Annotated in this window: 54 protein-coding genes, 1 pseudogene and 1 riboswitch (2 of these 56 running past the window's edge); of the genes and pseudogenes, 23 read left to right on the top strand and 32 right to left on the bottom strand. The window is 71.6% G+C overall.

The features are described from left to right. Together ACFRKB_RS30205 and ACFRKB_RS30200 are read right to left on the bottom strand one after the other, a co-directional pair. Window positions 1–131, bottom strand: partial view of a roadblock/LC7 domain-containing protein gene (locus ACFRKB_RS30205; RefSeq protein WP_383109763.1) — the beginning only. Its footprint begins 289 nt before the window's first position; 131 of the gene's 420 nt are visible here — the first part of the coding sequence; its start codon is at window positions 129–131; the stop codon falls past the left edge of the window. A gap of 118 nt (window positions 132–249) precedes the next feature. Further along, a complete protein-coding gene (locus ACFRKB_RS30200; RefSeq protein WP_383109761.1) occupies window positions 250–2,016 on the bottom strand; it encodes an ATP-binding protein in 1,767 nt (588 codons plus the stop codon). 500 nt (window positions 2,017–2,516) lie between these two features. Between ACFRKB_RS30200 and ACFRKB_RS30195 the strand changes: the two genes are divergently transcribed. Next, window positions 2,517–3,098 carry a helix-turn-helix domain-containing protein gene (locus tag ACFRKB_RS30195; RefSeq protein WP_383109782.1) on the top strand — a complete coding sequence of 194 codons (582 nt, stop codon included), beginning with the start codon at window positions 2,517–2,519 and terminating at the stop codon, window positions 3,096–3,098. Window positions 3,099–3,171: 73 nt separating this feature from the next. Here ACFRKB_RS30195 and ACFRKB_RS30190 read toward each other — a convergent pair whose 3' ends face one another. The 6 genes from ACFRKB_RS30190 to ACFRKB_RS30165 form a co-directional block, all read right to left on the bottom strand. Continuing rightward, window positions 3,172–3,579 (bottom strand): CoA-binding protein, encoded by a 408-nt coding sequence (locus tag ACFRKB_RS30190; RefSeq protein WP_383109760.1) that lies wholly within the window; start codon window positions 3,577–3,579, stop codon window positions 3,172–3,174. A gap of 53 nt (window positions 3,580–3,632) precedes the next feature. Further along, a complete protein-coding gene (locus ACFRKB_RS30185; RefSeq protein WP_383109758.1) occupies window positions 3,633–4,244 on the bottom strand; it encodes a response regulator transcription factor in 612 nt (203 codons plus the stop codon). Between the two features lie 44 nt (window positions 4,245–4,288). Beyond that, a complete protein-coding gene (locus ACFRKB_RS30180) occupies window positions 4,289–5,419 on the bottom strand; it encodes a sensor histidine kinase (RefSeq protein WP_383109756.1) in 1,131 nt (376 codons plus the stop codon). A gap of 259 nt (window positions 5,420–5,678) precedes the next feature. After that, entirely contained in the window at window positions 5,679–8,048 is a 2,370-nt protein-coding gene (locus tag ACFRKB_RS30175) for a TOMM precursor leader peptide-binding protein (protein ID WP_383109754.1), read from the bottom strand. After that, complete coding sequence (locus ACFRKB_RS30170) at window positions 8,045–8,221, bottom strand: hypothetical protein (RefSeq protein ID WP_383109753.1); 177 nt, start codon at window positions 8,219–8,221, stop codon at window positions 8,045–8,047. Before ACFRKB_RS30170 ends, ACFRKB_RS30175 begins: the two co-directional genes overlap by 4 nt. A gap of 154 nt (window positions 8,222–8,375) precedes the next feature. Further along, entirely contained in the window at window positions 8,376–9,329 is a 954-nt protein-coding gene (locus tag ACFRKB_RS30165; RefSeq protein WP_383109751.1) for an ArsR/SmtB family transcription factor, read from the bottom strand. A 201-nt stretch (window positions 9,330–9,530) separates the two neighbouring features. On the opposite strand from ACFRKB_RS30165, the gene ACFRKB_RS30160 reads away from it, so the two are divergent. Then, window positions 9,531–9,932: a cold-shock protein gene (locus tag ACFRKB_RS30160; protein WP_383109749.1), complete on the top strand. Its 402-nt coding sequence runs from the start codon at window positions 9,531–9,533 to the stop codon at window positions 9,930–9,932. A 177-nt stretch (window positions 9,933–10,109) separates the two neighbouring features. On the opposite strand, the gene ACFRKB_RS30155 is transcribed toward ACFRKB_RS30160, so the two are convergent. Together ACFRKB_RS30155 and ACFRKB_RS30150 are read right to left on the bottom strand one after the other, a co-directional pair. Beyond that, window positions 10,110–10,907: an ABC transporter permease gene (locus ACFRKB_RS30155; protein ID WP_383109748.1), complete on the bottom strand. Its 798-nt coding sequence runs from the start codon at window positions 10,905–10,907 to the stop codon at window positions 10,110–10,112. Then, window positions 10,904–11,836: an ABC transporter ATP-binding protein gene (locus tag ACFRKB_RS30150; RefSeq protein WP_383109746.1), complete on the bottom strand. Its 933-nt coding sequence runs from the start codon at window positions 11,834–11,836 to the stop codon at window positions 10,904–10,906. Before ACFRKB_RS30150 ends, ACFRKB_RS30155 begins: the two co-directional genes overlap by 4 nt. Window positions 11,837–11,942: 106 nt before the next feature. On the opposite strand from ACFRKB_RS30150, the gene ACFRKB_RS30145 reads away from it, so the two are divergent. The 6 genes from ACFRKB_RS30145 (at window position 11,943) to ACFRKB_RS30120 (ending at window position 19,507) form a co-directional block, all read left to right on the top strand. Next, window positions 11,943–12,359, top strand: a complete 417-nt coding sequence (locus tag ACFRKB_RS30145; protein ID WP_383109744.1) for a GntR family transcriptional regulator — start codon at window positions 11,943–11,945, stop codon at window positions 12,357–12,359. A gap of 33 nt (window positions 12,360–12,392) precedes the next feature. Further along, window positions 12,393–13,541, top strand: a complete 1,149-nt coding sequence (locus ACFRKB_RS30140) for a DUF5808 domain-containing protein (protein WP_383109743.1) — start codon at window positions 12,393–12,395, stop codon at window positions 13,539–13,541. An 87-nt stretch (window positions 13,542–13,628) separates the two neighbouring features. Then, complete coding sequence (locus tag ACFRKB_RS30135; RefSeq protein ID WP_383109742.1) at window positions 13,629–14,249, top strand: YigZ family protein; 621 nt, start codon at window positions 13,629–13,631, stop codon at window positions 14,247–14,249. A 90-nt stretch (window positions 14,250–14,339) separates the two neighbouring features. Further along, window positions 14,340–15,506, top strand: a complete 1,167-nt coding sequence (locus ACFRKB_RS30130; protein ID WP_383109741.1) for an exonuclease SbcCD subunit D — start codon at window positions 14,340–14,342, stop codon at window positions 15,504–15,506. Then, entirely contained in the window at window positions 15,503–18,592 is a 3,090-nt protein-coding gene (locus ACFRKB_RS30125) for an AAA family ATPase (RefSeq protein ID WP_383109740.1), read from the top strand. The genes ACFRKB_RS30130 and ACFRKB_RS30125 overlap by 4 nt, the downstream gene beginning before the upstream one ends. Before the next feature lie 63 nt (window positions 18,593–18,655). After that, window positions 18,656–19,507: an SDR family oxidoreductase gene (locus tag ACFRKB_RS30120; protein ID WP_383109738.1), complete on the top strand. Its 852-nt coding sequence runs from the start codon at window positions 18,656–18,658 to the stop codon at window positions 19,505–19,507. Window positions 19,508–19,641: 134 nt separating this feature from the next. Here the strand turns inward: ACFRKB_RS30120 and ACFRKB_RS30115 are convergent, their stop codons facing one another. The 4 genes and pseudogenes from ACFRKB_RS30115 to ACFRKB_RS30100 all read right to left on the bottom strand — a co-directional run. Continuing rightward, window positions 19,642–21,324 (bottom strand): DUF885 domain-containing protein, encoded by a 1,683-nt coding sequence (locus tag ACFRKB_RS30115; protein ID WP_383109737.1) that lies wholly within the window; start codon window positions 21,322–21,324, stop codon window positions 19,642–19,644. Between the two features lie 250 nt (window positions 21,325–21,574). Beyond that, window positions 21,575–22,984 (bottom strand): GNAT family N-acetyltransferase, encoded by a 1,410-nt coding sequence (locus ACFRKB_RS30110; RefSeq protein ID WP_383109736.1) that lies wholly within the window; start codon window positions 22,982–22,984, stop codon window positions 21,575–21,577. 149 nt (window positions 22,985–23,133) lie between these two features. Then, the gene (locus ACFRKB_RS30105) at window positions 23,134–24,762 is read right to left on the bottom strand and encodes an alkaline phosphatase D family protein (RefSeq protein ID WP_383109734.1); all 1,629 of its coding nucleotides are present in this window, start codon (window positions 24,760–24,762) and stop codon (window positions 23,134–23,136) included. A gap of 100 nt (window positions 24,763–24,862) precedes the next feature. Then, window positions 24,863–25,123, bottom strand: a pseudogene (locus tag ACFRKB_RS30100) (MocR-like pyridoxine biosynthesis transcription factor PdxR); the annotation flags it as partial. A gap of 145 nt (window positions 25,124–25,268) precedes the next feature. Here ACFRKB_RS30100 and sigJ point away from each other — a divergent pair. Continuing rightward, a complete protein-coding gene (sigJ, locus tag ACFRKB_RS30095; protein ID WP_383109733.1) occupies window positions 25,269–26,165 on the top strand; it encodes an RNA polymerase sigma factor SigJ in 897 nt (298 codons plus the stop codon). A 256-nt stretch (window positions 26,166–26,421) separates the two neighbouring features. Continuing rightward, a complete protein-coding gene (locus ACFRKB_RS30090) occupies window positions 26,422–27,186 on the top strand; it encodes a GntR family transcriptional regulator (RefSeq protein WP_383109732.1) in 765 nt (254 codons plus the stop codon). Window positions 27,187–27,215: 29 nt separating this feature from the next. Here the strand turns inward: ACFRKB_RS30090 and ACFRKB_RS30085 are convergent, their stop codons facing one another. After that, window positions 27,216–28,373: an ROK family transcriptional regulator gene (locus ACFRKB_RS30085; RefSeq protein WP_383109731.1), complete on the bottom strand. Its 1,158-nt coding sequence runs from the start codon at window positions 28,371–28,373 to the stop codon at window positions 27,216–27,218. Between the two features lie 183 nt (window positions 28,374–28,556). On the opposite strand from ACFRKB_RS30085, the gene ACFRKB_RS30080 reads away from it, so the two are divergent. Beyond that, window positions 28,557–28,985 (top strand): hypothetical protein, encoded by a 429-nt coding sequence (locus ACFRKB_RS30080; RefSeq protein WP_383109730.1) that lies wholly within the window; start codon window positions 28,557–28,559, stop codon window positions 28,983–28,985. Between the two features lie 75 nt (window positions 28,986–29,060). Here the strand turns inward: ACFRKB_RS30080 and ACFRKB_RS30075 are convergent, their stop codons facing one another. Next, on the bottom strand, window positions 29,061–29,933 hold the full coding sequence (locus ACFRKB_RS30075) for an aldo/keto reductase family oxidoreductase (protein WP_383109729.1): 873 nt from the start codon (window positions 29,931–29,933) through the stop codon (window positions 29,061–29,063). Window positions 29,934–30,065: 132 nt separating this feature from the next. Here ACFRKB_RS30075 and ACFRKB_RS30070 point away from each other — a divergent pair, with 132 nt between their 5' ends. Next, window positions 30,066–30,509, top strand: coding sequence for a winged helix-turn-helix transcriptional regulator (locus ACFRKB_RS30070; RefSeq protein WP_383109728.1), 444 nt, complete (start codon window positions 30,066–30,068; stop codon window positions 30,507–30,509). Window positions 30,510–30,664: 155 nt separating this feature from the next. Here ACFRKB_RS30070 and ACFRKB_RS30065 read toward each other — a convergent pair whose 3' ends face one another. After that, complete coding sequence (locus ACFRKB_RS30065; RefSeq protein ID WP_383109781.1) at window positions 30,665–31,243, bottom strand: helix-turn-helix domain-containing protein; 579 nt, start codon at window positions 31,241–31,243, stop codon at window positions 30,665–30,667. Between the two features lie 268 nt (window positions 31,244–31,511). On the opposite strand from ACFRKB_RS30065, the gene ACFRKB_RS30060 reads away from it, so the two are divergent. Next, entirely contained in the window at window positions 31,512–32,240 is a 729-nt protein-coding gene (locus ACFRKB_RS30060) for a B3/B4 domain-containing protein (RefSeq protein ID WP_383109726.1), read from the top strand. A gap of 66 nt (window positions 32,241–32,306) precedes the next feature. Here ACFRKB_RS30060 and purB read toward each other — a convergent pair whose 3' ends face one another. The 8 genes from purB to bioB all read right to left on the bottom strand — a co-directional run bounded on the left by purB (window position 32,307) and on the right by bioB (window position 40,947). Beyond that, the gene (gene purB / locus ACFRKB_RS30055) at window positions 32,307–33,740 is read right to left on the bottom strand and encodes an adenylosuccinate lyase (RefSeq protein WP_383109725.1); all 1,434 of its coding nucleotides are present in this window, start codon (window positions 33,738–33,740) and stop codon (window positions 32,307–32,309) included. A 59-nt stretch (window positions 33,741–33,799) separates the two neighbouring features. After that, the gene (locus ACFRKB_RS30050; RefSeq protein ID WP_383109724.1) at window positions 33,800–34,636 is read right to left on the bottom strand and encodes an SGNH/GDSL hydrolase family protein; all 837 of its coding nucleotides are present in this window, start codon (window positions 34,634–34,636) and stop codon (window positions 33,800–33,802) included. Window positions 34,637–34,744: 108 nt separating this feature from the next. Beyond that, on the bottom strand, window positions 34,745–35,758 hold the full coding sequence (locus ACFRKB_RS30045; protein WP_383109779.1) for a hemolysin family protein: 1,014 nt from the start codon (window positions 35,756–35,758) through the stop codon (window positions 34,745–34,747). Beyond that, entirely contained in the window at window positions 35,758–37,095 is a 1,338-nt protein-coding gene (locus ACFRKB_RS30040) for a hemolysin family protein (protein ID WP_383109722.1), read from the bottom strand. Before ACFRKB_RS30040 ends, ACFRKB_RS30045 begins: the two co-directional genes overlap by 1 nt. A gap of 182 nt (window positions 37,096–37,277) precedes the next feature. Continuing rightward, window positions 37,278–37,706 (bottom strand): GNAT family N-acetyltransferase, encoded by a 429-nt coding sequence (locus ACFRKB_RS30035; RefSeq protein ID WP_383109721.1) that lies wholly within the window; start codon window positions 37,704–37,706, stop codon window positions 37,278–37,280. A gap of 72 nt (window positions 37,707–37,778) precedes the next feature. Then, window positions 37,779–38,516, bottom strand: a complete 738-nt coding sequence (bioD, locus tag ACFRKB_RS30030; RefSeq protein ID WP_383109720.1) for a dethiobiotin synthase — start codon at window positions 38,514–38,516, stop codon at window positions 37,779–37,781. A 3-nt stretch (window positions 38,517–38,519) separates the two neighbouring features. Further along, a complete protein-coding gene (locus ACFRKB_RS30025) occupies window positions 38,520–39,809 on the bottom strand; it encodes an adenosylmethionine--8-amino-7-oxononanoate transaminase (protein WP_383109718.1) in 1,290 nt (429 codons plus the stop codon). After that, on the bottom strand, window positions 39,802–40,947 hold the full coding sequence (gene bioB, locus ACFRKB_RS30020) for a biotin synthase BioB (protein WP_383109717.1): 1,146 nt from the start codon (window positions 40,945–40,947) through the stop codon (window positions 39,802–39,804). The genes ACFRKB_RS30025 and bioB overlap by 8 nt, the downstream gene beginning before the upstream one ends. Before the next feature lie 142 nt (window positions 40,948–41,089). On the opposite strand from bioB, the gene ACFRKB_RS30015 reads away from it, so the two are divergent. Beyond that, a complete protein-coding gene (locus ACFRKB_RS30015; protein ID WP_383109716.1) occupies window positions 41,090–42,241 on the top strand; it encodes an 8-amino-7-oxononanoate synthase in 1,152 nt (383 codons plus the stop codon). A 4-nt stretch (window positions 42,242–42,245) separates the two neighbouring features. Here ACFRKB_RS30015 and ACFRKB_RS30010 read toward each other — a convergent pair whose 3' ends face one another. After that, entirely contained in the window at window positions 42,246–42,452 is a 207-nt protein-coding gene (locus tag ACFRKB_RS30010; RefSeq protein WP_383109714.1) for a DUF397 domain-containing protein, read from the bottom strand. A gap of 8 nt (window positions 42,453–42,460) precedes the next feature. Further along, window positions 42,461–43,315, bottom strand: a complete 855-nt coding sequence (locus tag ACFRKB_RS30005; protein WP_383109713.1) for a helix-turn-helix domain-containing protein — start codon at window positions 43,313–43,315, stop codon at window positions 42,461–42,463. A 256-nt stretch (window positions 43,316–43,571) separates the two neighbouring features. Between ACFRKB_RS30005 and ACFRKB_RS30000 the strand changes: the two genes are divergently transcribed. Next, window positions 43,572–44,003: an ATP-binding protein gene (locus ACFRKB_RS30000; RefSeq protein WP_383109712.1), complete on the top strand. Its 432-nt coding sequence runs from the start codon at window positions 43,572–43,574 to the stop codon at window positions 44,001–44,003. Window positions 44,004–44,120: 117 nt separating this feature from the next. On the opposite strand, the gene ACFRKB_RS29995 is transcribed toward ACFRKB_RS30000, so the two are convergent. Further along, on the bottom strand, window positions 44,121–44,594 hold the full coding sequence (locus tag ACFRKB_RS29995; protein ID WP_383109711.1) for a C40 family peptidase: 474 nt from the start codon (window positions 44,592–44,594) through the stop codon (window positions 44,121–44,123). A 3-nt stretch (window positions 44,595–44,597) separates the two neighbouring features. Continuing rightward, a riboswitch (cyclic di-AMP (ydaO/yuaA leader) is annotated at window positions 44,598–44,778 on the bottom strand. 330 nt (window positions 44,779–45,108) lie between these two features. Next, entirely contained in the window at window positions 45,109–45,756 is a 648-nt protein-coding gene (locus ACFRKB_RS29990; RefSeq protein WP_383109710.1) for an ATP-dependent Clp protease proteolytic subunit, read from the bottom strand. Between the two features lie 253 nt (window positions 45,757–46,009). Between ACFRKB_RS29990 and ACFRKB_RS29985 the strand changes: the two genes are divergently transcribed. The 8 genes from ACFRKB_RS29985 to ACFRKB_RS29950 all read left to right on the top strand — a co-directional run bounded on the left by ACFRKB_RS29985 (window position 46,010) and on the right by ACFRKB_RS29950 (window position 52,783). Beyond that, entirely contained in the window at window positions 46,010–46,324 is a 315-nt protein-coding gene (locus tag ACFRKB_RS29985; RefSeq protein WP_383109709.1) for a type II toxin-antitoxin system Phd/YefM family antitoxin, read from the top strand. Window positions 46,325–46,550: 226 nt separating this feature from the next. Beyond that, window positions 46,551–46,853: an urease subunit gamma gene (locus tag ACFRKB_RS29980; RefSeq protein WP_383109707.1), complete on the top strand. Its 303-nt coding sequence runs from the start codon at window positions 46,551–46,553 to the stop codon at window positions 46,851–46,853. Between the two features lie 16 nt (window positions 46,854–46,869). Next, window positions 46,870–47,181, top strand: a complete 312-nt coding sequence (locus ACFRKB_RS29975; protein ID WP_383109706.1) for an urease subunit beta — start codon at window positions 46,870–46,872, stop codon at window positions 47,179–47,181. Continuing rightward, window positions 47,174–48,895 (top strand): urease subunit alpha, encoded by a 1,722-nt coding sequence (locus tag ACFRKB_RS29970; RefSeq protein WP_383109705.1) that lies wholly within the window; start codon window positions 47,174–47,176, stop codon window positions 48,893–48,895. The genes ACFRKB_RS29975 and ACFRKB_RS29970 overlap by 8 nt, the downstream gene beginning before the upstream one ends. After that, window positions 48,895–49,569 (top strand): urease accessory protein UreF, encoded by a 675-nt coding sequence (locus ACFRKB_RS29965; protein WP_383109704.1) that lies wholly within the window; start codon window positions 48,895–48,897, stop codon window positions 49,567–49,569. Before ACFRKB_RS29970 ends, ACFRKB_RS29965 begins: the two co-directional genes overlap by 1 nt. A 54-nt stretch (window positions 49,570–49,623) precedes the next feature. After that, the gene (gene ureG / locus ACFRKB_RS29960; RefSeq protein WP_030349817.1) at window positions 49,624–50,301 is read left to right on the top strand and encodes an urease accessory protein UreG; all 678 of its coding nucleotides are present in this window, start codon (window positions 49,624–49,626) and stop codon (window positions 50,299–50,301) included. Continuing rightward, entirely contained in the window at window positions 50,298–51,062 is a 765-nt protein-coding gene (locus tag ACFRKB_RS29955) for an urease accessory protein UreD (protein ID WP_383109702.1), read from the top strand. Before ureG ends, ACFRKB_RS29955 begins: the two co-directional genes overlap by 4 nt. A gap of 143 nt (window positions 51,063–51,205) precedes the next feature. Then, window positions 51,206–52,783 carry an alpha/beta hydrolase gene (locus ACFRKB_RS29950; protein WP_383109701.1) on the top strand — a complete coding sequence of 526 codons (1,578 nt, stop codon included), beginning with the start codon at window positions 51,206–51,208 and terminating at the stop codon, window positions 52,781–52,783. 58 nt (window positions 52,784–52,841) lie between these two features. On the opposite strand, the gene ACFRKB_RS29945 is transcribed toward ACFRKB_RS29950, so the two are convergent. From ACFRKB_RS29945 to ACFRKB_RS29935, 3 genes are all read right to left on the bottom strand, one after another. Next, entirely contained in the window at window positions 52,842–53,879 is a 1,038-nt protein-coding gene (locus ACFRKB_RS29945; protein WP_383109777.1) for an NAD-dependent epimerase/dehydratase family protein, read from the bottom strand. An 86-nt stretch (window positions 53,880–53,965) separates the two neighbouring features. Beyond that, the gene (locus ACFRKB_RS29940) at window positions 53,966–54,682 is read right to left on the bottom strand and encodes a lysophospholipid acyltransferase family protein (RefSeq protein WP_383109700.1); all 717 of its coding nucleotides are present in this window, start codon (window positions 54,680–54,682) and stop codon (window positions 53,966–53,968) included. A 134-nt stretch (window positions 54,683–54,816) separates the two neighbouring features. After that, window positions 54,817–55,008: the end of a hypothetical protein gene (locus ACFRKB_RS29935; protein WP_383109699.1), read on the bottom strand. Its footprint extends 363 nt past the window's final position; 192 of the gene's 555 nt are visible here — the last part of the coding sequence; its start codon lies off the right edge, out of view; the stop codon is at window positions 54,817–54,819.

Here is a 55,008-nt window from a genome sequence, read left to right as displayed (position 1 = left end):
TCGAGGGTGAGATGACGGCTCCAGCAGAGCTTCAGCCCGTCACGGGAGAGCACCAGGGCGTGCCGGGTGCCGGGGGTGCGTTCCAACAGGCTCTCGAGGAGCCAGGTCAGGCTGTTGTCAGTGGTCTGCATGGTGTGCGTGGGGCGGGTGGTACCGGGCGGACCGGTCACCTGCCCGTGCCTCCAATCTCGCGTTCCGGGTGGGGAAGGGCGCCAAGACCCCGGGCGCCGTACGGGGAGAGGGCGGCCCTTACTCGGCCGGGGTCCCGGACGTGCCGTCGGTGCCCGAGCGGCCCTCCGAGGCGCGGCGCGCCCGGTGGAAGGCACCGAACTGCGAGCCCGCGTCACGGCCCGGCCGTACGCCCTCGCTCTCCGACTCCGGCTGCGGCCGGGCGCGGTCGGCGGCGGCCATGGTGCGGCCCGGCGGGCGGACCGGCAGCCCGTTGGGTGTCGCCACGCGGGGACCGTCCACCGGGGCGGACGGGGCGGACGAGGAGGGCAGTACGGGGGAGACCGGCGCGGCGGCCGGGGCGGACGAGCGGGGCGGGGCCGACAGGTCCTCCGTGGCCCCCGGGGCCGACGTGACCTGCGGGGCCGAGGTGGCCCGCGGGGCGGCGGGGAGTGTCGCCTCCGGCGCCGGACGCCGCAAGGACTGCTCCGGGGCCATACCGCGCTGCTGGGCCATGAGCTGCGGCGGGAAGAGCACCACGACGCCCGTACCGCCACGGGACGACGGCCGGTAGTTGACGCTGATGTGGTACTTGGCGGCCAGCCGGCCGACCACGGCGAGACCGAGCCGGGTGCCCTGGAGCATCGCCAGGTCGGTGACCCGTCCCGAGACGGACTCCTCGGCGCGCCGCATCGCGGCGGCGGCCATCTTCAGCCCGCTGTCCTCGATGGTCACCACGATCCCGGCGGTGCGCTCCTCGACATAGACATGGACCTCGTCGATCGGCGGGGAGAAGTTCGCCGCGTTGTCCATGAGTTCGGCGAGGAGATGCATCACGGGCTCGGCGGCGAACCCGGCGATCGCGGCGCTGCTCGAACAGTGCAGCCTGACCCGCTGGTACGCGGCGATCCGGCCCACCGCGCCGCGCAGGATGCTCTCCATGCCGATCGGCTTGTTCCAGGCGCGGCTCGCGCGACCGCCCATCAGCAGGGCCAGCCGGTCGGTGAGCAGTCCGAGCTGGGAGGTGTTGTGGTCGAGCCTGAGGAGATCCCCGAAGACCTCTTCGCCGTAACGGTCCTGCATCTCGCGCAGATCCGCGAGCATGCTCACGGCCTTCGCCTGCACCCGGCTCAGCGCCTTGGCGCTGGCCGCCTGCGCCGCGGCGGCGCGGCGCTCGCTGGTGGCGAAGTCCCTGACCACCGCGTCCAGCAGGACCCGTAGCCGCGGATCGGAGGGCGGCTCGATGGTGCCGAGCACGGTGTCCGCGGAGCCGCCGGCGCGCAGCCCGCCGAGCGCGTCGGGCAGCGTCTTGCCGGTGAGCAGATCCAGTTCGTCGGCGGCCCGCGTCAGCTGGGCGACGGCCCTGTCGCGTTCGTCGGCCGCGTCGGCCGCGCGCTGCGCGGAGCCGGCGACCTCGGTGGTGAACATCTCCAGCAGGCGCCGCAGTTGGGGATCGGACGGCGCCGGGGTGGACTCCAGCGTCTCGTCGGCGCCCGCGCCGTCCTGGACTCTCTTGACCACGGCGGGCAGCGCGACGTTCAGCAGATGCGCGGATTCCGCGCCGAGGTGGGTCAGCCGCGACTGCGCCGCCCGCGTCTCGTGTTCGGCGGTGACCGTGCCGCGCCGGCCGCTGCGCAGCAGCAGCGCGGCGGTGACGGCCGTGACCGCCAGGCACACCCAGGCGGCGGCGACGGTGGCGGCCACCCAGGTACGTGCCGCCGAGGGCGCCGTCGCGGCCACGGCGCCTCCCGCCGCGGCGGCCACCACCAGCAGGCCGAGGGGTACGGCGAGCGGCAGAGACCGTGCCCTGCGTATGCGGCGCGGGCGGGGGGCGACAGGCACTGACATTCCGCGGTCCCTCGGGGTGCTTGAGTGCGGGGGATAAAGACCGGCCGACCAGCGCGCTTCGGCCGCACGGGCGGGATCTGACACCGATGGGGACGGCGATCTTCCGCACCACATAGTGGCTCATGCTAACCACGCCGCGCGCCCCTGGAACACAGAGAAGGGTCGGAGCCCACACAACGGAGGAGTTCGTCCCGAAGTCACCCACCGGCCAGGGGAGGCATGGTAAATAGAACGAACCGCTGAAGCCCCTGTCATATGCGCATAACACCGTGTCTGCCCTGCCCGAAGCATGGACACCGATGCCCGTTCGCCGCTCCGCAGGACCGTTGACGGCCCGTTGAGGCCCGGTGTGGTCAACTGCTTTCAGCCAACCGTACGGTCATATCGACCATGAGCGGTGGGGTCATGTGGAGCTTCGCAGTACAGTGAGATGAACGATGGGGTGCACCACACCGCGGTGCGGTCCATTGAATTGCTCCATGGGACATTCTGGACGGAACGTGTCGGACCTCGACCAGCTCACGCAGTCGCTCGCCCGCAATCTCAGGCGCTGGCGCGGCGAACGGGGGTTCACCCTCGACGCCCTGGCGGCCAGGGCGGGGGTCAGTCGCGGAATGATCATCCAGATCGAGCAGGCCCGTACCAACCCCAGCGTCGGCACCACCGTCAAGCTCGCCGACGCGCTCGGCGTCTCGATCACGACCCTCCTCGACTACGAGCAGGGCCCGCAGGTCAGGGTCGTGCCCGAGAGCCAGACCGTACGGATGTGGTCCACGCCCGCGGGCAGCCGCAGCACGCTGCTGGTCGGCACCGAGGCACGCGGACCGCTCGAACTGTGGGAGTGGATCCTGCGGCCGGGAGAGGCCAGCACCTCCGACCCGCATCCGCCGGGCACCACCGAACTGCTCCATGTGACCGCCGGGGAACTGACCCTGGTCGTCGACGGCGAACCGCACACCGTACCCGCGGGCGCCTCGGCGGCCTTCGAGGCGAACGTGCCGCACGCCTACCGCAACGAAGGCGCCGATACGGTCGAGATGTTCCTGACCGTATCGATCCCGCCCGTACGTGGCCCCTTGTAGCGTGGCCGAATGCCTGTTCAATCACATGATGAAACTGAGCGGCTCGCGGCGGCTCTGCGGTGGCGCAAATGGGTCAGTCGAGCAGCGGCAGTTCGATCGCCGGGCATCGGTCCATGACCATGTCGAGGCCGGCCGCGCGGGTGCGGGCGTAGGCCTGTTCGTCGATCACGCCGAGCTGGAACCAGACCGCCTTCGCCCCGATCGCCGCCGCCTCGTCCGCGACCCCGCCCGCCAGGTCGCTGTTGACGAAGACATCCACGACATCGACCGGGAAGGGGATGTCGGCCAGTGAGGCATAGCCCCGCTCGCCGTGGACCGTCTCGGCCTTCGGGTGGACCGGCACGACGCGCTTGCCGTAGCGCTGGAGCACCGCCGCGACGCCGTAGGCCACGCGGGACCGGTTGCTGGACAGTCCGACCACGGCCCAGGTGTCGCCGCTCTGCGTAAGGATCTTGCGGATCGTCTCCGTGTCTGCGTACATGCTCCGGACAACGGCGTGGCGCGCCCGCTCATTCCGCAGGGCGCCGCGCGCCCCTACAGCAGCCAGTCCGCCTCCTGCGCGATCCTGATCGCGTCCACCCGGTTCCGCGCGTTGAGCTTGGCCACGATCGTCGTCAGATAGTTCCGTACGGTGCCCGGTGACAGATGCAGCTCCCGGGCGATCTCACTGGCCTCCGACCCCTCGGCCGCCCTCCGCAGCACCTCCGTCTCCCGCTCGGTCAGCGGCGACTCGGCGCCGTCCCACGCCGAGAGCGCGAGCTGTGGGTCGATCACCCGGTGGCCGGCGACCACCCGCCGCACCGCGGTCGCCAGTTCCTGGGGCGGCGCGTCCTTGAGCAGATAGCCGGATACCTGCGCCGACAGCGCGCGCCGGAGCGTTCCCGGCCGGCCCAGGCTGGTGAGGATCAGCGTCCGGCACTCGGGCAGCGACTCCCGCAGCCGGGCGGCCGCCGTCAGTCCGTCGATCCCCGGCAGATCGATATCGATGATCGCGATATCGGGCCGGTGCTCCAGCGCGGCCGGCAGGACCTGGTCGCCGCGCTCCAGCTCACAGACGACCTTGAGATCGCTCTCCAGATTCAGCAGAGCCACCAGCGCTCCGCGGACCATGTTCATGTCTTCGGCCAGCAGAATGCGTATGGCCATGAATGGGGTCTCCTCCCCGGATCCAGCAGGGCATGTCGTCCCTCTCAGGCGGCGGAGCCCCGGGCGTAGATGCCGTCGTCCATATCGGGCACTCCTCTGATCAGATGGGCGGGCGCCTCGGCCGTCAGCCGGAACGTCCCGTCGGCGCCGCGCGCGACGGAGAGCCGGCCCGACACGGCCCGCAGCCGCGTCTCCAGGTTCCCCAGACCGCTGCCGCTGTGCGGCGAGGAGTCGCGGTACGCCGGGTCGACACCGTCGTTGGAGACGGACAGCCGTACCAGCCCGCCTTCCTGAATGGCCTCGATGTCGCAGACACCGGCGCGGGAGTGCCGCAGCAGATTGGTGATTGCCTCACGCAGCACCGCGGCGAGTACGGTGTCGACCTGCTGGCTGATCTTCCCCAGCCTGATGGTGGCCCGCACCCTCACATCCGCGGCGGAGAGCAGGGACTGCGCCGAACCCAGTTCCTGTTCCAGCGAGAGTCCGCGCAGCCCGCTGGCGACCGTACGCACATCGGCGAGCGACTGCCGTGAGATCGCCAGGACCTCGCTGATCTCGTCCATCGCGCGCCGCGGGTGCGTCGGCACCAGCCGGTGGATCAGCTCGCTCTTCAGTGTGATCGCGGAGAGGCTGTAGCCCAGCAGATCGTGCAAGTCCCGTGCGAACCGCAGCCGTTCCTGCGTGACCGCCATACGGGTCAGCTCGACCCGGGTGTCGTGCAGCGCCCGGACCAGCTCCGCCATCCGCGAGAGCCCGAACACGACCAGTCCGGTCAGCAGGGTCGACTGGCACAGATAGAACGCCTCCCGCAGGGGGAGACGATCCATGATCGGAGGGATGAGCATGCTGATCCCCACCGCTCCATAGGCGAACCAGGCCCGCCGTCCGGGCAGGAGGAGCAGCAGGGACCCCGCGAGGAAGCCGGCCATCGCCCCCCACTGGGAGTCGAAGGCCGCGATCGGCAGATATGTGAGCATCGCCTGCGTGCCGAGAGTCACCGACTTCTGCCAGGTGGGCGCCCGGCGGGCCGTGGGACTGGAATGCCGCAGCTGGAGCAGGAAGATGAGCAGCAGGCCGACGAGGGACGCGGCGAGGGAGAGGGCGCTGTGGGCCACTCCCGCGAGATTGATGACGGTGACGCTCAGATAGCCGAGAAGAGCGATCGTCAGGATCACGCGGGCCAGTTGAGGTGCCGGCGGATCCGGTGGGGTCGTGGGGCCGCGTCTCACCGCGTCCCTCTCTCCCGGCCGGACATTCTCAGTGGGGCCGTCCTCGCGACTTCGCATGATCGTGTGTCTTCGCAGCCTTCCCCGTCGAACCTCCTTGCTACGTGAAGAGCGTAAGTGATCGTCGTGAAGGATGTGCTGAGATCGGGCGGTGCCGGGACGAAATCGCGGTTCCGTTACACGCATTTCACGAGCTCGCTCGCCCGGGTCAGACGAATAGTGGTATGGGGTTCAGCTGCCCGTACGGGGTGGGCTCGGCGCATCTCCCCAGCTCCACCGGTGTGCTGTACAGCCGGCCGGGTGCGAACCGCGGCCAGAAGGGCCGCAGCCCCGGGACGATCACCTTCACCACGGGGAGTTCCAGATCGGGTCGGCTCTGGTCGAGTACGAGCAACTCCATCCCGTGCGAGCGCGTCAACTCCGTGATGGCGGTGACGTCTTCCCGCAGATCGCCGGTCGGGGTGTAGGACCAGTCGCGCGGCCCACGGGCCGGCACGCCCCGATCCGCCCGCAGATAGGGACGGTTGGCGACCGTGGAACGCCGCCACCACTCCAGCGGCTCCGGATCGGTGACGCGGTAGCCGCCGCCCCCGGGCGTCACCTCAGTGACCAGCGGCAGCAGTTGGCCCATCTCCGTCAGCGCCCTGCGCAGCGCCACCCGCGGGTCGAAGTGCGCGCCGAAACCGAAGACGATGTCCTCGGCGGCCTTGTCCGTACGCCGCGACAGGGCCGCGATCACGGGGATGCCGAGGTCGGAGGTGAGATCCAGGGCCCACACCTCGCGGTGGACCGTACGGTAGCCCTCGCGCAGCCGCTCGATGTACGGCTCCCCGAACGCGTCGAGAGCGACACCGGGCTGCCGGGTCCGGTTGTACCACCACAGCGCCACCGCGTCCCGCTCCACCAGCTCCAGGAACCCCTGGATCAGGGCGTCTTCGGGGCTGCTGCCGGCCGCGTTGCCGTTGGAGTCGGCACACAGGCCGTCCGGTGCCTCCTCCTCGCCGAAGTACAGCATGGAGGTCGGCAGCAGCCGCTGGGTCCGTCCGGTCAGCGACCACACCGGGGTCCAGTCGGTGGGGCGACGCGTGTCGAACGGCGGTGGTACGTAGTGCAGCCGGGAGCCGCCCGCGTTCCACCGCTCCCTGTCCCGCAGCTGCCGATCGTCGAACAACTGGCAGGAGTTGGGATGGATCGCCGTCTCGCCCAGGGCGTGGAGGGAGTCGTGGATCACCGGTTCGTCGCCCTGCCGGGTCCCGCTGTAGCGCTCCACCGCCTCACCCAGCGCGCTCGTACGGGCCTCGGTTTCCGTGAGCCCCTTGCCGCCGCTGAGGGAGCGCAGCCCGGCCCGCAGCCCCGCCAGGGTCCTGCCGCGCATGGCCAGATTCTGGCCGGAGAGAAAGGCGTTGACGAACTCCGGGCTCCCCGGGGCACGCCGGATCTCCTTGATGATTCCGGTGACGGGATCCACCAGGGAGCCGTAGCGCTCCAGCATCCGGGCGGGGGTCAGCGCCCGGTGGCCATTGAGGTCCTGTACGGCCTTGGGCCGCGAGACCGGTACGAACGGAGCGCCGGCCCGCCGGGCGACCAGGCCGGGATCCCCGCAGACCGCGCACTGCGGCAGCCGCGCCACGGGATGGGACGTGGTGTGCAGCCCCAGTGTGTCCAGTGTGTTCACGGAGCCGTGGGACGCCGTCCGCACCCCCGCCAGCCACTTCGCGGCCTCCAGCACGGCGAGCTGTACGGCGATGGCCCTGACCGCCGCCAGTGTGGCGTGCGGCCGTCGCGGCGGTCCGTCCAGGCCCAGCGCGCGCTGGAGAGGGCGTTCGGAGGAGCGATGACCGCGCAGCCGGGTCGCCAGACAGTGCCAGCACGGGCCGTCGCCGGGACGGAACACCGGTCCGATCCAGGGGGCCGGGGAGCCCACTCCCACCAGCAGCCAGGGCGCCTCGGCCGCGCGGTGCCCGGCATCGACCTCGCGCAGCCCGGGGGAGAGATAGTCGTCGCACAGGACGAGCGAGAGGTCCGCCTCGGTGCCGGGAGGCGCGAGCGTCAGCCCCGAGGCGCGGCACGCGGCGCCGACCTGCTCCAGGTCGACATCGGTGAGGGCCACTGGGCGTACCGACGTCCGGGCGAGCGTGTCCAGCGTACGTACGCCGTCCAGCCCGGCCAGATCCCAGTAGGCCTCGGCGGCCCGATCGGGGCAGGGGGGTGCGGTCGGGCTCTCCGCCGCGGTGGAGTCCTCCGCCGTCGTGGGGCTCTCCGTCGCGGTGGAGCCCTCGGCCGCGGCCGGGCGCAGCCGCAGCAGTCCCGCCGCGTCGAGGGCCCGCAGCGAGGCGGCGGCCTCCTCGGCGCTCAGCGCGGGAGCCGCGTCACGCAGCACACCGTCAGGGCTGCGGGTGCCGTCGAGCAGCGGTACCAGCACTTCGCCGTGGTCGCCGTACAGCGCGGTGACACCGCGCTGGGACACCAGATAGGCCGCCTCTCCCGGGACGACCGTCGCGCGCAGATGGCTCTTGAAGCCAAGGCGCGCCCCGTCGCCGTCGGACGGCCGCCGGCCGCTTCCCCCCGCCTCGGTCATCCCCGGTGCTGCTCGTGCCCGTTGAACGGCGGTGCGACGGGAGAGGCGTTGATGCAGATGCTCAGCAGCGCGACGCCCTGCTCGGGCATCGCGTCGAGGTCCTCGATGACGAGATGGCGCCCGCCGGCCGCCGGTGTGTCCGGTCCGAGGAGGGAGGCGATGGCGTTGCTCATGACGATCGTTCTCCTTTCACGCTGTCAGTGGTTGTCTCGTGTGTCGTCTCGTGCGGGACTGATTCTGCGCACAGCGATGCGACGGGCAGACAGTCCCGTATTCACCGCCAGGGTATGAAGTTCTCACGTTCCCACTGTTCTCGGGCGCGGCGGTTCAGTTCACGGAGGCCGGACGCGTACCCGGACGCGCCGTGGAAGGGGCCTTCCTCAGCCGGCCGCCCAGCAGCGCCATTCCGAGCGGGGTGACCGAATGGAGGGCGCGGTTCCGTACCCGCCGGGTGGTGATCAGCCCGGACTTCCGCAGTACCGAGGCGTGCTGGCTCGCGCTGCCGAGGGAGACGCCGAGGCGCGCGGCGAGCTGGCTGGTGGTACAGGCACTGGTCAGGGCGCGCAGGGCGGCGGCGCGCGTCTGACCGACGAGCGCGCTGAGCGCCTGGCCGCCGGTGACCTCCGGCTCGTCCGGGATCGCGAACAGAGCGGCGGCGTCCGGCGGCAGGGAGAAGACCAACGCGGGCTGGGCGCTGTCCCGTTCGGCGGCGAGGACGCGTCCGACCAGCCCCGGCAGGAACGCCGACGGGATGAGCAGCAGGCCCTGGCCCCTGAGATGGACGTCCCGCTCCGGCCCGCCGTGTATCTCCAGCACCGGCGGGTTCCATACGATCCGGGGGTGCAGTGTGGCGAGCAACTGTTCGACCCCGCCGGTCATGGCGATACGTCCGTTCGCGTCGCACTCGGTGTCGAGCCGGTCCAGGACGCTGTCCCAGTACGGGGCGACCCCGGCCCGCCACATGTCCACGGCCAGCCGGGCCGCGCCCGTACGGGTCATGGAGAGCGCGGCGAGCGCCGAAGTGTCCACGTCCGGCGAGGAGTCGAGCAGGAAGAGCAGGTCGTCCGGCGCCTTGAGGGCCCGGAGCAGTGGGACGAGCGGTCTGTTGAGGGACGGGGTCTCGCGCAGCCGGCCGAGTACGTCTCCTCGCCACCGCGCGTAGTCGGTGTTGCGGGACCGAGTGAGCGTGCCGAGCGCGAAGACCCCCTCGGCGACGGGTCCGAGTGTGCTCCGGAGCCGGATCCGGGCGAGATCTGCCGCGGTGAAATGGATCTTCTGCATGTAACGCCCCCGTAAGGCACCAGACTCACCCGCCGACGGTGCCACGGCCTGAGCTGCGCAGACAGTGTCGGCGTCCTCGAACCGTCATGGCCGATTCACTGCCCGGATCATGAATTCTTCAGGGGTGGCGCGTCGGCGTGCGGCGTACCATCCTGAGAGGGCTGAATCATGGCTGGTTGTGGTGGTCGCGGAGGTGCGGTTGTGCTGAAGACGGGGAAGATCCAGCGGTTCGACGAGACGCGCGGGTACGGATTCATCAACCCGGACGAGGGTGGTGAGGACGTGTTCATGCACGCGAACGATCTGCTGGACGAGAAGTACCTCTACCAGGCGGGCCGGGACGTCGAGTTCTTCGTCGAGATGGGCGAGAAGGGCCCGAAGGCGTCCGAGATCCGTCTGATCCACCAGCCTTCCCGACGCCGGCCCGAGCAGTTCGGAGCGGACGGCGGAGCGGCGGAGGGCGAGCCGGGCGCCGCCGCGTTCCGGAGCGAGCTGACCGATGTACTCCTCGACGCCGACGGAACGCTGACGGCCGATCAGATCAAGCGGATCCGCACCCGGATCGTCGAACTGGCCCGTGCGCGCGGCTGGGTCGGCGACTGACCCCTGGACCCTGTCTGAGCACGGCGGAACGATCCTGAGCACGGCGAACGATCGCCACACGCCCTGACACGGCGGCGGGTGCCCCGGAATGCGGTCCGGAGCACCCGCCCTTTCTGCGTGTACGGACGAGCGCCGGGGAAGGGTGTCCGGCATCGCTCCGTACCCGCGGTCCGGCCGTCAGACCACGTCCCGTCGCATGGGCACCAGTACGGCCACGGCCGCCGCGACCAGAGCGTAACCCGCCAGCAGCACTCCGCCGCCCAAAGGTGACAGCAACGACACCGGACTGGTGGCCAGTTCGTCCGCCAGAACATCAGCGAGATAGGTGAAGCCGGTGAGCGACGCCGTCGCGCCGCCCGGCAGCAGCGGGTAGAGCAGATTGACCCCGGGGATCATCATCAGGATCAGCTCGCCCAGGTAGAGATAGCCGATCACCACCGCGAGAGCGGCGATCTGATGGCGGAGCAGCGCGCCCATCGCCACCCCGAGCAGGGTGTGGACCGCCATCGCCAGCGCCAGCCTGAGCAGCAGCTCGATCACCCCGCCGGTCGGCAGCCCGGGAGTGACCCCGCGCGCGGCGAGCGCCCCGAAGAACCCCGCGCCCGCGCTGCCCGTCTGCACCAGCCCGTACACCAGACCGGCCACGCCGAAGGTGACCAGCTTGGCGGTGAGCACCTGCCCGCGCCGCGGGGCGAAGAGGAAGGTGAACGTGGCCGTACGGTGCCGGTACTCCGACGTCATGGCCAGCGTGCCCAGCGCCGCGGGGACGAAGACCGTGAAGCCCAGCATCCCGAAGACCGACAGGACACCCTCCTTCGTCTCCAGGCCCGGCATGGGCGGCGAGAAGTTCTCCGGTCCGACGGCGGTCAGCAGCCCGACCATGCCTCCGCCCAGGACGACCGCGGTCAGCAGCGCCCACAGCCACATGCGGGTGGCCAGCAGCCGGCGGAACTCCGCCTTGATCAGCGCGTTCACCGGACGTCCCCCTCGCTGTCCGCGGTCAGTTCGAAGAACAGCCGCTCCAGGCTCGTGTCCTCGGTGAGCAGTTCATGCACCCGCAGCCCCGCGGCCGACGCCAGATCCGCGATCTGCGCGGTCGCGAGCCCCCGCACCCGCAGCGCGCCGTCGCGCCCCGTCTCGACGCTCCGCGCGGCCACCCCGTCCGAAGTGCCCCGCAGCAGCGCCGCCTTGAGCGCCTCGGCGTCGGGGGAGCGGACCAGTACGGCCGAGGGCCTGGACCGCTCCATCTCCCGCAGCGGGCCCGCCGCGACCAGCCTGCCGCGCCGGATCATCACGATGTCGTCCACGACCTGCTGGACCTCGCTGAGCACATGGCTCGACACCAGTACGGTGCGCCCCTCGTCGGCGAGTTCGCGCAGGAAGCGGCGCAGCCACGCGATGCCCTCGGGGTCGAGGCCATTGCTCGGCTCGTCGAGCAGCAGCACCCGAGGATCGCCCAGCAGCGCGGTCGCGAGACCGAGCCGCTGCTTCATGCCGGTGGAGAAGGTGCGGGTCCTGCGGTGCGCGGCATCAGCGAGGCCGAGCCGGTCGAGCAACTCCTCGACCCGGCCCGCCGGATGGCCGCCCATGGTGCGGTAGATCCGCAGATGGTCGCGCGCCGAGTGATCGGGATGGAAGGCCGAGGCGTCGAGTACCGCCCCGACGACCTCGGAGGGCCGGCGCAGCTCCCCGTACCGCCGGCCGCCGATCGTGGCGGTGCCCGCGGTCGGGGTGACCAGGCCCAGGATCATGCGCATGGTCGTGGTCTTGCCGGCCCCGTTGGGGCCGAGGAAGCCGGTGACGGCGCCCGGCTCCACGGCGAAGCTGAGACTGTCCACCGCGGTGACCGGCCCGAACCGCTTGGTCAGGCCGGTGACTTCGATCCGGTGGTTCGGCTGACGCATCGGCTCTTCCACCCCTCCCCCTGGGACTCGGTGCCCGGTCCTGTTCGCTGTGGGGTCCAACCGTGGCTATCTGTTCTAGTAGTTGTATATCAGATAGAGTGAACTTGTGCGTCTGATACTCGATCTCGACAGCGAGGTCCCGATCTATCAGCAGATCCGGGACCGGGTGGTGGAAGCCATCGCCGACGGCCTGCTGGCGCCTGGCGCGTCCCTGCCCTCCACCCGGCAGTGCGCCGTCGACCTGGCGATCAACTTCCATACCGTGAACAAGGCGTACGACCTGCTGCGGCGCGAGGGCATCATCCGCATCAACCGCAAGAGCGGAGCGGTGGTCCACCCGGACGTGCGGAAGGCGACGGCGGAACTGCGGGTGGGGGCCGACTGGGAGCGGCGGCTGCGCACGCTCCTGGCGGAAGCGGTGGTACGAGGGGCTGCGGAGGAGGAGGTCATGGCGTACGTAGGGACGGCCCTGGAGGGGTTCGCGGGATTCGCCGAGCAGGGCGAGGGGGGTGGCCGGGGATGACGAGGCTCCGGCCGCCCCGAGAGAGTGGATGAGGTGAACACCGTGCTTGTCGGCCTGGTCGTCAATTCCGGGGTCCTGCTGGCGCTGGGGGCCACCCTCTACGCCGCGCCGAGCCCGCTGTTCAACCCCCACTCGGTCCCCTTCGGCATACGCGTACCGCCCGACAAGGCGGACGCTCCCGAAGTGGCCGAACAACGGCGGCGCTACCGCGCCCTGTTCCTGCCGGCCACGCTGATGGTCACCGTGGCCGCCCTCGTCATCGGCGCCGTACTGGACAGCGTCGCGGTCGGCGGTGTGGCGGCGGTCGTGCTCTGCGTCATCGCCGCCGCGCTGTGGCTGCGCGCGCACCGCGCCCTCGCCCGCGCGAAGGAGCGGGGCAACTGGTACGCGCACGTACGGCAGGGCGCCGTCATGGACACCTCCCTGCGCACCGACCCCGTACGGCTGCCCTGGGCGTGGACGGTCCCCTCGCTCGTGGTGGTCGTCGTGACCGCCGTCGCCGGTGCGATCGTCTACCCGAGGCTGCCCGGGGTGATGGCGCTCCCGGCACGCTCAGCGAACGGGACCGTGTACCGCGAGCTCACGACCACCGTCTGGACCGCGTTCAGCCTGGTCTTCGCCCAGATCCTGCTGACCGCCGTGGTCATCGGGACGGTCGCCGCCGTCCTGCGCGCCCGCGCGGACCTGGATGTCTCGCGGCCCCGGAGCAGCGCGGCCCGGCACCGCCGCCACCTCGCTCTGACGGCACGGAGCCTGCTGGGCATCGCCGCACTGCTCAACCTCATGCTGCTCGGGCTGTCCGGGATGATGTGGAGCGACAGCCGCTCCGGGGCCCTGCTGACCCTGGTCATCGGCGTACCGCTGCTCGCGGCCGTCGCCGTGTCCGTGCCGCTCGTACGCGGGGGGCCCGGGGGCGGCCGGGCGACGCCGGAAAGCGCGGACGGCTCGGACGGCTCGGGCGGGTCGGACGAGGGGACCGGACTGGTACCGCGCGACGACGACCGTCACTGGTACGCCGCCGGCACCGTCTACGTCAACGCCGACGATCCCGCCATCCTCGTGCCCCGGCGCGTGGGCCTGGGCTGGACCGTCAACCTGGGCAATCTCCGGATCCTGATCGTCTCCGCGGCGGTGCTCGCGATCGCGGCGGGAGCGACGGTCGTGTCCGTCACCGTGGGATAGAGCCGGTACCGGGAGCGGAACGAGTTCGCGCGTGGCCCGATCGAACGCCGGTCGAAGCGCCGAGCGGGCCCCGCATAGGGTGGGGGGATGCAGGAGCAGTACCGAACCGTCGCCCGCGCGGGCGTGCACGAGACCGAGATCAACCGGTCGCGCTTCATCTGCGCGCTGGCGCCCGTGGCGACGGAGGAGGAGGCACAGGAGTTCATCGCGCGCATCCGCAAGGAGCACCCGACGGCCACGCACAACTGCTTCGCGTATGTGATCGGCGCCGACGCCTCCGTACAGAAGGCCGGCGACGACGGCGAACCCGGCGGTACGGCCGGGGCGCCGATGCTCCAGATGCTGATGCGGCGTGAGGTGCGCTACACCGCCGCCGTCGTGACCCGCTACTACGGCGGGGTCAAGCTCGGCGCGGGCGGACTGATCAGGGCGTACGGGGGCGTGGTGGGCGAGACCCTGGACGCGGTCGGCACCCTCACCCGGCAGCGCTTCCGGGTGGCGACCGTCACCGTCGACCATCAGCGCGCGGGCCGGCTGGAGAACGATCTGCGGGCGACCGGGCGTGCCGTGCGGGACGTGCGGTACGCCGAGGCGGTGACGATCGAGATCGGCCTGCCGGACTCGGAGGTACCGGCGTTCCGCGCGTGGCTGGCGGATACGACGGCGGGGACCGCCACGCTGGAACTGGGCGGAGAAGCCTTTGCCTGACGTGCCCTTGCCTGACATGCCTGTGCCTGACGTGTACGACGAGCACCACGTGTCCGGTACGCGGGACAGCAGCCCTCTGGAGGGCCGGTCTTGAGGATTCTGCACACATCGGACTGGCATCTCGGGCGGTCGTTCCACCGCGTGAGCATGCTCGACGCCCAGGCCGCGTTCCTCGACCATCTCGTGGCCACGGCCCGTGAGCGCGACGTGGACGCCGTCGTCGTCGCGGGCGATGTCTACGACCGGGCCGTGCCCCCGCTCAGCGCGGTGGAGCTGTTCGACCGGGCCCTGCACCGTCTCGCCGACGCCGGTGTGCCGACCGTCATGATCTCCGGGAACCATGACTCGGCCCGCAGACTCGGCGTCCTCGCCGGTCTGGTCGAGCGCGCCGGGATCCATCTGCGGACCGACCCGGCCGGCTGCGCCACCCCCGTCCTGCTGAACGACGCGCACGGCGAAGTGGCCTTCTACGGCCTTCCGTATCTCGAACCGGCCCTGGTACGGGACGAGTTCAAGGTCACCAAGGCCGGCCACGAGACGGTGCTCGGCGCCGCGATGGAGCGGGTACGGGCCGATCTCGCGGGACGCGACGCGGGCACCCGCTCCGTCGTCCTCGCGCACGCGTTCGTCGCGGGCGGCGCGCCCAGCGACAGCGAGCGGGACATCACCGTGGGCGGTGTGGCGGCCGTGCCCACCGGAATCTTCGACGGTGCCGACTATGTCGCCCTCGGCCATCTGCACGGCGCCCAGACCCTCACCGAACGCGTCCGCTACGCGGGCTCGCCGCTCGCGTACTCCTTCTCGGAGACCACACACCGCAAGACGATGTGGCTGGTGGAGCTGGGACCGGCGGGTGAGATCGAAGCGGAGCGGATCGACTGTCCGGTACCGCGTGCACTGGCCAGGATCCGGGGCGGGCTCGACGAGTTGCTCGGTGATCCGGGGCTCGCGCGGCACGAGGAGTCATGGGTCGAGGCGACCCTGACAGATCCGGTGCGCCCCGCCGAACCCATGGCCCGGCTCGCCGAGCGCTTCCCGTACACACTCAGCCTGGTCTTCGAACCGGAGCGGGGGGACGACGACCCGCTCTCCTCCTACGCCCAGCGCCTCGCGGGCCGTACCGACCAGCAGATCGCGGAGGACTTCGTGGCGCATGTACGGGGCGGATCGGGGCCCGACGAGCCCGAACGCGAGGTGCTGCGCGCCGCGTTCGAGGAGGTACGGGTCGACGCGGCGGTGCGCGAGGTGACCCCGTGAGGCTGCACCGGCTGACCGTCACCGCCTTCGGGCCCTTCGCCACCACCGAGGAAGTGGACTTCGACGCGCTCTGCGCCGCCGGGCTCTTTCTGCTGCACGGGCCGACGGGGGCGGGGAAGACCTCCGTACTCGACGCGGTCTGCTACGCGCTGTACGGCGCCGTGCCGGGCGCCCGCCAGAGCCCCGGGGCCACTCTCCGCAGCGATCACGCGCCCGTCGGGACGCCCACCGAGATCGGCCTCGATCTGACCGTGGGCGGCCGCCGGCTGGAGATCGTCCGGCGGCCCGCGCAGCTCCGGCCGAAGAAGCGGACGAAGGGATTCACCACCGAGAAGGCGCAGAGTTGGCTGCGCGAGTACGACGCGGAGAGCGGGACATGGCGGGCGCTGAGCCGGTCCCACCAGGAGATCGGCGAGGAGATCGGCCAGCTGCTCGGGATGAGCAGGGATCAGTTCTGCCAGGTGGTGCTGCTGCCCCAGGGCGACTTCGCCCGCTTCCTGCGCGCCGACGCCGAGGCACGCGGCAGACTCCTCGGCAAGCTCTTCGACACCCGCAGGTTCGCCGCGGTCGAGGAGCGCCTCGCCGAGCTGCGGCGCGCCGCCGAGCACCGGGTGCGCGCGGGTGACGACCGGCTCCTCGGCGTCGCGCAGCGCCTGGCCCAGGAGGCGGGCGACCGTACGGCGCCACCTCGGGACAACAGCACGGCCCCACCTCGGGACAACAGCACGGCCCTACCTCGGGGCGACAGCACGGCCCTACCTCGGGGCGACCGTACGGCGCCGCCGCTGCCTGAACTCCGGCCCGGCGACGCGGGGTTCGCCGGAGCCGTCCTGGAGTGGGCGGCGGTCGTCCGTACCGGCGCCCATGAGTGGTCCGACATCATGGAATCCGCCCTCTCCGCCGCCGAAAGCCGCGCCGCCGCCGCCCGGCGCGCCCTGGACGCAGAACGTGAACTGGCCACGCTGCAACAGCGGTTCGAGGAGACGCGGCGCCGCGCCGGGACGCTGGAGGAACAGCGCTCCGAGCACGAGCGGGTGCGGACCCGGCTGGAGCGTTCCCACAAGGCCGAGCTGGTCGCGCCGGCGCTCTCGCTGCGCGCCGACGCGGAACAGGCGCACAGCTCGGCCAGCGCCGCGTACGAGCGCACCCGCACCCTGCTGCCCGCCGGACTCACCGACGCCGGAGCCGAACAACTCGCCTCGCTGGAAGGGAAGCTGCGGCAGGAACTGGGCGCGCTCGACGCCGCCCGGCGCGCCGAGCACCGCGACGCCGAGATCACGGCCGAGCGCGCCGGTCTGGACCGGCAGGCGCGGGCCGACGACGAGGTCCTCCAGGAAGCGGCCGACTGGCTCGCCGGGTGGGAGTCCCGGCGTGGCGCCCTCCAGGACCGGATCGAGGCCGCGCAGGAGGCGGCGACCCGCGCCGAACAGCTCGCCGGGCACCTTGACCCCGCGCGCCGGCGGCTCGACGCGGCCCAGCGCCGCGACACCCTCGAAGCGGCGCTCTCCGAGGCCGGTCGGGACCTCAACTCGGCCCGGGAGCACACCAATACGGCGCATGAGCACTGGCTCGACCTGCGTGGTCGGCGGCTCGCGGGCATGGCCGCCGAGCTGGCCGCCCGGCTCGTCGACGGCGAACCCTGCGCGGTCTGCGGCTCCGCCGCGCACCCCGGTCCCGCGCCGGCCACCGACGGCCAGGTCGAACCTGCGGCGGAGGACGCCGCGCTGGAGGCGTACCGGCGTGCCGACGAGGCCCGCGGACACGCCGAGCGCGAGCACGCGGCGATACGGGAACGACACGCGGCGGCGCGCGCGGCGGCCGGTGAGTCGAGCGTGGCCGAACTCACCTCGCTCACCGAGCGGCTGGACCGGGAGCACACCGAGGCGCGCCGCGTGGCCGCCGGTACGCACGCGGCCCGTGAGGCCCTGGGCCGCGCCGAGCGTGAGTACGAGGGCCGGCTCGCCGCGCAGCGCGAGGCCGAACGCCGCGTGGCCGCCCGCACCTCGCGCCGCGACGCGCTCGAACGCGAACAGAGCGCGCTGCAAGCCGAGTTGAGCCGCGCCAGGGGAGACGCGGACAGCGTCGCCGAGCGCGCCGCGCAGCTGGCGGACCGGGCCGGCCGGCTCGCCGTGGCGGCCGAGGCGGTGCGCGCCGTCGACACCACCGCGCTCCGCCTCAAGGAGGCCGACGGCCGGCTCGCGTCCGCCGCCTTCCGGGCCGGGTTCGACACCCCGGAAGCCGCCGCGGACGCCCTGCTCACCGATACCGACCGGCGGGCGCTCCAGCACCGGCTGGACGACTGGCGGGCCGAGGCCGCCGCGGTCGCCGACCGGCTCGCGGAACCACGGGCCCGAGCCGCCGCGGATCAGCCGCCCGCCAGGACGGAGGACGCGGAGGCCGCCCACGACGCCGCCGAACGCGCCCTGCGCGACGCGTCGTCCGCCGCCACCACCGCCCGGGGCCGCCGCACCGAGCTGGGCAGGCTCTCCAGGCTCGCCGAGGCGGAGGTACGCGCACTCGGCCCGGTGCGCGAGGAGTACGACAGGGTGGCCCGCCTCGCCGGTCTCACCGCGGGCACCTCCACCGACAACGAACGCAGGATGCGTCTGGAGTCCTACGTCCTGGCGGCCCGCCTCGAACAGGTCGCGGCGGCGGCCACCGTACGGCTCCAGCGCATGTCCTCCGGCCGCTACGCCCTGATCCACTCGGACGCCAGAACGGGCGGCCAGCGGCGCTCCGGGCTCGGACTCCAGGTCATCGACGCCTGGACGGGCCGCGCCCGCGACACCTCGACGCTCTCCGGCGGCGAGACCTTCTTCGCCTCGCTCGCCCTCGCGCTCGGCCTCGCGGATGTCGTCACCGACGAGGCGGGCGGCGTACGGCTGGACACCCTCTTCATCGACGAGGGCTTCGGCAGCCTGGACGACCAGACGCTGGACGAGGTCCTGGACGTCCTGGACTCGCTCCGGGAGCGCGACCGCAGCGTCGGCATCGTCAGCCACGTCGCGGACCTGCGCCGCCGCGTCCCCACCCAGCTGGAGATCGTCAAGGACCGCCAGGGCTCGACGATCCACCAGCGGACATAGCGGATCGCTCCGAGGAGAAAACCGTGTGGACAACGGCCGCCCCGCACACCACGATCGTCTCCCATGCCCGCACTTGAACCCCCCGCCCCCGAAGCGCTCCGCCGTGATCCGCTGCCGCTGCGCGGCCGTACCGCCCTGGTCACCGGTGCCAGCCGGCGCGGCGGCATCGGTTACGCGGTCGCCCGGCGCCTCGTCGCGTACGGCGCGAGCGTGTATCTCCATCACCATGTGCCGCACGACGCAGGCCAGCCCTGGGGCGCCGATCCGGACGGACCGGAAGGTGTCGCCGCCGCCGTACGGGAGGCACGCGCGGATCCGGCGGCGCGGGTGGTGCACGGACCCGCCGATCTGTCCATGGCCGAGGCGCCCGCCGCGCTGATCGCCACCGCCGCGGAAGCGCTCGGCGGGCGGCTCGACATCCTGGTCGCCAACCACGCGCTCAGCGGCCGGGACGGCACACTCGACACCATCGACGCGGCGATGCTCGACGCCCACTGGGCGGTCGACACCCGGTCGGTGATCCTGCTCATCCAGGCGTACGCCCGGCTGCGCGCGACGCTGCCCGGCCGTACGCCCGGCGGCCGGGTCATGATGATGACATCCGGTCAGGACATCGCGGGCGGGATGCCGGGGGAGATCGCCTACGGTCTGGCCAAGGGCGCCCTCGCCTCCGCGACCCGGTCGCTCGCCACCTCGCTCGCGGAGCGGGCGGTGACGGTCAACACCGTCAACCCCGGGCCCGTCGACACGGATTACCTGACCGGGGCGGCGTACGACGAGATCGCGGCGCTGTTCCCGGCCGGCCGCTGGGGGATGCCCGACGACCCGGCCCGGCTGATCGCCTGGCTGGCCACCGACGAGGCGGAGTGGATCACCGGTCAGGTCATCGACTCCGAGGGCGGATTCCGCCGCTGAGCGAAGCCGCCCGGGAGTCCCGGCCTCCGGCCGACGGCGGCCGGGCTCATGCCTCTCGGCTGGGCCCGGCCGCCCCTCCCGGTCGCCGTCCGTACGCGGCCCCGCCCGTACCGCGTACGTACTACCGGCGCAGGTCAGAGCTTCGACAGCTCGTCCACCAGATCGTCGAGGCCCAGCGAGCCCTGCGACAGCGCCGCCATGTGCCATGCCTTCGCGTCGAACGCGTCGCCGTGTGCCCTGCGGGCGTTCTCCCGGCCGAGCAGCCAGGCGCGCTCGCCCAGCTTGTAGCCGATCGCCTGGGCCGGCATCGACAGATAGCGGGTCAGCTCGCTCTCCACGAAGTCCGCGGGCCGGCCGCTGTGGTTCCCGAAGAACTCCTGCGCCAGCTCGGGAGTCCAGCGCTCGCCAGGGTGGAACGGCGAGTCCGCCGGGATCTCCAGCTCCAGATGCATACCGATGTCCACGATCACCCGGCAGGCGCGCATCATCTGCGCGTCCAGGTAACCGAGCCGGCGCTCCGCGTCCGGCAGGAATCCCAGCTCGTCCATGAGCCGCTCCGCGTAGAGCGCCCAGCCCTCCGCGTTGGCGCTGACCTGGCCGACCGAGGCCTGGTAGCGGGAGAGCTGGTCGGCGACATGGGTCCACTGCGCGATCTGGAGGTGGTGGCCGGGGACGCCCTCGTGGTACCAGGTGGACACCAGGTCGTACACCGGGAAGCGGGTCTCGCCCATGGTCGGCAGCCAGGTACGGCCGGGGCGCGAGAAATCCTCGGAGGGACCGGTGTAGTACGGCGCCGCCGCGCCGCCCGGCGGAGCGATCCGGGACTCCACGCGCCGTACCCGCTCGGCGAGTTCGAAGTGGGTACCGTCGAGCGCGTCGATGGCCTCGTCCATCAGTTTCTGGAGCCAGACCCTGACCTCGTCGACCCCCTCGATGTGCTCCCCGCGCTCGTCGAGATGGGCGAGCGCCTCCCAGGGGTCCGCGCCCGGCAGGATCTTCTCGGCCTCGGTGGTCATCTCGGCGCGCAGCCGGTGGTATTCGGACCAGCCGTACGCGTACGCCTCGTCCAGATCCAGATCCGTGCCGTTGAAATACCGCGACCAGCGCGCGTAACGCTCCCGGCCCACCGTGTCCGGGGCGCCCTCGACGGCGGGCGCGTACACCTCGCGCATCCAGTCCAGCAGCTCCGCGAGCGCGGCGGTGGCGGAGCGCGCGGCGGCGTCCAGTTCCGTACGGAGGGAGTCGGGACCGGCGGAGACGAAGTCCTCGAACCAGCCGCGCTCCTCGCCCACCCACTCCGTCAGCTGGTCGATGAAGGTGGCGGTGGGCCGGGGACCGCCGAGCAGCTCGCGCTCCAGGCCCAGGGCGAGCGATTCGCGGTATCCGGCCAGCGCGGCGGGTACGGCACGCAGCCGCTCGGCGATCGCCGACCAGTCCTCGTCCGTCTCGGCCGGGGTCATCGGGAACGCGTCGCGGAGGTGGTGCGCGGGCGAGTGGATGTTGCTGACCAGGCGCAACCCCTCCTGCGCGTCATGGACGGCGAGTTCGGCCGTCAGCCGCTCACGCAGCAGCCGGCCGCAGCGCCGCTCGGCATCGCTGTCCGCGCCCGGCAGCGTCTCGGCCACATCGAGACGGGCGAGGGTCGCCCGGCCGAGATCGGCGACAGCCTGCTGTCCGGCCGGGGAGAAGTCGGGCAGGCGACGGGAGCTCTCCGCGACGCCCAGATAGGTTCCGGTGATCGGATCGAGTTCGATGAGTGCGTCGACGTAGGCGTCGGCGACCTGGCGGGGCAGCGCGCTGCCGGATGTGTCTGACATGCGGACATCCTCTCCGAGAGAGAACTCCGCGTCACATCACTTGTTTCCGGAGGGCCGGTGGGATTGGCCGATGACGATGGCATCCGGGGACGGTGGTCCTCCTGCTGGGAAACTCAACCGGGGCTCGGCACGGGCGACTTCGGGCCGTGAGGTGAACGCGGCCGATACCAGCCGTCCCGACCCCGGATGATTTTGGCTGGATCACGACGTAGCCGACGCCCGGAATCCCCGCAGGCCCGCTGTCCGGCGCTCAGCGATCGGCCTGCTCGTGGCCGGACATCTCCGAGTCGCCGTACGGAGGCAGCACCCGCGCGTCCGTCGGCTCCAGCCGGGCCGTGATGACCAGCGTTCCGTCCTCGATCTGGTAGTCCAGCGGCAGACCGAGATCCCGCATGGTCGCGACCATGCCCGTGTTGGACGCCTGGGTGACGGCGTACACGCTGCCGCACCGGGCCTCGACGGCGAGCGCCACGAGCCTGCCCAGCAGTTCGGAACCGATACCGCGCCGCTGCCAGGCGTCCTCGACGATCAGCGCCACCTCGGTCTCGTCGCCGTCCCAGAGCAGATGGCCGAGGGCGACGAGCCGGCCGGATTCCGTCTCGACCGCGAGCGTCCGTCCGAAGCGCGGGCTGAGCAGATGGTTCAGATAGCGGTCGGCGTCCCCGACCGGGCCGTGGTAGCGCAGGCCCAGGGTCCGTGCGGAGCAGCGGGCGTGCATGGCGAGCGCGGCGTCGAGATCGCCGCGGTCGGCGCGGCGGATGGTGATCTCCTCGCCCTCGGGGAGCGTGAGCACGTCCTGGCCGCGGGGGATACGCGGCCCGAGCCGGGCGTCCAGCTCGACCAGCGCACGGGCCCGCGCGAACTCGGTCGGAGTGAAGGGCAGATAGGGGCGCTCCACGATGATGCTGCCGCCGTGCGGGTCGTTCAGCCGCATCTCCGTTCCGTCCAGCACCCCTTCGACCGGTGCGCTCTCGTCACCGGAACGGTCGGCGAGGGATCCGCCGGGCCGGGAGCGGATCGTGCAGCGCCCGAGCAACTGGCGCAGCGAGAGCGGCAGTTCGGCGGCGTCCAGGGCCGTACGGGTGGCGAGGCCGAGTACCCGGGTCGGGGTGTCCACCAGATCGTGCGCGTCGGCGCGCTCGATCCATGTGCTGCCGCCGCCCGCGGCCGAGATCTCACGGGTGAGGTCCTTCGCCTGGAGCACGGACGGGGCGCGCAGCAGGAACTCGTCGACGGTGCCGTCGGCCAGCGGATGGGTCTGGAGGGTGAGGATGTCGACATGGTGCGCGGCGAGGGCGGTGCACAGCGCGGCGAGGCTCCCCGGCTCGTCCCGTACGGTGGTCCGCATCCGCCAGAGCGTCGTCTCCACCGGTCCGGCCGGGGCGGCGCCCTCCCGCGCGTCCGGTGCCGGCGGGGCCGGGCTGCCGGGCGGCGGAGGGGCATGACCGTGCCTTCGTGCCCACCATGTGTGGAACATGGCCGTGGCGATCAGCGCCACCGCGGAGGCGACCAGCAGGAACGCTCCGTCGGGTCCATGGGCGATCATGTTCGCCAGGGCGTCGGCGACGGCCACCGCGGTGAACAGGGCCGCCAGTTCGACGAGGTCCCGCCGCCAGTGGTGGGGGCGGCGGACACTCTTCGCGGAAGTCACATTGGTCATGACCTCACTCTGACGGAATGGTGTTGCGTGATCACGAACAGTGTGTGACTGATGGGTTAAGTGTGGATCTGATCCCTTTTGGCCGTTCTTTGGTCAATTTTGGCGTGGAGTGATCGCTTCAGGAGCGATGTGCGACCGGCGGCGGGTTCCTACTGGCCGACCTTCCCCGGCTGGAGCACCTTCGTGAACAGCACCGTCCCGCCCTCTTCCCGCAGCCGGACCGTCAGCTCACCGCTGGCGCCGTCGATGTCCACCTCGCCGTAGAGCGGCGGGGCCTCCATCGGGGAGAGGTTCTGACCCTGCGGCGCCTTCAGGAAGGCCCGCTCGGGACCGAACGTGCCGTCCAGGTTGTTGGCCGGGAACTGGCCCGCGGCGAGCGGACCGGAGACGAACTCCCAGAAGGGCGCGAAGTCCTTGAAGGCCGCCCGCTCCGGCGTGTAGTGCTGCGCGGCGGTGTGGTGGACGTCCGCCGTCAGCCACAGCGTGCCCGTGATCCGCTGGTGCTTGATGTGCCGCAGCAGCTCGGCGATCTGGAGTTCCCGGCCGAGCGGAGCGCCCGGGTCGCCCTGGGCGATCGCCTCGATGTTCGCCGCACCGTCCGGCACGACCAGCCCGATCGGCATATCGGCGGCGATCACCTTCCACACCGCGCGCGACCGCGACAGCTCGCGCTTGAGCCATGCGAGCTGCTCCGCGCCGAGGATGCCGTTCGTGTCGTCGGTCTGCCGGCCGGGCGAGTTGGCGTTGCGGTACGTCCGCATGTCCAGCACGAACACATCGAGCAGCGGACCGTGGTTCACCACACGGTGGACACGCCGGTCCGCCCCGCGCGCGGGCGACGCCGAGATCGGGAAGTACTCGTGGAACGCCTGTGTGGAACGGGCGGCCAGCACGTCCACGTTCTTCTCGGTGTAGCGGACATCGTCCAGGATCTGGCCCGGGTACCAGTTGTTGCGCACCTCGTGGTCGTCCCACTGAGTGATCGACGGGACCTCGGAGTTGAAGCGCCGTACGTTCTCGTCGAGCAGGTTGTAGCGGAAGTTCCCCCGGTACTCGGCCAGCGTCTCCGCGACCTTCGCCTTCTCCGGAGTGGTGATGTTGCGCCAGATCCGGCCGTCGGGCAGCGTCACGCTCGGCTCGATCACGCCGTCCGCGTAGATCGTGTCACCGCTGCACAGGAAGAAGTCGGGGCCGAGCCGGCGCATCTCGTCGTACACCGTGAAGCCGCCGATGTCGGGGTTGATGCCCCAGCCCTGTCCGGCGATATCGCCCGACCAGACGAACCGGACGCCCTGCCGCCGCCGTGTGGGCGCGGTGCGGAACGTGCCGTACACCGGCTCACCGGTACGGCGGGGGTCCTCGGGGTCGGCCAGGGTCACCCGGTAGTGCACCTGCTCACCGGCCGGCAGTCCGCGCAGCGGGACCGTACCGGTGAAGTCGGTGCCGGGGCCGAGCAGCGGACCGTGCCAGGAGCGGGCGCGGCGGAACGATTCGGTGGCCGAGGTCTCCACGATCATGCGGGCGGGCCGGTCGGACCGTACCCACACCAGCCCGGACGAGGAGGTGACATCGCCGGCCTGCACCCCCCAGGCGGCGCGCGGCCGGCCGGACAGGGCCTGGGCGGGGGCGGCGCCCGCGAGCGCGGCACCGGGCAGTGCCAGCACGGCCGAGGCGGCGAGCGAGCCGCGCAGCACACTGCGGCGGGCGGGAGCCTTCGGTACGTCGGCGGCGGGAGAGGAAGAGGAGAAAGAGGAGGTGTTGCCGGGGTTGTGCGACATCGATGCGTCTCCTGGGCAGATGGTGCGCCGGGGTGTCATGCCATGCCTAATGCCCGGTGGCGGCCGGAGTACGAACCCGGGGTGAACAACCGGCCGCCCGCTACCCGCCCGTGACGGCCCCGGCCGGCAGCGGTACGCCGCGCTCGATCCCGCCCGGCGTCAACTGCGCGTATCCGATGACCAGTCGTACATGGCCGTCCGCGGGCCGCGCCGTCCCATGGTCCGCCGGCGGACGCGGCGCGATCCCGCTGACCGCCGTACCGGGGAAGTGGGCGGCGAGGGCCGCGACCAGCGCGTCCCGCCGCTCCCGGTAGGCACGCTGACAGCGCCGCAACTGACGGTCGTGCCCGCCCCGTTCGATTGTCCGCCACGGTCCGCGGGATCGCGGCCGTCGAAGCGGCCGGCCCCGTACGGGAGGACACACCGGCGGCCCGGTAGCCGTACGGTCCGGGCGCCGCGGCCAATTGACCTGGACAGCCGGTGCGCCCATCGGCTGGGATGGGCACGTGGCGACCGACACCGCGAGCACCGAGGAATTCGAAGCGCACCGGCCCGTACTGACCGGGGTCGCCTACCGCATGCTCGGCGGGGTCGCCGACGCCGAGGACGTGGTGCAGGAGGCATGGCTGCGCTGGAGCGCCGCCGAGCGTACGGACATCCGCGAGCCGCGCGCGTATCTCGTACGGATCACCACACGCCTCGCCATCGACCGGCTCCGGCAGGCCAAGGCGCGGCGCGAGTCCTATGTCGGTCCCTGGCTGCCCGAACCGGTCGTCACCGACTTCGGAACCGCCGTCCCCGACACGGCCGAACGCGCCGTGCTCGCCGACTCGGTGTCCGTCGCCGTCCTGATCGTCCTCGAATCGCTCTCGCCGCTGGAACGCGCGGTGTTCGTGCTGCGCGAGGCGTTCGGATTCCCGTTCGGCGAGATCGCCCTCACCCTGGAGCGCAGCGAGGCCGCCGTCAGACAACTGGCCGGCCGGGCCCGCCGCCATGTCGAGGAACGCAGGCCGCGTTACGACGTCGACCCGGCCGAACGCCGCGCTCTCACTGAGCGGTTCCTCGCCGCGGCGGGCGGCGGAGATCTCGACGAGCTGCTCGCCCTGCTGGCGCCCGACGTACAACTGGTGGGCGACAGCGGTGGCAAGTCCAAGGCGCCGCTGCGGATCATCGAGGGCGCCGACAAGGTGGGCCGGTTCCTGTCCGGCGTCTCGGGGCAGGCGGCGCTGTTCGACTTCCGGATCACGGAGTTCAACGGCGCCCCCGCGCTGCTCGTCCTCGCCGGCGGAGTACCCGATATCGTCCTCCAACTGGAGATCACGGACGGCAAGGTGGGACGCGTCTACATCGTGCGGAATCCGGACAAGCTCGGGGGAGCCGTCCTGGCGCACCCCGCCACGTAAGCCCTGCTCGTCGCTCCCGGCGATCCCCTGCCCCGGGTCCGATCCGGACGACCGGGCCACTGTCACGCGCGCCTCACCAGCGTACGAACGTACTGTGAACACCCTGAGTCGGAGAGTGACTTCTCTCCGTGACCGACGGAGGATTGGTCTTGACCAACGGGATGGCCCGTCCTATCGTCGCTATTTAGTGCAGGAACCTTTAATAAACAAGGGCACGGAAAACCCGCCGGAGAGACGGCGATTGCGGAGGATCAGGGTGGGGACCACGCAGCTGGAAGCAGTGCCGGAGCCTAAGTACTGGCACCTCAAGACCGTGCTCGGCGAAGCGCTCGACTCCGACTTCGCGGTGGGGGAGGTCCTGCCCAACGAACGTGACCTCGCCGCCCGGTTCGGAGTCGCCCGCGCCACGCTCAGGCAGGCCCTCGAACAGCTGGAGCTGGAAGGCCGGCTCCAGCGCCGCCGCGGCGTCGGTACGACCGTCGCCCCGCCGCGCGTGGGCGTCGACGTCTCCACCACCCAGCACGAATGGCCCGGCACCGTACGGGACGCCTGGCAGCCCGTCGACTGCGCCAGGGCGCCCGCGCCCGCCGCGGTGGCCAGGCTGCTGGAGACCGCCGCCGACGAAGAGGTCCACACCGTCCGCAGGGTCCGCTCCACCCACGGCCAGTCCGTCGCGGCGGAACTGCTCTACGTCCCCGCCTCGTCGGTGCCCGAGCTGTCGGCCATCGACGCGCCCGAGGGCCCGGCGCGCGCCCGCGCCGTCCTGCGTGAGCTTCAGCGCCTCGGCCTCGACGGCCAGGACCGCGCCGTGGAACTGGGCTCCGCGCGCGCGGACGACGCCAGGGAGCTGGACCGGCTGCCCGGCGCTCCCGTCCTCGTCGTCACGACGCGCTATGTCGTGGCGGGCCGTACCGCCGCCGTATCGGTGGCCACGTACCGCGCCGACACCTGCCGGCTCACCTTCGGGGACTCCGGCGACCTGGAGATCAGCGAGGAGCCGCAGGAGCGCCGCGCGTCCTGAAGCCCCTTGTCCCGTGTGCGGCCCGTCGCTCAGCGGCGGGCCGTCACCGTACCCTCCACCGCGAACAGCTGCTCCTCGACATGGTCGAGCGCCAGCCGCAGCGCGCCCGTCGCCACGGCCGCCTCGCCGAGCAGCGAGAGCGCCACCCGCGGCGGGCGCAGACAGAAGCGGGAGAGCTCGTCGCGCAGCGGGTCCAGCACACCGTCGAGCCCGGCGGCCCAGCCGCCGACCACCACCAGCTCCGGATCCAGCGCCAGCACCAGCGCCGCCACATCGTGCACCAGCCGCTGGGTGAACCGTTCGACGGCCTCCCGCGCCCGGACGTCCCCGCCCTTGGCGTCGGCGAAGACCTTCGCCACCGCCTGCTCGTCGAGCGGGTGCAGCGGCTCGTCCGTCGTCGACAGCAGCGTTTCCGGGGTCGCGCCGCGCCCCAGCAGATGCAGCGCGCCGATCTCGCCGGCCGCGCCGCCGAAGCCGCGGTGCAGCCGCCCGCCGATCAGTGCGCCCGCCCCGGGGCTGAGCCCCGCCAGTACGAAGACGATGTCGTCGGAGTCGATGGCCGCGCCCTTCCACTGCTCGGCCACGGCCGCCGCGTTGGCGTCGTTCTCCACCAGCACCGGACAGCGGAACGAGCGCCGCAGCCGTTCGCCGAGCGGCAGCCCCGTCCACTGCGGCAGCGCCGTGCCCAGCCGTACCGTCCCGTCGGCCTCCACGATGCCGGGGCTGCCGACCCCGACCGCGCGCAGCGAGCCGCGCGACACCCCCGTGCGGCGCAGCACATCGGCGACGACCAGCCGTACGCGGTCGAGGCGCTCGTCCGCGTCAGCCGTCTCCGAGACCACACGCGATCCGGCGCCGATGATCCGGCCGTCCAGCCCGGAGATCAGCGCGGCCACGCGATGCGGCCCGATCTCGATGCCCAGCAGATATCCGGCCTCGGCCCGGAACCGGAACCGGCGCGCCGGGCGGCCCTGCTTACGGGTCCCGCCCTCCGCCGGCGCCGACTCCACGACCAGGCCCGTTTCGATCAGACCTTCCACCACGCCCTCGACCGTCGGCCGGGAGAGGCCCGTGATCCGTGTCAGATCCGTCAGCGTGAGATCACCGGCGTCCCGCAGGGAATGGAGCACCACCGCGGAGTTGATCCGCCGCAGGAGCGAAGGGTCTCCACCGGTCAGCCGCTCCACGGTGTTTCCTCCCAGCTCGTGCGCGTGTAGGCGGATGTTACTCGGTGCCCGCCGGTGCTGCGAGTGGCGTGTGCCACCGCATGGCCCCGCGGCTGAACAGAGTGGCAGGGGCCGGTGGCTCCGGACAGGTCCGGGTCATCTGACGGGCAGCCAATTGTCAGTGCCCGCAGGTTTACTGGAGGCATGACCACCGCACAGCAACTCGCCGTCATCGAGCTGCTGCGTATCCGCGCCTTCCCCGCGGAGCGCGGCCCCACCGAGCTGGGCAGAAGCGGTCCCGGCTACCACCTCGCCGAGCTGTTCGAGGGGGACGGCGCGGCGGATGCCGGTCAGCACGGTGCGGAGCACACCGCGCTGACCGGCGTTCTCACCGCCCGCTTCGGTGAGCCGCACCACATCAGCCTCTGGAGCCTGCGGACACGCGTCGTCGAGGGGGAGGAGATACCGGACCCCTGGTGCGAGTTGAGCGCCGGCTTCGAATACCTCCACCTGTGGCGGTGGGAGGGCCGCTGGCTCGCGCTGGGCGCGGCGGGGGAGGCGGGGCCGGACGGCGCGGCCGGGGAGCGGCCGTTCCGTATCGTGGTGGCCGTCACCGAGACGGATCCGCCGTAGGCGACCGTGCCGTACGGACGGTCAGTCGCCGGTCGCCGGTCGCCGGTCGTGGGCAACGGGCCGGAGAACAGAGCCCTAGTGGCCGATCTTGTCCAGGTCGGCGAGTTCCTCGTCGGAGAGCCTGAGTCCCGCGCCGGCGGCGTTCTCGCGCAGGTGCTCCACCGACGACGTGCCGGGAATCAGCAGGATATTCGGCGACCGCTGCAACAGCCAGGCCAGGGCGACCGACATCGGCGTCGAATCCAACCGGGCGGCCACGGCCGAGAGCGCCGAGGATTGCAGCGGGTTGAAGCCGCCGAGCGGGAAGAAGGGCACATAGGCGACCCCCTCTCCGGCGAGCATGTCGATCAGCTCGTCGTCCTGGCGGTAGGCGAGGTTGTACATGTTCTGCACGCACACGATCGGCGCGATAGCCCGCGCCTCGGCGACCTGTTCCGCCGTCGCGTTGCTCACACCGAGGTGCCGGATCAAGCCCTGCTGCTGGAGTTCGACCAGCGTCTCGAACGCCTCGGCGAGCGAGCCGGACTGGGGTCCCTCGGCGTTGCCGAGCCGGAGGTTGACCACGTCGAGCGCCTCAAGGCCGAGGTTGTCAAGGTTCTCGTGGACGGAGCGGCGCAGGTCTTCGGGCTCTCGGGCCGTGGGCCAGCCGCCCTGCTGGTCGCGGGTCGCGCCGACCTTGGTCACGATGTGCAGCGACGCGGGGTACGGGTGCAGCGCTGTACGGATCAGCTCGTTGGTCACGCGCGGCCCGTAGGCGTCGCTTGTGTCGATATGGGTGATTCCGAGGTCGACGACATCGCGGAGGACGGCGAGAGCGCGGTCCGGGTCGGCAGGCGGCCCCATGACCCCGGGGCCGGCGAGCTGCATGGAGCCGTAGCCGAACCGGGTGACGGTCAGGTCACCCAGGGGCCAGGTGCCGCCGGGAAGCGAAGGGGAGAAGGTGCTCATGCCCGTGCCTTTCGTGCTGAGGTGGGTGGTGGTGCCTAACGGCTCCTTGCGCAACTATGGGTGGGGTAGCTTCCTGAAGGGAAGTAGGCACTCCGGAGTGCGTAAGGCACCCACGGGTTTAAGGAGCGGTCGATGGCAACGACGACGGAGGCTCAGAAGAAGGCGCAGGCCAAGGCCGAATATGACGCTTTCCTGGTGGCATGTCCCAGTCGCAAGCTGCTCGACCGGATCTCCGACAAATGGGTCACACTGATCCTGGCCGCACTCGGCAGTGACGGCTCGCATCAGTTCGGCGCCGACTGCGCCGGTGAACCACGGCCGATGCGCTACTCGGAGCTGCACCGCCTGCTGGCGGGCGTCAGCCAGAAGATGCTCACTCAGACACTGCGCTCCTTGGAGCGTGACGGCCTCGTCACCCGCACCGTGGTGCCCACCGTGCCCGTCACGGTCTCCTATGAGCTGACCGACCTCGGTCTGTCGCTGCATCAGATGATGCGCGGCCTCAAATCCTGGGCCGAGACGCACATGGACGACGTGCTCGCCAACCGCTCGGCATACGACACCGACGTCGCCTGACACCACCATTCCCAAGCCGGATGGCCTCCGCCGCTGCCTGAGAGCGGCGACATCGAACTCCGATGTCCGGCAGCGGCCACCGGCACCTCGGCGTCACCCGGCGACCACTCGCACACGACCACCGGCCCCGGCCGCAGGTGGACCCCCGGCCCGCCTCACGCCGCGGGGCCCGGCGGCAGGTGCACCGTCATGATCAGGTGGCAGGTCCCGGTGCCCGCGCCGCGGTACGTGTGAGCGGCGTCGCCGTCGAACGTGGCGGTCTGTCCGGCTTCGACGGTGTGCTCGGTGCCGTCGACGACCAGGGTCATCCGGCCGGATGTGACGCTGACGGTTTCCACGACTCCCGCCTGGTGCGGGTGGCTCGGGTATTCCTCGTCCGGCTCCAGTCGCCAGCGCCAGACCTCGACAGGGGCCGGGCCCGAGGTCGTCAGCATGAGCCGGGCCTCGCTGCCCTGTTCGCCGGTCCACAGTGGCGCGACGGCATCGGCGGCCACGACGCGGACGCGCCCCTCGGGCGGTCCCTGCATCAGGGCGGACACCGAGATACCGAGGGTGTCGGCCAGCCGCACCAGGGTGGCGAAGTTGGGGTTGCCCTGGGCTTTCTCCAGTCCCACCAGGGCACCCTTGCTGACCTGGGCGCGTCGGCTGAGCTCGTCCAGGGACAGGCCGGCGCGCGTACGGGCCGCCTTGACGTTGTGCGCCACCGTTCGCAGGGCCTCGGCCGCCTCGACCATCTGTTCCCCCATCCTCTGGTTGACATCGACCGGTCGATCCGTTGTACCGTTCGGTCGTTCCAGTGAATGGTAAGGGATGGACCGTGATCGCTCTGCTGCTGGCCCTTGGCAGCTCACTCGCCTACGGGTGCGCCGACTTCCTCGATCGGCTCGTCGGGCTCGGCACCGCCGCCATCGCCGTCAGCCTCCTCGCCCTCACCTGAGCAGCCCGCGGCCCGCAGCCCTGACCCCCGCCCTGGCACGTACAGAGAGAACGGAAACCCCGCCCATGCCCGCCTTCCGCATCGCCCCCGCCGTCGCGGACGACTTCCCCGACACCCTTATCGCCCTGGTCACCGCCACCGGTCTGCGCGGCCGTGAACCCTGGCCCGACACCGTCGCCGCCCTGGAGGACCTGGAACAGCAGCTCACCGACGGCAGCTGGCGGCCCGCCGACGAGACCGATCCCCGTATCGAGGCGTGGCACAGCGCCTACCGTTCCTTCGGCACCAACCCCCGCCGTATCCGCCCCAGCGTCGACGCGCTCGGCCGCCGCCTGGCCAAGAAGGGGACACTGCCGCGCATCAACCAGGCCGTCGACTCCTACAACGCCGTCTCCGTCCGTCACGGCCTGCCCGCCGGCGCCTTCGACCTGGACCGTGTCACCGGCGACATCGACATCCGGCACGCGGACGGCACCGAATCCTTCACCCCGCTCGGCGAACCCGACGCCGTCGAGAACCCCAGGCCCGGCGAGATCATCTACGCGGACACCACCGGCGTCCTGACCCGCCACTGGAACCACCGCGACGCCCACCGCACCCGCGTCACCGAGGACTCCACCCACATCGTCCTCGTCCTCGAAACCCTGCACGCCGAGCGCGACGGAGATCTCCTCAAGGCGGCCGCGCACGAGTTGCAGGGCCTGCTCGCCCTGCACGCCGACCGGACAGCCGTGCATTACCTCAGCCCGGCACAACCCCGTGCGACCGTGTGGGACGCACCTTCCGGCCGGTGAACCGTCCGCGCCGAGGCAGCTCGTGAGGGTGGTGAAGAGGGGCGTTCCCCGGGCCGCGTCCTGAGGTCACAGGATCGAGCCAGGCGTGTAGCCCGCGGCCTCCGGGTGGCGCTTCACGATCTCCTCGACGCGGGACACCACCGTCGCGATCTGGTCCGCAGCCGCGCCCGTGAAGGAGAGCTTGTCCGCCATCAGCGCGTCCAGCGCGGCCCGGTCGAGCGGCATGCGGTCGTCCGCGGCCAGCCGGTCGAGGAGTTCGTTGCGCTCGGCGCCCTGTTCGCGCATCGCGAGGGCCGAGGCCACGGCGTGCTCCTTGATGACCTCGTGCGCGGACTCGCGGCCCACCCCGGCCCGTACCGCGCCCATCAGCACCTTGGTCGTGGCCAGGAACGGCAGATAGCGGTCCAGTTCGCGCGCCACGACCGCCGGGAACGCGCCGAACTCGTCGAGGACCGTCAGGAAGGTCTCCAGCAGCCCGTCGAAGGCGAAGAACGCGTCGGGCAGCGCCACCCGGCGGACCACCGAGCAGGAGACATCGCCCTCGTTCCACTGGTCGCCCGCCAGCTCGCCGGTCATCGACGCGTAGCCGCGCAGGATCACCATGAGGCCGTTGACCCGCTCGCAGGAGCGCGTGTTCATCTTGTGGGGCATCGCGGAGGAGCCGACCTGGCCGGGCTTGAAGCCCTCGGTGACCAGTTCGTGCCCGGCCATCAGCCGGATCGTCTTCGCCACCGAGGACGGCGCCGCCGCGAGCTGCACCAGCGCGGTCACCACGTCGTAGTCGAGCGAGCGGGGATACACCTGGCCGACCGAGGTGAAGGACTGGGCGAAGCCCAGGTGGCCGGCGATACGGCGCTCCAGCTCGGCCAGTTTCGCGGTGTCACCGCCGAGCAGGTCGAGCATGTCCTGCGCGGTACCGACCGGGCCCTTGATCCCGCGCAGCGGGTAGCGGCCGAGCAGGTCGTCCAGACGTCCGTACGCGACGAGCAGTTCGTCCGCGGCGGTCGCGAAGCGCTTGCCGAGCGTGGTGGCCTGCGCGGCGACGTTGTGCGAGCGGCCGGCCATGACCAGCTCCCCGTACTCGCCGGCGAGCTTGCCGAGACGGGCCAGCACCGCGACCGTACGGTCCCGCATCAGTTCCAGGGAGAGCCGGATCTGGAGCTGTTCGACGTTCTCCGTCAGATCGCGGGACGTCATCCCCTTGTGGACCTGCTCGTGTCCGGCGAGCGCGTTGAACTCCTCGATCCGCGCCTTCACATCGTGCCGGGTGACCTTCTCGCGCTCGGCGATCGATGCCAGATCGACCTGGTCGAGGACGCGTTCGTAGTCGGCGAGCGCGGACTCCGGCACCTCGATCCCGAGGTCCCGCTGGGCCCGCAGCACGGCGAGCCACAGCTGACGCTCCAGCCTCACCTTCTGCTCGGGGGACCACAGCACGGCCAGCTCCGTCGAGGCGTAGCGGCCGGCAAGGACATTGGGGATACGAGGCTTGGCAGTCACGTGAAGGAATTCTATAGGCGGTTTGTGCAGGCCGGCGCCGCGGGCGTTCTTGTGGCTTGCTACGAGAGCCCCCGCGGGCCCGCGTCGGGCGCGGGTGCGGCGCCGGGTCCCGGTATGTCGCGCTCCGGTGTCCCGTACGGCAGCAGCTCCGGCCGCTTCGCGGGCCGCCCGTCCCCCGATGAGCGTCCGGTGACCCGGCGCATGATCCAGGGCCCGAGATGCTGCCGGGCGAACCGGATGTCGCTCGTCCGCCGTGCGGGCCACCCCACGGGCACGGCCGGCGGCAGCTCGGCGCGCCAGTCGTCCTCGGCGTCCAGCCCCAGCGTCTGCCAGATGGCCTCGGCGACCCGGCGGTGGCCCTCGCCCGTGAGATGCAGCCGGTCCGCGTCCCACAGCCGCTGATCACCGAGCACCGGCGCCCCGTACAGATCGACGACGAGCGCGCCATGGCGCGCGGCCAGTTCGTCCACGAGGGAGAACAGCTCCTCCATCCGCGGCCGGAACCGCTCCATCACCGGGCCGTCGCGGCCGGGGCTGCGCATCAGCACCAGCTGTCCGCAGGCCGGGGCGAGCCGTTCCACCGCCTCGGTGAGCAGTCCGCGCACCCGCCCCATGTCGACCTTCGGCCGCAGGGTGTCATTGAGCCCGCCGACCAGCGTCACCAGGTCCGGTGCCATCGCGGCGGCGATGTCCACCTGTTCCGCGACGATCTGGCCGATGAGCTTTCCGCGTACGGCGAGATTCGCGTACCGGAACCCTGGGGTACGGGCCGCGAGCCGCGCGGCGAGCAGATCCGCCCAGCCGCGGTACGAGCCGTCGGGGAGGAGGTCGGACATGCCCTCGGTGAAGGAATCACCGACCGCGACGAAACTGGTGTAGCTGGCATTCATCTCCATGGCGGAGCGATCGTACCGCTCGGTATGGACCGCCCCTGCCGGGGGTTCGGGCCTAGCGCCGTCCGCCCTCAGGGCGTCGCGGGCCAGGCGGGACTTTCGCAACACGCCCTAGGCGTGCCTGCCGACCAGCTCGCGCAGGACGTCCTCCATCGTCACCAGCCCTTCGAGCCTGCCCTCGTCGTCCTCGACCGCCGCCAGATGCGTACGGCTGCGGCGCAACGCCGTCAGTACGTCGTCCATCGGCGTCGTGGCCCGTACGCGCGCGATCGCCCGCATTCCCTGGACGGGGAACGGTCCGTCGCGCGGTACGGCGTCCAGCGCGTCCTTCACATGGAGATAGCCCAGGATCCGCCGTGAGGTGTCCACCACCGGGAAGCGCGAGAATCCGGTCTCGGCCGCCAGGCGTTCCAGCCCCTCCGGGGTGATCCCGAGCCGCGCGGTGACCACCCCCTCCAGCGGCATCACCACATCGCGCACCGGCCGGCGCCCCAGCTCCAGCGCGTCGTGCAGCCGCTCGGCCGCGCGGTCGTCCAGGAGCCCCGCGTGGCCTGCGTCCGTGACCAGCCGGGCCAGTTCGTCGTCGGAGAAGGTGGCGGTCACCTCGTCCCTCGTCTGCACCCGAAGCAGTTTCAGCAGCGCGTTGGCGAAGGCGTTGACCGTGAAGATCACCGGGCGCAGCGCCCGCGCCAGCGCGACCAGCGGCGGGCCGAGCAGCAGCGCCGCCCGCGCGGGACCGGCCAGGGCGACGTTCTTCGGCACCATCTCGCCGAGCAGCATGTGCAGATACGTGGCCACGGTGAGCGCGATCACGAACGAGATCACATGCACCAGACCGTGCGGCACCCCCACCGCGTCGAAGACCGGCTCCAGCAGATGCGCGATGGCCGGCTCGGCGACGATACCGAGCACCAGCGTGCACAGCGTGATGCCCAGCTGCGCCGCCGCCAGCAGCGCCGACACATGCTCCAGGCCCCAGATGACGCTGTGCGCCCGCCGGTTGCCGGCTTCCGCCTCCGGCTCGATCTGGCTGCGGCGTACGGAGATCAGGGCGAACTCGGACGCGACGAAGAAGGCGTTGACGACCAGCGTCAGCAGACCGATGAACAACTGGAGCGCGGTGATCATCCCTTCTCCTCACCGTTGTCCCCGGCCGCCGGGAGGGGCGCGCGCAGCAGCAGCCGGGCCGCGCGCCGGCCCGTCGCGTCCACCACCTCCAGCTCCCAGCCGTCCAGTTCGAGCCGGTCGCCCTCGGCGGGGATACGTCCCAGCTCCGTGGCGACCAGACCGGCGAGCGTCTCGTAGGGCCCCTCCGGCATCCGCAGCCCCACGGCGCTCAGCTGGTCGGCCCGCGCCGCGCCGTCAGCCGACCAGAGCCCATGACCCTCCGCGTCCTCGCCCAGCAGGGCCAGACCGGGGGTCTCCTGCGGATCATGCTCGTCGCGCACCTCGCCGACGACCTCCTCGACGATGTCCTCCAGTGTCGCGACGCCCGCTGTCCCGCCGTACTCGTCGATGACGACGGCCATCGTGGCGCCGCCCGACAGCCGGTCGAGCAGATGGTCCACCGTCAGGCTCTCCGGTACCAGCAGCGGTTCGCGCAGCAGACCGGCGACCGGCTGCCGTGGCCGCCCCTCGGCGGGGACCGTCAGTACGTCCTTGATGTGGACGGTGCCGACGACGGTGTCGAGGCTGCCCCGGTAGACGGGGAAGCGCGACAGGCCGGTGGCGCGGCTGGCGTTGGCGACGTCCTCCGCCGTGGCGCGTATGTCGAGGGCCATCACCTGCACCCGGGGGGTCATCACGTTCTCGGCGGTCAGCGCGGACAGGCTGAGCGTCCGTACGAAGAGCTCGGCGGTGTCCGCCTCCAGCGCGCCCTCCTTCGCGGAGTGCCGTGCCAGGGCGGCCAGTTCCTGGGGGCCGCGGGCGGAGGCGAGCTCCTCGGTGGGTTCGAGACCGAAGCCGCGCACGATCCGGTTCGCGGTGTTGTTGAGATGGCCGATGAACGGCCGGAACGTCGCCGTGAAGTACCGCTGAGGGGTGGCCACCACCTTGGCGACGGCCAGCGGCGACGAGATCGCCCAGTTCTTCGGAACCAGCTCGCCGACGACCATCAGGAAGACGGTCGACAGGGCCGTACCGATCACCAGCGCCACCGAGGAGGCGACGGAGGGGGACAGCCCCACGGCCACGACCGGTCCGCGGATCAGCTTCGCGATGGAGCGCTCGGAGAGCATGCCCACGACCAGATTGGTGACGGTGATCCCGAGCTGGGCACCGGAGAGCTGGAACGTGAGGCTCCGTACGGCCTTCAGCGCCCCCGAGGCGCCCCGCTCCCCGCGCTCGGCGGCCCGCTGCAGCTCCCCGCGCTCGACGGTGGTGAGGGAGAATTCCGCCGCCACGAAGGCTCCGCAGGCGAGCGAGAGCAGCACCGCCACGACGAGCAGAAGCACCTCGGTCATCGATTCCACCTCCGTCCCATGATCGGTCAGCGAGGGGAGGACCGCGCGACATCGGCCGTCCGGCACCGACCGTCCGGCACCGACTGCCCGGCACCGACTGCCCGGCACCGACTGCCCGGCACCGACTGCCCGGCACCGACTGCCCGGCAGCGCGCGAGGCGGGCCCGCGCGCTGCCGACGGATCAGCCGTCCGCGAGCGGCTTCACCCAGCGGGTCCACTGCGGCTGAGGGCCGTAGCCGGACGCCCGCCAGGCATGGTGCGCCCGTTCATTGCCGTCCAGCACCATCGCGTCGCCACGCCGTCCGCCCAGCCGTACGAAGCGCTCCTCCGCCGCCGTCAGCAGCGCCCTGCCGATGCCCAGGCGCCGCTGGTCCGGATGGACCGCGAGCCGGTAGAGATGGCAGCGCCAGCCGTCGAAACCCGCGATGACCGTGCCCGCGAGCGCGCCGTCTCGCTCCGCGAGGATCAGGGACTCGGGGTCGCGGGCCACCAGCCGCTCGATGCCGTCGCGGTCGTCCGTGATGCTGGTGCCCTCCGCGGCGTCCTTCCAGAAGGCCAGCACCGCGTCGAGGTCGGCCGGCGTCGCGGCCCGTATCCGGTAATCGTTCATACCGGCGATCCCACCACCGGTCGTACGGCCCGGTCGAACGGATTCCGCTCCGTGGCCGAGCCGCCCCGGCCGCTACGCGGTTCCGGCGGCCCCCGGCGCGTCCGCTTCCCGCGCGAACGTGTGCGCGTCCCACCGTCCGTCCAGCCGGGGCGCCAGCCAGGACTCCGCGCGCTCCCGGAACTCCGCGGGAGCCAGCGCGCCCGCGCCCTCCGGGACCGCGCCCAGCAGCGGCGCGCCCGCCGACCGCGGCAGATCCGCCAGATTGCAGCGCGCGGCGAGGTCGGGCGCGGCCGGCCAGCTGCCGATCACGACGCCTTCGAGCGTCAGCGACCTCGCCCGCAGCGCCTCCGCCGTCAGCGCCGTCATATTGAGCGTGCCGAGCCCGGCGGGGGCCACCACCAGCACCGGCGCCCCCAGCTGCCGGGCCGCGTCCGCGAGCGTCGCGCCCGTCTCGTCGAACCGTACGAGCAGTCCGCCCGCGCCCTCGACCAGCACCAGATCGTGCTCGGCGGCCAGCTTCCCGGCCGCGTCGGCGATCTCGGCGGGCCCCACCGGCGCCGCGCCGGCCCGCCGCGCCGCGGTCTCCGGGGCCAGCGGGTCGGGGAACCGCGCCAGTTCGACGGCCGTGACCGGCCCCGCCAGCCGCGCGACCTCCGCCGCGTCACCTGTCTCATCCGGGACAAGGCCCGTCTGCGCGGGCTTGAGCACCGCGACCGTACGCCCACGGGCCAGCGCGACCGCGGCCACCGCGGCCGTGACGACGGTCTTGCCGATCTCCGTCCCGGTTCCCGTCACGATCAGCACCGGCATGCTTCAGCCCTCTCTCGCCGCCGCCGTCACCGCGCGGCAGATCCGTTCGACATCGTGGTCATCCGTGACATACGGCGGCATGGTGTACACGAGATCGCGGAACGGCCGCAGCCATACGCCCTCCCGTACCGCCGCCCGCGTCGCGGCCTCCATGTCCACGGCGTGGTCCAGCTGGACGACGCCGATGGCGCCCAGCACCCGTACCTCCCGGACGCCGGGAAGGGACGCGGCCGGCGCGAGCCCTTCCCGCAGGCCCGCCTCGATCCGCTTGACCTCCCGCGCCCAGTCCTGGCCGAGCAGCAGCTCGATCGAGGCGCGGGCGACCGACGCGGCCAGCGGATTGCCCATGAACGTCGGTCCGTGCGCGAGCACCGGCACCTCGCCGCGCGAGATGCCCTCGGCCACCCGTGAGGTGCACAGCGTCGCCGCCATGGTGAGATACCCGCCGGTCAACGCCTTGCCGATACACATCACATCGGGCGAGACGCCGCCCTGTTCGGCGGCGAAGAGCGTCCCCGTACGCCCGAACCCCGTCGCGATCTCGTCGAGGATCAGCAGCACATCGTGCTCGTCGCACGCCTCCCGCAGCACCCGCAGATACGCGGGGGAGTGGAAGCGCATCCCGCCCGCGCCCTGGACCACCGGCTCGACGATGACCGCGGCCAGTTCGTCCGCGTGGCGGGCGATGAGCGCGCGCAGGCCGTCGGCGTACGGCTCCTCGTACTCGACGGGCGGCGCGTCCGCGAAGATCTGCCGGGGCAGCACCCCCGACCAGAGGTCATGCATCCCGCCGTCCGGGTCGCACACGGACATCGGCTGCCATGTGTCGCCGTGGTAGCCGCCCCGCCAGGTCAGCAGCCGCCGCTTCGCCGGGCGGCCCACCGAACGCCAGTACTGGAGGCACATCTTCACCGCGACCTCCACCGACACCGAGCCCGAGTCGGCGAGGAACACATGGCGCAGCGGCTCCGGGGTGATGTCGACGAGCAGTGCCGCGAGCCGCACGGCGGGCTCATGGGTGAGCCCGCCGAACATCACATGGCTCATCCGGTCCAGCTGGCCGTGCGCCGCCGCGTTGAGCACGGGGTGGTTGTAGCCATGGATCGCCGACCACCAGGACGACATTCCGTCGACCAACTCGCGCTGTCCCTGGGCGGGTTCGGCGAGCCGCAGCCGTACCCCGGACGCGGACTCCACGACCAGCGGTTCGGCACGGCCGGGCATGGGGCCGTACGGATGCCAGACATGGGCCCGGTCCAGGGCCAGCAGTTCGCCGGGAGCCGTGTCAGGCATTGGGCGCCAGGTCGGTACCGGCGCCGCGGCGGCGTACCGCCACCAGGTCCGTACGGGGCGCCCCGGTGTTCGTGGCCGGTTCAGCCGGAGCGGACTGCCCGGAATCGCCCGATCCGCACGGACCGCATCCCTCGCGACGGTGCTCGGGCAGCGTGGTCGTGTCCGCGCCCTCCACCTCGAAGCCCGCGTCCGCGATCATCTCCAGGTCCGCCCGGCCCTCCTGGCCCTCGCTGGTGAGATAGTCCCCGAGGAAGATCGAGTTGACCAGATGGAGCGCGAGGGGCTGCATCGAGCGCAGATGCACCTCACGCCCGCCCGAGAGCCTGACCTCCACATCCGGGCAGACGAACCGCGTCATGGCCAGAATGCGCAGACAGTGCTGCGGGGTGAGGTTCCACTCCTTGGCGAGCGGCGTCCCCTCGAACGGGATCAGGAAGTTGACCGGCACCGAGTCGGGGTCCAGCTCGCGCAGCGAGAAGACGACATCGACCAGATCCGCGTCGCTCTCCCCCATGCCCGCGATCAGTCCCGAACACGCGGACAGCCCGGCGGTCTGCGCCCGCCGCACCGTGTCCACCCGGTCGGCGAAGGTGTGGGTGGTGGTGATGTCGCCGTACGTGCCCTCGGACGTATTGAGGTTGTGGTTGTACGCGTCGGCGCCCGCGGCCCGCAGCCGCTCCGCCTGGCCGTCCGAGAGCAGCCCGAGGCAGGCGCAGATCTCGACGTCCTCGTTCTGCTCCTTGATCGCCTCGATGGTCTGCGAGACCCGGTCGACATCGCGGTCCGTCGGACCCCGGCCGCTCGCGACCAGACAGACCCGCTTCGCCCCGCCCGCCACTCCGGCGGCGGCCGCCTTCGACGCCTCGTCGGGCTTCAGCCAGGTGTACTTGAGGATCTCGGCCTTGGAGCCGAGCCGCTGCGAACAGTACGAGCAGTCCTCGGGGCACAGCCCGGACTTCAGGTTGACCAGATAGTTGAGCTTCACCCGCCGCCCGAACCACTGACGGCGCACCTTCCCGGCCGCGGCCACCACTTCGAGCAGATCGTCGTCGGAGGTCGCCAGTACGGCGAGCGCTTCTTCGCGGGTCGGCAGCTCGCGCCGCAGGCCCTTCTCCACCAGCGTGTTCAGCAGGTCCATGGTGCTGATCCTCGCCCATCGAGGACGTCCGGGAAAAGGAGGAACTCCACAACACCGCCGGAACGACGTGTGTGTATGACCACACCCTGACCCGGTCGCGACCCGGTTAAGGTCTGTGCGCTGCCTACAAAAGGACCGGACCATGGAGCGCGACCCCTTCGACTGGACCGACGACGAGGCCCGCCGCCGTGAACGGTCGGGACTGGTCCGTACGCTCCGGCCGCGCCCGGCCGAATCCGGACTGCTCGATCTGGCGAGCAACGACTATCTGGGACTCACCCGCCATCCCGCGGTGACCGGCGCGGCGGCGGAGGCCGCGCGCCGCTGGGGCGCCGGCGCCACCGGCTCCCGGCTGGTCACCGGCAGCACCGAGCTGCACGCCGAACTGGAACGTGAACTGGCCGCGTTCTGCGGCTTCGAGGCCGCGCTCGTCCTCTCCTCCGGCTACGCGGCCAATCTGGCCGCCCTCACCGCGCTCACGGCCCGCGACTCGCTGCTGCTGTCCGACGCGGGCAATCACGCCTCGATCGTCGACGGCTGCCGGCTCTCGCGTGCCGAGACCGTGGTCGTACCGCACGCCGAACCCGAGGCCGTACGCAAGACACTCGACGCGCACGCCGGACGGCGGGCGCTCGTGGTGAGCGACGCGGTGTTCTCGGTGGACGGTGACGCGGCGCCGCTCGGGGAGCTGGCCGAGGTCTGCCGTACCCGCGGCGCGGCCCTGCTCGTCGATGACGCGCACGGACTGGGGGTGCTCGGCACGGGGGGCCGGGGCGCGCCGGACGCGGCGGGCATCGCCGGCGCGGACGGGGTGGTGGCCACCGTCACGCTCTCCAAGTCCCTGGGCAGCCAGGGCGGCGCGGTACTCGGCCCGGCACGGGTCATCGGCCATCTCGTCAACGCGGCCCGTACGTTCATCTTCGACACCGGTCTGGCGCCGGCGGCGGTCGGCGGCGCGCTGGAGAGTCTGCGGCTGCTGCGCCGGGAGCCCGCCAGAGCGGACCGGGCGCGCGAGGTGGCCCGTACGCTGCACCGGCTGCTGACCGGGGCGGGCCTGACGGCCGTGCGACCGGACGCCGCCGTGGTCTCCGTACGGGCGCCGTCGCCCGAGGCGGCCGTGCGCTGGGCCGCGGAGTGCCGTGCGGCGGGGCTGGCCGTGGGGTGCTTCCGTCCGCCGTCGGTGCCCGACGGCATCTCCAGGATCCGGCTCACCGCCCGTGCCGACCTGACGGACCAGCAGATCGGCACGGCGGTCGACACGATCGTCGCGCTCGCACCCGGGGGCGCGAGCTGAGCGGTCAGCGCGCCGGGGCCTCCTCACGCAGCGCGGAGACGAAGGAGGTCCAGGCGCCCGCCGAGAAGAACAGATGGGGTCGGGCCACGTCCTTGGAGTCACGTACGGCCAGTCCGCCCGCCTCATCGGGGGCGCACTCCACGCAGTTGTTCGCGCCGGTGCTGTAGCTGCTGCGATGCCATGCGGATGGCCATGTCAGGTGGGGGGTCATGATGCTCCCTAGGCGCCGTCACCGATCCCGGCGATGAGATCCAATGAATCCTCGGTCGAGAGGGCATGCGCCTGCATAGTGCCGAACGCCGCGCAGTACGCCTCAAGGTCTTCTTTCCGCTCCAGATAGAGGCTATTCGTCAAATGGTCGAGAACGACCAAATCCAGATCGGTAATGTGCGGAAACTGGAAGATAACGAAAGGGCCGTTGAGTCCCACATAGCCACCGGCCGTGAACGGCAGCACCTGAAGACGGACATGGGGAAGACGGGCCAGCTCCGACAGCCGTAGCAACTGCTCCCGCATCACCCCGGGCCCGCCCACCTGACGGCGCAGTACGGCCTCGTCCAGCACGGCGTGCAACTCCAGGGGTATGCCGGTGCGCAGCACCTCCTGGCGGGCGAGCCGCACCTCGACCAGGGAGTCGACGGTCGCGGCGGGCATCTGGCCGAGCGCGGCGCGGGTCACGGCACGGGCGTACGCGGGGGTCTGGAGCAGCCCCGGGACCACGGAAGTCTCCAGCGTGCGCGCGGTGCGGGCCTGGGACTCCAGGCTGATGAAGTCCCGGTACTGGGGCGGGATCACCCCGCCGTACGCCATCCACCAGCCCTGACCGTTGCTGGTGGTTCCGGCCAACGCGCCCAGCAGCAGCCGCAGTTGCGGATCGGTGATGCCGAGCGCGTCGAGCAGCCCGGCCAGATCCTCGTCCTTCACCCCGCTGACGCCCGTCTCGATCCGGCTGACCTTCGACTGGTGCCAGCCGAGCAGCCGCGCGGTCTGGCCGCTCGTCAGCCCCGCGCTCTGCCGCAGCTTGCGCAATTCCTCACCGAGCCTGCGCCGGCGCACCTCTGGAATATGCCGCATGAATGATTGCCTCTCCGCCCTGTGTTCGTCGCGCCCTCGGGCGCCGCGGCGGAGAAGATATCTTTTCGGCGCCCAAATACGGTCTCGCGTTGCAGAGTTCACCGCTTTGAGCGACAGATATATGCAGATCTCGGTGGATCGGCTCTGGGAACGGCACCATCAGTGGCAGGCTGGCGCGAAGCACGGTCCGAGGCCGTCCGCGCAGTCATTCGCTCTGTGCCGGAGCCAGGCCCGGCGGGAAAGGGACGGCGTCGCCATGGCAGACCACCAGGAAGCATCCATCACCCTGCCGAGCGATCCCGCCTCGGTCACCGCGGCGCGAAGATACGTCGTGGACCTGCTGGCCGAGTGGGGGCTGCCGGCGCGGGAGGACATGGCCGAGACGGTACGGCTGATCGTCTCGGAACTGGCCACCAACGCGGTGCAGCACACCTTCGGCCAGTCGCCCACGTTCACCGTGGAGATCAGGCTCGAACGCGACGAGCAGCTGCGCGTCGGCGTCACCGACAGCCATCCGCGCTGGCCGCAACGGCTGCCCGCGGCCGTGCAGCAGGACAACGGCCGCGGCATGGTGATCGTCCGTTCGCTCACCGCGGAGCAGGGGGGACAGCTCACGGTCACCCCGACCGCGGAGGGTGGCAAGACGGTCTGGATCGTCCTGCCGTGGACGGTCCCGGTCTCCAGCTGACCGGGGGCCGTCCTGGGGCTGTCCCCGCCGGGGCGTGGACAGCCCCTCCGACGCGTCGTCAGCGCCCTTACGTGCGGGGGCTGTGGCTCGTTGAGGGCCGGTGCCGGCGGCCGGGGGTCAGCTCACCCGGCCGTACATGACGCTCGGGGACCAGATCCGCTCCAGCCGTACCAGCGCCCCGGTCTTCGGCGAGTGCCAGATCTTTCCCCTGCCGGCGTAGATCCCGACGTGGTAGACGTAGCCGCCCCAGTGGAAGAACACCAGGTCCCCCTTGCGCCGTTGGGAGGGCGCGATATGTCGGGACGAGTTGTACTGCTGCTGGGCCGTGCGGGGGAGCTTCTTGCCGACCTTCTTGAACGAGTAGAGCGTCAGCCCCGAGCAGTCGAAGCGATGGGGCCCTGTCGCTCCCCACCGGTACGGGGAGCCCTCCTTCGAGGCGGCGATCTTGAGGGCCTTGACCGCGCGCGTGGCGGCCTCGGCCTCGGACGTGGCGCCGGGCACGAGCATCGTGCCGCCGAGCGCGGCGAGTGTGAGGACCGAAACCGCACCGGTCCTGGACAGCAGAGACGGGACATTCGTCTGCGCGGTCATGCGCAACCCTTCGTCAGCCGCCTGTGAAGGATGACCTGTCGGGTTCGGGCTGGCGAAGTTGCCCGGCCGCTCTCACGGCTTCACCCCGAGGGACGACCACACCGGGCGTCGTCCCGCACTGCTGGGTCCTCCACTCCTGCCGATCCATCCTGTCGACCTGCATCCGGTGCGGCGGCAGGACTCGGCGTCCGCCCGGACCGCCCCGTCGCGGTGGCGGGGGCTTGTCGTCCCAGGGATCTTGACGCACGCACAGGTGGATATCCGAGACGAAACGACGATATGTGAAGTTCGTCACCGATGATCCGAAAGGGTGGCGCAGGGGTGTGTCGCGCCGGGGGCGTGAGCCCTGATGAGGGCCGTATCCGCAGGGGAGTTCGGGGTGCTTCGCGCATCCGGTCGCTCCGCGCAACTTGACCCCCCGTACTCGGCCAGTCAGTTCATACGCCGAATGTGCGAGCCGTTCCCGTATGGGTGGCGTCCATACGGGAACGTGTCGCCGTGTCGGCGCGGGCGTTCACCGCGCGCCGAAGGGGTCGCGTGTCGTGCTGAGGGTCGTCCTGCGGTTCTGTACGACGTGGTCGAGCAGCCCGTACGCCCGGGCGGCCGGCGCGTCGAAGATCGTGTCGCGCTCGATGTCCTCGGTGATCCGCTCCGTGCTCTGCCCGGTGTGCCGCGCCAGCATGGACGTGAGCAGGGACCGCAGCCGGAGCATCTCCTGCGCGTGGATCGCCAGATCGGACGGCTGCCCCTGGAGCGGCTCCTCGATGGCGGGCTGCTGGAGGACGAGCCGCGCGCCGGGCAGCGCCATCCGCTTGCCCGGAGCCCCGGCGGCCAGCAGTACGGCGGCGGTCGAAGCCGCCTGTCCGAGGCAGATGGTCTCCACATCGCAGGTGACGATCTGCATCGTGTCGTAGATTGCGGACATGGCGCTGATCGAGCCGCCGGGGGAGTTGATGTAGAGCGAGATGTCCCGGTCGGGCGCGGCGTATTCGAGGTGGATGAACTGCGCGATCACATCGTTGGCCGCGGTGTCGTCGACCGGGGTGCCGAGGAAGATGATCCGCTCTTCGAGGAGCTTGGAGTACGGGTCGAGGGTGCGGGTCCCGTTGGTCGTCCGCTCGGTGAACTCGGGCAGGACGTAGCGGGCTGAAGGACGGTTCATGGCGTGCCTCTCCTCGTACGCGGGTCTCCGCGGGTCTCTGTGGACCCCTGTAGAAAATGTACAGGACGTACAGAAGTCTGGTGCGGGGTATGCGGGGGAGGCGCTGGGCAAGAGGGCGTCGCCGTGGGCGCGTTGGGTCGAATGGAGCAGGCGGGAAGCGATGCTGCGGGTGCGCTCCCCGCGCCCCGCCCGCCGCCGGGCCGGGTGAGCCGATCGCGGGTTCATGGCGTGTCGTCCTCTTAAGCTGGGGGACATGGCCTACGAGATTCCGGTGACGCAAGCCCGGGCAGAGCTCGCCGATCTGATCAACCGCGTGGTCTACAGCGGTGAGCGCGTGGTGGTGACCCGGCACGGCAAGCCACTGGTCGCGCTGGTCTCCGCCGCCGACCTGGAACGGCTTGAGAGCGAGCCCGACGCGCCCGAGGAGCAGGTGATCAGTTCGGTCTCGGCCATCCGGCCCGTACCGTCCGCCCCCGGTGAGCGGCGGCGGTTCGGGATCGCGGCGGAGCACCGGCCGGACCACCACGGCCCGGAGGGCGGCGACCGGCCCCCGGGCCCCGGCAGGTGACGCGGCCGGCTCCGTATACGACTCGCGATACGACGCGGGCCGATGCCCTCGGCCGAGGTTGCCGGCCATGGGCCGGCAAAAGATCAGTTAACGCGTTGGAAAAACTTCCGCCCTACCGTGCAATGCCCGACTGTGAACGCCACGATCACAGTTCAACGGAATGTTGAAGTTGGCCGGGAGCTGACGCGCCCGGCCGGCCCCGGGCCGGAGACGATGAGGTGGAAGCGTGCACTTGACCCCGCACGAGCAGGAGCGTCTGCTCATCCATGTGGCCGCGGATGTCGCGACCAGGCGCAGGGAACGCGGACTGCGGCTCAACCACCCCGAGGCGGTCGCCCTGATCACCTCGCACATCCTCGAAGGCGCCAGGGACGGCCGTACCGTCGCCGAGCTCATGGCCTCGGGACGCACGGTGCTCGGCCGCGACGATGTCATGGAAGGCATCCCCGAGATGATCCATGACGTCCAGGTGGAGGCCACCTTCCCGGACGGTACGAAGCTCGTCACCGTCCACGACCCGATCGTCTGACGGGGGAGCGCCGCCGATGATTCCCGGAGAGATCCTGTACGCCGACGGGCCGATCGCCCTCAACGAGGGCCGCGAGGTCACCGCGCTCACCGTTCTCAACACCGCCGACCGGCCGGTCCAGGTCGGCTCCCACTACCACTTCGCCGAGGCCAACCCGGGGCTGGAGTTCGACCGGGCCGCCGCGCGCGGCAAGCGGCTGCATATCGCCGCCGGCACCGCCGTGCGCTTCGAGCCCGGCGTCCCCGTCGCTGTCGCACTCGTCCCCCTCACCGGTCTGCGCGTCGTACCGGGCCTGCGGGGAGAGACCGGAGGTCCCCTCGATGACTGAGCTGTCCCGCGCCGGATACGCCGATCTGTTCGGCCCCACCACCGGCGACCGGCTCCGGCTCGCCGACACCGATCTGCTCGTCGAGATCGAGGAGGACCGCTCCGGCGGGCCGGGACTCGCCGGGGACGAGGCGGTGTTCGGCGGCGGCAAGGTGATCCGCGAGTCGATGGGCCAGTCCCGTACGACCCGGGCCGAGGGCGCGCCCGACACCGTGATCACCGGCGCTCTGATCATCGACCACTGGGGCATCGTCAAGGCCGACATCGGGGTACGGGACGGCCGGATCACCGGGATCGGCAAGGCCGGCAACCCCGACACCATGGACGGTGTCCATCCCGAGCTGGTCATCGGGCCCGAGACCGAAGTGATCGCCGGCAACGGGAAGATCGTCACCGCCGGCGCGATCGACGCGCATGTCCACTTCATCTCGCCGACCATCGTCGACCAGGCGCTGGCGACGGGAGTCACCACTCTCGTGGGCGGTGGCACCGGACCGGCCGAGGGCACCAAAGCCACCACCATCACCCCGGGGGCCTGGCATCTCGCGCGGATGTTCGAGGCGCTGGAGACGTTCCCCGTCAATATCGGGCTGCTTGGCAAGGGCAACACGATGTCCCAGGACTCGATGCGCGCCCAACTGCGCGGCGGAGCACTGGGATTCAAGATCCATGAGGACTGGGGCGCGACCCCCGCCGTCATCGACGCCTGTCTGCGGGTGTGCGAGGAGTCCGGCGCCCAACTCGCCATCCACACCGATACGTTGAACGAGGCGGGCTTCGTCGGCGACACCCTCGCCGCCATCGCGGGGCGCACCATCCACGCGTACCACACCGAGGGCGCGGGCGGCGGGCACGCTCCCGACATCATCACGGTGGTCAGCGAGCCGTACGTACTGCCCAGCTCCACCAACCCGACCCGGCCGCACACCGTCAACACCATCGAGGAACACCTCGACATGCTGATGGTCTGCCACCACCTCAACCCGGCCGTGCCCGAGGATCTCGCCTTCGCGGAGTCCCGAATCCGGCCCTCCACCATCGCGGCCGAGGACATCCTGCACGACCTCGGAGCCATCTCGATCATCTCCTCCGACTCCCAGGCCATGGGGCGTGTCGGTGAGGTGATCACGCGCACCTGGCAGACCGCGCATGTGATGAAGAAGCGCCGCGGCGCACTGCCCGGCGACGGCCGCGCCGACAACCACCGTGCCCGCCGCTATGTCGCCAAATACACCATCAACCCGGCGGTCGCCCAAGGACTCGACCGGGAGATCGGCTCCGTCGAGACCGGCAAGCTCGCCGATCTGGTGCTCTGGGACCCGGCCTTCTTCGGCGTCAAGCCACAACTCGTCCTCAAGGGCGGGCAGATCGCTTACGCGCAGATGGGGGACGCCAACGCCTCCATCCCGACCCCGCAACCGGTGCTGCCACGGCCGATGTTCGGCGCGCTGGGCCGCGCCGCGGCGGCGAGTGCGGTCAACTTCGTCGCGGAGGCGGCGATCGAGGACGGGCTGCCCGAACGCCTCGGCCTGGCGAAGAGGTTCGCACCGATCGGCAACACCCGGCGGGTCACCAAGGCGGACATGCGGGAGAACGACGCACTGCCGCGCGTCGAGGTCGACGCCGACACCTTCACGGTGACCATCGACGGCGAGCCGGTGGAGCCCGCGCCCGCCGCCGAACTCCCGCTCGCCCAGCGTTACTTCCTGTTCTGATGAACCGCGCCGCACTGCTCGTGCTCGCCGACGGCCGGTTCCCCGCCGGCGGTCACGCCCACTCGGGCGGGGCCGAACCGGCCGTCAGGGCGGGGCGGATCCACGACGCCCACAGCCTGGCCGCCTTCTGCCGGGGCCGGCTGCACACCACCGGACTGACCGCCGCGGCCCTCGCCGCCGCGGCGGCCGGGGGCCTCGACCCGCTGGAACTCGACGAGGCCGCCGACGCCCGTACCCCCTCACCCGCGCTCCGGGCGACCGCGCGCAAACTCGGCCGGCAGCTGATGCGCGCCGCCCGCGCCACCTGGCCCGGCGGCGAACTCGACGCGCTCGCCGCCGCCCGGCCGCGCGGCGCGCACCAGCCGGTCGTCCTCGGCCTCACCGCCCGCTCCGCCGGGCTCGCGCCCGAGGACGCCGCGTACTGCGCCGGGTACGAAACGGTCAGCGGCCCCGCGACCGCGGCCGTACGGCTGCTCGGTCTCGACCCCTTCGAGGCCACCGCCGTCCTCGCCCGTCTCGCCCCCGAACTCGACCGGGTCGCCGGGCGGGCCACGGAGCTGGCGGGGCGGGCGGCGCGGGACGGTCTCGACGCGCTGCCCGCCGCCTCGGCGCCGCTGCTCGACATCACCGCGGAGGCGCACGCGGGGTGGCCGGTGCGGCTGTTCGCCTCGTAACGGACCACACGTCCCGGCATCCTCTTCCCGTACCTCCCCGACAGGAGCCGCACCATGCATCTCGACCACAGCCACTCGGGCCCGGCCGCCGTCAGCGCAGACGCCCTGCGCCCCGACGGCAGGCGGCGCGCTCTCCGTATCGGACTCGGCGGACCCGTCGGCTCGGGCAAGACGGCGACCGTCGCCGCGCTCTGCCGCACTCTGCGCGACCGGCTGTCACTCGCCGTCGTCACCAACGACATCTACACCCGCGAGGACGCCGAGTTCCTGCTCCGGCACGCGGTACTGCCCCCCGAGCGCATCCAGGCCGTCGAGACCGGCGCCTGTCCGCACACCGCGATCCGTGACGACATCTCCGCCAACCTGGAGGCCGTCGAGGATCTGGAGGACGCCGTCGGACCGCTCGACCTGATCCTTGTCGAGTCCGGCGGCGACAACCTCACCGCGACCTTCTCCAAGGGCCTCGTGGACGCGCAGATCTTCGTGATCGACGTGGCGGGCGGCGACGACATCCCGCGCAAGGGCGGGCCCGGGGTCACCACCGCCGATCTGCTCGTGATCAACAAGACGGACCTCGCGCCGTACGTCGGCTCCGACCTCGGCCGGATGGCCCGCGACGCCAAGGAGCAGCGCGGTGAACTGCCCGTCGCCTTCACCTCGTTGACGGGCGAGGACGGGGTGCGGCCGGTCACGGACTGGGTGCTGGCGCGGCTCGCCGCCTGGACCGCATGAGCGTCCACGCCACCGCCCGTATCGTCGCCACCCCCGGCGGACTGCCCGTACTGACCGGTGAGGGACCGCTGGCGCTGCGCCGCACCCGTGCCACCGGGCCAGGTGCCCGGGTCACCGTCGTCGGCGCGATGAGCGCACCGCTCGGCGGCGACCGGCTCGCGATCGAGGCGGACGTACGGGACGGCGCGCGGCTCACCGTGGACGCGGCGGCGGCGACCGTCGCCCTGCCCGGACGGGACCTGACCGAACCGGCCCACTACGACGTGCGGCTCACCGTGGGGGAGGGCGCGGAGCTGCACTGGCTTCCGGAGCAGCTCATCTCCGCGTCCGGCAGCGATCTGCGGATGCGCACCCGCGTCGAACTCGCCGCCACCGCCTGGCTGGTGCTGCGCGACGAGCAGGTCCTCGGCCGGCACGGCGAAGAGCCCGGCACGCTTCTGACCCGGCTCACCGTCCACCGCGCCGGACGTCCACTGCTCGACCAGGAACTCGCCCACGGACCCGGCGCGGCCGGCGGCTGGGACGGCGGAGCCGTCCTCGGCGGCCATCGGGCCGTCGGCCAACTCCTGCTCGTGGGACCGGAGTTCGAGGAGAAGCCGGTGGAGCCCCGGCTGCTGGGCGACACCGCCGTCCTCACTCCGCTCGCCGGACCCGCGGCGCTCGTCACGGCGGTCGCCCCGGACGCCCTGCGGCTGCGGCAGGTCCTGGACGAGGTGCTGTGCGCGCGTCCGACCCATGGATCCGTCTCCGCGTACCGCTGAGCGGGACAGGGCGTACCGGTTATTGGTTCGGTAAAGAAATGGCCGCGTGGCCTGTTCTCAGCCGCTACCCAGACGAAAGGATCCCGGGGAGTCCGATCGAACGCGTTGCCGCGGGCAGCGCATCACAGAGGGGGAGGTTCCACTTGAGACGCACCGCAGTGCTCGGCTCGGCCGGCACGCTGCTCACGGGAACGCTCATAGCGGGCGCGATAGCCGCCCCGGCGGCGACCGCCGACGGCCGCCACCAGGGCGACCCGGCGGCGAACGGTGTCACGGTCGCCGCCGAGCGCGCCGCGAAGAAGGGCATCGACTGGCAGGACTGCCCGGCCGACTGGGCACTGGAGAAGCCCATCCAGTGTGGCTGGGTGAGCGTCCCGCTGGACTACGCGAAGCCCAACGGCCGGCAGATCAAGATCGCCGTCGACCGGATCGGCAACACCGGCACCGCGCAGGAGCGCCAGGGTTCCCTGGTCTACAACCCGGGCGGTCCCGGCGGCTCCGGTATGGCGTTCCCGCGCCGTGTCGTCACCAAGAACGCGATCTGGGCCGACGCCGCGAAGGCGTACGACTTCGTCGGGTTCGACCCGCGCGGGGTGGGCCACTCCACGCCCATCTCCTGTGTCGACCCGCAGGAGTTCGTCAAGGCGCCGAAGCTCGACCCGGTCCCCGACAGCGAGGCCGACAAGCGCGCGCAGCGCAAGCTGGCCGCCGAGTACGCGGACGGCTGCCAGGAGCGAAGCGGCTGGATGCTGCCGCACATGACGACGCCCAACACCGCACGTGACCTGGATGTCATCCGGGCCACGCTCGGCGACAAGAAGCTCAACTACGTCGGGGTCTCCTACGGCACGTACCTCGGCGCGGTCTACGGCACGCTCTTCCCGACGCATGTGCGCCGCATGGTCGTGGACAGTGTGGTCAACCCGTCGAAGGAGAAGATCTGGTACCAGGCCAACCTGGACCAGGACGTCGCCTTCGAGACCCGCTTCCAGGACTGGATGGAGTGGGTCGCCAAGAACGACGCGTCCTTCCACATCGGGACCACCGCCGCCCAGGTCGAGAAGCAGTGGGAGACCCTGCGCGCCGCCGCCAAGAAGAACCCCATCGGCGGCGTCGTGGGACCGGCCGAGCTGCTCGGCCTGTTCCAGAGCGCCCCGTACTACGACTCCAGCTGGGTGCCCGTCGCCACGGTCTGGAGCAAGTACCTCGCCGGTGACACGCAGGCGCTGATCGACGCGGCAGCCCCGGACATGTCCGACACCGTGGGCAACGCCAAGTCCGAGAACGGCAACGCGGTCTACACCGCTGTCGAGTGCGCCGACGCCAAGTGGCCGACGAGCTGGAAGCAGTGGGACCGGGACAACACCCGGCTGCACCGCGACCACCCGTTCCTCACCTGGTCCAACGCCTGGATGAACCTGCCGTGCGCCACCTGGGGCGCCAAGCAGCAGACCCCGGTGGAGGTCAAGACCGGCAAGGGACTGCCGCCGGTGCTGATCACGCAGTCCACGCGGGACGCCGCCACGCCGTACGCGGGCGCCGTCGAGCTGCACCAGCGCTTCAAGGGATCGCGTCTGATCACCGAGCGCGACGCCGGTTCGCACGGCATCACCAATGTGCTGAACCCGTGCATCAACGACCGCGTGAAGTCCTACCTGCTGACGGGCGCGCTGGACAGCGCCGATGTGACGTGCGCCCCGCACGCCACGCCCAAGCCGTAGGACCCCGGGACGGGGGCGACCGGTCCGCCGGCCGCCCCCGTCCGCCATTTCGGGACCTCTAGCCCTCACCGGTTGTCCGGTCGTGCCGCGCCAGCCAGGCGTCCTCGGCCGCGTAGTCGAAGAGCGTGTCCCGTCCGTAGTTCCGGACCATCTTCGGGAACGCCTCCGTCCAGTCCCGGCCGCGCAACTTCTCGGTGAGCCAGGCGACGGTCCCGGGCAGGGACTCGGCGTAACCCGTGACCGGCCGGTACCCCAAGTCCCGCTCCGCGGCGGCCATGCCGTAGACCACCGGATGCTCCAGGGTCCAGGGGGTGTCGCCGACGCCGTCCTCCGGCGCCCCCTCGATCAGTACCGTCTCGGTCTCGCGGTCCAGCACCTCGTCGATCGCCGCGCCGATCTCCGCGACGGTCGGGGCCTGCGGATCACCGGCGTTGAGCACGCGGGAGCCGGGGCGCGCCGCCGCCAGCCTGATCAGCTCGGCGAGATTGGCGACATGGACGGGATGGAAGCGGCTCCGCCCGCCGTACGCCAGTACGCGCCGCCGCCGGCCGTCCAGCAGCCGTTTGACGAAGTACAGCTCACGCGGGGTGCGGCAGTACGGGCCATGGATCGCGCCCGCGCGCAGCAGTGTCACCGGCAGTGCCTCGCCCGCCGCCAGCAACTCCCGCTCCAGCAGCACCTTTCGCGTGCTGTACGTCGCCTCGCCGGGTGCCACGGTCCGCTGTGTCTCGGGGATGGGCACCGGGTAGCGCGGGCCGCCGCCGGGTTCGTTCTGGGTGTCGAAGCCCCGGCCCTGATCGTCCTCGTACACCGCGCCGCTGGAGATGACGACCGCCGAGCCGATCCGGCCGGCGAGCGCGGTGAGCTGACGGGCGTGTGTCCGCCCGAACGCGGCCATGTCCACGACGACATCGCAGCCGTCGCCGATCACGGCGGCCAGCGCCGCGTCGTCCTCGCGGTCCAGCCGCACCGTCCGTACGTCCTCGGGCCAGTGCTCGTCCCGGCCGCCGCCGCGCGAGGCCGCGCGCACCTCCCAGCCGTCCTCGGCGAGCGCCCGCACGGCGACCCGCCCCGTCTGTCCTGTCGCACCGATCACCACTACGTTTCCCCTGGTCATGAGGGGGACGCTAGAGGTGCGGGAGCCCCCGGGCCCAGGGGAGTTCGCCGGTGGCGAATCTGCTCTCAGCGACGCGGCCGCGGGAACTTCCGGGCCGGCTCGGCCTTCGCCTGCTCCGCCTTCACCTCGGCCGCGTAACGGTCGACGTACTCCTGCCCGGAGAGCCCGAGGATCGCGTACATGATCTCGTCGGTGACCGCGCGGACCGCCGCCTTCTCGTTCTCCAGACCCGCGAAGCGCGAGAACTCCATCGGCTCACCGAACCGGATCGTCACCCGCTTGATCCGCGGCACGACCTGGCCCGGCGGCTGGATCTCGAAGGTGCCGACCATGGCACACGGAACGACCGGCACCTGCGCCCTGATCGCCATCACGGCCACCCCGACCTTGCCTTTGTAGAGCCGGCCGTCGTGCGAGCGGGTGCCCTCCGGATAGATCCCCAGCAACTCGTCCTTCGCCAGCACCCCGAGCCCTTCCCGGATCGCCGCCCGCCCCGCCTCCTTCCCCGACCGGTCCACCGGGATCTGCCCGGCACCGCGGAAGAAGAACGCCGTCAGCCGCCCTTTCAGCCCCGGGCCGGTGAAGTACTCGGCCTTCGCGAGGAAGGTGATGCGCCGCTTGAGGATGGCCGGCATCAGGAAGTGATCGGAGAACGACAGATGGTTGCCGGCGATGATCGCGGCACCATCGGCGGGAATGTGCTCAAGGCCCTCGATCCGGGGCCGGAACAGCAGCCGCAGCAGCGGACCCAGCAGCACATATTTGAGGACGTAATAGAACACGGAGAGCGCTCCTCACTGGCCCGGCCGGCCACAGAACGGCGTTGTCCCAGGTCAACAGGGTGCCCGGCGGTGGCAAGTGTATGTGCGGGTGTCGTCGGTTGTGACCGTCCCCGGGTAGGTCAATGCTCGCGCCCTCACGCCGCGGGACCGCCCGCGCCCCGCACCTGGACCGTGCGCGCGAGTGGGTCTCCCGGCTCCACCCGGAACTGCGCCGCCAGCTCCCGGCCGGAGCCGGCCAGCACCCACTGCCGGTTCACCACCCGGCCGTCGACGGCGAACTCGTTCCTCAGGACGGGCAGTTCGGTCATCCGCGCGAACCACTCCGC

The organism is Streptomyces scopuliridis (assembly GCF_042790125.1).
Lineage (GTDB): Bacteria > Actinomycetota > Actinomycetes > Streptomycetales > Streptomycetaceae > Streptomyces > Streptomyces scopuliridis_A.
The sequence above is the reverse complement of the archived record's forward strand: the minus strand, read 5'-3'. Positions and strand labels throughout refer to the sequence as shown.

Coding starts and splice junctions, on each gene's coding strand:
- ACFRKB_RS29965 (WP_383109704.1), top strand. CDS start 48,895: ATGAACCGCGCCGCACTGCTCGTGCTCGCCGACGGCCGGTTCCCCGCC.
- bioB (WP_383109717.1), bottom strand. CDS start 40,947: ATGGACCTGCTGAACACGCTGGTGGAGAAGGGCCTGCGGCGCGAGCTG.
- ACFRKB_RS30135 (WP_383109742.1), top strand. CDS start 13,629: ATGCAGGAGCAGTACCGAACCGTCGCCCGCGCGGGCGTGCACGAGACC.
- ACFRKB_RS30165 (WP_383109751.1), bottom strand. CDS start 9,329: ATGCAGAAGATCCATTTCACCGCGGCAGATCTCGCCCGGATCCGGCTC.
- ACFRKB_RS30035 (WP_383109721.1), bottom strand. CDS start 37,706: ATGAACGATTACCGGATACGGGCCGCGACGCCGGCCGACCTCGACGCG.
- ACFRKB_RS30175 (WP_383109754.1), bottom strand. CDS start 8,048: ATGACCGAGGCGGGGGGAAGCGGCCGGCGGCCGTCCGACGGCGACGGG.
- ACFRKB_RS30115 (WP_383109737.1), bottom strand. CDS start 21,324: ATGTCAGACACATCCGGCAGCGCGCTGCCCCGCCAGGTCGCCGACGCC.
- ACFRKB_RS30070 (WP_383109728.1), top strand. CDS start 30,066: ATGGCAACGACGACGGAGGCTCAGAAGAAGGCGCAGGCCAAGGCCGAA.
- ACFRKB_RS30200 (WP_383109761.1), bottom strand. CDS start 2,016: ATGTCAGTGCCTGTCGCCCCCCGCCCGCGCCGCATACGCAGGGCACGG.
- ACFRKB_RS30010 (WP_383109714.1), bottom strand. CDS start 42,452: ATGACCCCCCACCTGACATGGCCATCCGCATGGCATCGCAGCAGCTAC.
- ACFRKB_RS30000 (WP_383109712.1), top strand. CDS start 43,572: ATGGCAGACCACCAGGAAGCATCCATCACCCTGCCGAGCGATCCCGCC.
- ACFRKB_RS30005 (WP_383109713.1), bottom strand. CDS start 43,315: ATGCGGCATATTCCAGAGGTGCGCCGGCGCAGGCTCGGTGAGGAATTG.
- ACFRKB_RS29970 (WP_383109705.1), top strand. CDS start 47,174: ATGACTGAGCTGTCCCGCGCCGGATACGCCGATCTGTTCGGCCCCACC.
- ACFRKB_RS30050 (WP_383109724.1), bottom strand. CDS start 34,636: ATGGAGATGAATGCCAGCTACACCAGTTTCGTCGCGGTCGGTGATTCC.
- ACFRKB_RS30015 (WP_383109716.1), top strand. CDS start 41,090: ATGGAGCGCGACCCCTTCGACTGGACCGACGACGAGGCCCGCCGCCGT.
- ACFRKB_RS29995 (WP_383109711.1), bottom strand. CDS start 44,594: ATGACCGCGCAGACGAATGTCCCGTCTCTGCTGTCCAGGACCGGTGCG.
- ACFRKB_RS30040 (WP_383109722.1), bottom strand. CDS start 37,095: ATGACCGAGGTGCTTCTGCTCGTCGTGGCGGTGCTGCTCTCGCTCGCC.
- ACFRKB_RS29955 (WP_383109702.1), top strand. CDS start 50,298: ATGAGCGTCCACGCCACCGCCCGTATCGTCGCCACCCCCGGCGGACTG.
- ACFRKB_RS30170 (WP_383109753.1), bottom strand. CDS start 8,221: ATGAGCAACGCCATCGCCTCCCTCCTCGGACCGGACACACCGGCGGCC.
- ACFRKB_RS30120 (WP_383109738.1), top strand. CDS start 18,656: ATGCCCGCACTTGAACCCCCCGCCCCCGAAGCGCTCCGCCGTGATCCG.
- ACFRKB_RS30060 (WP_383109726.1), top strand. CDS start 31,512: ATGCCCGCCTTCCGCATCGCCCCCGCCGTCGCGGACGACTTCCCCGAC.
- ACFRKB_RS30065 (WP_383109781.1), bottom strand. CDS start 31,243: ATGGTCGAGGCGGCCGAGGCCCTGCGAACGGTGGCGCACAACGTCAAG.
- ACFRKB_RS30080 (WP_383109730.1), top strand. CDS start 28,557: ATGACCACCGCACAGCAACTCGCCGTCATCGAGCTGCTGCGTATCCGC.
- ACFRKB_RS30025 (WP_383109718.1), bottom strand. CDS start 39,809: ATGCCTGACACGGCTCCCGGCGAACTGCTGGCCCTGGACCGGGCCCAT.
- ACFRKB_RS29975 (WP_383109706.1), top strand. CDS start 46,870: ATGATTCCCGGAGAGATCCTGTACGCCGACGGGCCGATCGCCCTCAAC.
- bioD (WP_383109720.1), bottom strand. CDS start 38,516: ATGCCGGTGCTGATCGTGACGGGAACCGGGACGGAGATCGGCAAGACC.
- ACFRKB_RS30075 (WP_383109729.1), bottom strand. CDS start 29,933: ATGAGCACCTTCTCCCCTTCGCTTCCCGGCGGCACCTGGCCCCTGGGT.
- ACFRKB_RS30105 (WP_383109734.1), bottom strand. CDS start 24,762: ATGTCGCACAACCCCGGCAACACCTCCTCTTTCTCCTCTTCCTCTCCC.
- ACFRKB_RS29990 (WP_383109710.1), bottom strand. CDS start 45,756: ATGAACCGTCCTTCAGCCCGCTACGTCCTGCCCGAGTTCACCGAGCGG.
- ACFRKB_RS30110 (WP_383109736.1), bottom strand. CDS start 22,984: ATGACCAATGTGACTTCCGCGAAGAGTGTCCGCCGCCCCCACCACTGG.
- ACFRKB_RS30150 (WP_383109746.1), bottom strand. CDS start 11,836: ATGCGTCAGCCGAACCACCGGATCGAAGTCACCGGCCTGACCAAGCGG.
- ACFRKB_RS29985 (WP_383109709.1), top strand. CDS start 46,010: ATGGCCTACGAGATTCCGGTGACGCAAGCCCGGGCAGAGCTCGCCGAT.
- ACFRKB_RS30185 (WP_383109758.1), bottom strand. CDS start 4,244: ATGGCCATACGCATTCTGCTGGCCGAAGACATGAACATGGTCCGCGGA.
- ureG (WP_030349817.1), top strand. CDS start 49,624: ATGCATCTCGACCACAGCCACTCGGGCCCGGCCGCCGTCAGCGCAGAC.
- ACFRKB_RS30190 (WP_383109760.1), bottom strand. CDS start 3,579: ATGTACGCAGACACGGAGACGATCCGCAAGATCCTTACGCAGAGCGGC.